Origin of the sequence: Streptosporangium sp. G11, from assembly GCF_051192615.1 — a bacterium.
Lineage (GTDB): Bacteria > Actinomycetota > Actinomycetes > Streptosporangiales > Streptosporangiaceae > Streptosporangium.
Genome location: NZ_JBPJUQ010000049.1, coordinates 1 through 57671, shown reverse-complemented (window position 1 = coordinate 57671; position 57671 = coordinate 1). Strand labels below are relative to the sequence as shown.

Genomic DNA, 57671 nt, shown 5'->3' with positions numbered 1-57671 from the left:
GATGCCGATCTCGTAGTGCATGGTCGCCAGCGCCTGGCCGAGGTTGCGCCCGCTCAGCATGATGCCCTTGGGCAGGCCGGTGGTCCCGGAGGTGTAGAAGATCAGCGCGGTCGAGCCGGGGTCGGCGAGGACACCCGGGTCGTCGGCCGGGTGGCCGTCCAGCCAGTCTTCGTACCGGGTCGTTGCGGGGTCGCCGTCGGCGGTGACCACCCGGGTGAGGGAGGGCACGGCGCCTGTCTCGGGGGCGAGGCCGCCGTCCCCGGAACCGAGGACGAGCACCGACGGCTCGGCGTCGCCCAGGATCTGGGCGACCTCCGCCGGGGCCAGGCGGTTGTTCACGGCCGTGGCGATCGCGCCGATCTTGGCGGCGCCGTACAGCACCTCCAGGAAGGAGGGGGCGTTCGCCCCGATGTAGGCGACCCTGTCGCCCGCGCCCACCCCGTCGGCCAGCAGCGCGCGGGCGGCCCGGCTGGAGCGGGCGTCGAGGTCGGCGAAGGTCGTCACCCCGCCGGGCTCGATCACCGCGGGCAGGCCGGGGGTGGCCGCCGCCCGGCGGCGGAGGATGTCCGCCAGGCGCTCCACCCGGGAGCCGTCGGCGTGCAGCGCGTAGTCGGCGTCGGGTCCGTGCCGGACGGGGCCGGTGACGACGGGAACGGTCACGGTGTGCTCACCTCGGCGAATCGGGGGTCCGGGAACCTCGGGCACCCGGCGGCTCGGGAACGTCGGAACCGTGGTCGTCGGGCCGCTCAGGATTCCGGTCGTCGGGCCGCTCGGCATTCCGGTCGTCGGGCCGCTCGGAACCTCCGGCGTCCGGGGGCCCGGCGGCCCCGGGAACCCCCGGGAGCCCGGTGAAGGAGAACGGGGCGAAGACCGGGGGTTCGAAGATGCCCGGTGGGGCGGCGAGGACCTCGGGGATGGCGCGGATCACCGGGCCCGCGGTGACGAACTGGCCCGCGGTGGTCCGGCTCAGCGGGTCGTCGGGCTCGACCAGGTTCAGGGTCATCGTCAGGCCCGGTCTGCCGGTGACCTTCACCGTCCAGTGGTCCTTGCCCGCGTAGCGCGGCATCGACGGGTCCATGGTCCACACGATGGACAGGGTCAGCACCCGCCTCCCGTCGCTGACCGCGTGCCAGCGCCACTCGGTCGCGGCCACCGTGCCCTTGGGGATCGTCCCGGCCGCGACATGGAGCTCCCGGTCGGTGAGTTCCACGTGGTGGTCGGGTTCGTAGCGGTCGACGGCCAGGCCCATCCGTTCGGCCATGAACGCCAGGGTCTCGGTGTAGAGCATGCCGTACATTTCCGGCAGCTCGCCCGAGGTCAGGTCGGTCTCCGCGGGGTCGGAGCCCATGCCCATGACGTCGAAGACGAAGTTCGGGTCCGGCACGCGGCTCGCGTCGAGGACCTCGTCGATGGAGACGTGCTCCACGTCCAGGCAGACACCGGTCAGGGCCAGCACGAGCCGCTCGCCGACGACGCCGGGGCTGATTCCCACGCCGTACAGGGTCGTGCCGCCCTCCCGGCAGGCGTCCAGGAACATTTCCTCGCGTTCCCGGCCGTGCGCGCGGGGGAAGTGGTGGCCCGCGGTGGTGATCACGTTCTTGCCCGAGCGCAGCAGCGCGAGGATGTCGGCGTCGTGGGTCTCGTAGGGGACCTGCAGCCGGGGCGCGTGGATGACCAGGTCGGCGGGGGTGTCGATGATGTGCTGACGGTCCCTGGTGGCCAGTACGCCGGTGAGGGGCCGTCGGGCGATCTCGCCCGCGTCCCTGCCCGCCTTGCGGTCGCCGTAGACGTACAGCCCGGCGAGTTCCAGGCCGGGGGAGTCGAGGACGGCGCGCAGGCAGGTCTTGCCGATGGCGCCGGTCGCCCACTGGATGACGCGGACGCTCACGACGCGCCCTCCCCGGCCGGTACGAGGCGGATCGTGAGACCGGCGACGGTGATCTCGCGGGGCGCGCCGGGGGTGAGGGCGCGCAGGTCGAGGGCGACCAGGCCACGACGGCCGGTGCCGGTGCCGGAGGTAGCGGCGAACTGGATGAAACGAATGATCCGGCTGCCGATCCGTACGGAGGGCACGCCGTTCCCGGCGCCGGGGGAGTGCGTCACGGGGACGTCCAGCAGGTGCGCCCAGCGTCGCGCGGTCTCCCCGGGGTCCCTGACCGCCACGTCGGCCGCGAGCAGGTCGCCCGCCGACGCGCCGGGCGGTCGCGCGGGAACGCTCCAGTCGTCGTAGTGCCACTCGCGTCCGGAGGGGATCTCGTCGGCCTCCAGCATCACCCCCAGGTCACCGGGGTGGAGCTGGGTGATCGTCGCCCCCTGGAAGTCCTGCTGATGGACGACGCGTACGTTTCCCGCGGCGGCCCGCTCCACCAGCGCCGCGGTGTCGGGGACGCGGATCGCGAGCAGGTAGCCGCCCTCGCCGCCGGCGAGGAAGCGGTGCAGCGCAGACGTCTCCCCGGCGGGGGCCACGATCTCCAGGTAGGTGTCGCCGAGGGTGAGGACCTCGTTGGCCATCGCGAAGGAGGCCAGCTCCGGGTCGGGGAACCCGGGGGCCAGGCCCAGCTCCGAGCGGGCGACGGCGGCGGCGGAGAGGTCGCGGGCGGCCAGCGTCGCCTGGACGAGTTCGAGGGTGCTCATCGGCCGGTCCTCACGGTCGGTGTGCCGCGCGTGCCCGCCGGGCGGCCCCCGGGTTCCGCGCGCGGGGGACGCTCGCCGGTCCGCCCCTGTGGCTTCGTGCGGGACGCGCTCATCGGCCGGTCCTCAGGTTCTGTACGTCGAGCAATCTGGCCAGTTGGCGCTCGTACCGGCCGGGGTCACGGGCCAGGCGGGCGCGGGCGTCGATCGCCATCCAGTCGGTGTCGGCGACGGACTCCCCGCGCGCGACGGCCTTGAGCCCGGCTCGCGCGACGTCGCGCGGGTCCTCCTTGGCGCCGTCCACGTGGGCGGCCATCCGGGTGTCCACCGAGCCGACGATCAGCGAGGTGACCTGCGTGTTCTGTGCGGCGAGCTCGGCCCTGGCGATGGTGCCCAGCCACAGCGCCGCCGCCTTGGAGGTGGAGTAGCCGCCCATGAACGGGGTCGGGGTCATGGCGGCGACCGACAGCACGTTGGCGATGGCGCCCCCGCCGTTGCCGGCGAGCACCGGCGCGAAGGCGCGGGTCATGTTGAGGGTGCCGAAGAAGTTGACCTCCATCTCCTGGCGTGCCGCCCGCGGGTCGCCGGTCAGCACCAGGCGCTCGCCCGCGAAGTATCCCGCGTTGTTGATCAGGAGGTTCACGTCCGCGCAGGTCTCGGCGGCCTCGGCGACCTGGTCGAGGTCGGTGATGTCGAGCCGTACGGGAATCGCCCCGGCCGCCAGCAGCTCGGCGTCGACGTCGCCGGGCTCGCGCGCCCCGGCGTAGACCCTCGCGGCGCCCTGGGAGAGGAGTTCCTCGACGAAGGCCCGGCCGATGCCGCGGTTGCCGCCGGTGACAAGGGCGACGGAGCCGGGGATCACCTGGCCGCCCCGTTCGGCCCGTCGTAGACGAGGTCGTCGGGATGCTTGCCGCCGCGGACCAGGACCGCCGGGTCGGGGACGAGCATGCCGAAGATCCAGGTCTCCGAGACGGGCGCGTCGTGGTTCCACTCCCAGACGAGCGCCCGGTGGGCGATGCCCCACCTGCCGTCGCGGCGCTCCAGGCGGTCGACGATGCGGGCGCCGACGAAGGAGTCCCCGAGCCCTTCGGGGGTCTTCACCCGGCTGAACGTGGTCACGTACGACTCGGCCTGCGCGCTGTCGCCCGCCAGCTCGACGAGCACGTTGGTCATGCAGTGCATGGTCCTGCTCTTGGGATGGGTGAGCACGCGGGAGATGCTGCTCACGTAGTCCTCGGCGGTGCCCTCGAAGACCCCGCCGTGGTCCTCGGTGGCGCCGGGCAGGTAGCACGCGGCCACCCCCTCGACGTCGCCTCGGTCGACGGCGCGCAGATAGCGCGCCAGGACCTCGTAGATCTCCTGTTTGTCGAGCAGTGCCTGCACCGCTTCGTCGCGCCGGTCGGTCACGTCGGGCCTCCTCGCAGGGGTGGGTTCCTCGACGCTACAACTAAGAGAGTGAGTTGGCCAAGACTGATTGCGGACGAGTTTCAACCGGGTTACGTACCGTTGACGCACTCACTCTTTTTGTTGTAGTAAGGCCTGACCAGCAACACACTGCTAACTGAAGTATGAAAGCTCGTATTGGAGCCACTCAGATGCAGACGGTCCACGAAGCCGGTCAACGGCCCTCCCTCACGGTCTCGGACGTGACGCTCCGCTTCGGCGGTGTCGCGGCCCTGGACGGGGTCGGCTTCACCGTCGCCCCCGGAGAGATATGCGGGCTCATCGGTCCCAACGGCGCGGGGAAGACGACCCTGTTCAACTGCGTCACCCGGATCTACCGGCCCGACTCCGGCGCCATCGCCTTCGGTGACGCCGACCTGTCCCGCGTCAGGCCACACGACGTGGTAGGGCTCGGCATCGCCCGTACCTTCCAGAACCTCGCGCTGTTCCCCTCGCTCACGGTGCTGGAGAACACCGTGGCCGGGGCGCATGCCCGCGAGCGGGCCGGGTTCGCCGGGGCGCTCACCGGGTGGCCGGGCACCAGGGCCAGGCAGCGCCGCCTCGAAGGGGAGGCCATGGACATCCTCACCGAGCTCGACCTGCGCGACGTGGCGCACCGGCTCGCGCAGGGCCTTCCCTACGGCACGCTCAAACGGGTCGAGCTGGCCCGCGCGCTCGCCGCCAGACCGAAACTGCTCCTGCTGGACGAGCCGGCGGGCGGGCTCACCCACGCGGAGGTACGCGACCTCGGCGAGCTCATCCTCCGCCTGCGCCGCGACCACGACCTCGGCGCCCTGCTGGTGGAGCACCACATGGGCCTGGTCATGAGCATCTCCGACCACGTGGTCGCGATGGAGTTCGGCCGCAAGATAGCGGACGGCACCCCCGAGGAGGTCCGCGGCGACCGCCGCGTCGTCGAGGCATACCTGGGGAAGGCGTCATGACCCTGCTCACCGTCGAGGGGCTGCGCGCGGGCTACGGCCAGGCGCGGGTCCTGCACGGCATCGACCTGGAGATCGGCGAGGGAGAGGCGGTGGTGGTCCTCGGCGCGAACGGCGCGGGGAAGACCACCACCATGCGGGCCCTGGCCGGACTGCTCCCGTACGAGGGAACGGTCCAGCTGGAGGGCCGTCCCCTCGGCGGGCTCCGGCCCGACGCGGTCGTCTCCCGGGGCGTCAGCCTGGTCCCCCAGGGGCGCGGCACCTTCTCGCACCTCACCGTGCTGGAGAACCTGCGCGTCGGCGCCGCACTCCGCAAGGACAAGGCGGCCGTCCGCGAGGACGTCGACCGCTGGTGCTCGGTGTTCCCGGTGCTGGCCGAGCGCACCGGGCAGGCCGCGGGCACGCTGTCGGGCGGTGAGCAGCAGATGCTCGCGGTGGCCCGTGCCCTGATGAGCAGACCCCGCCTGCTGCTCTGCGACGAGCCCAGCCTCGGGCTCGCCCCGCGCATCGTCGCCGAGCTGTTCGCCATCCTGGCGGACGTCAACCGCGAGCAGGGCGTCTCGATGCTCCTCGTGGAGCAGAACGCCGAGCTCGCCCTCGGCCTCGCCCACCGCGTCTACCTGCTCGAAGTGGGCCGGGTGATCGCCTCGGGAACCGCCGAGGAGTTCCGCGGCGACGAGAGCGTCCGACGCGCCTATCTCGGGTACTGAGGAGCGCCCCCATGGACATCTTCCTCGAACGACTCTTCGACGGCGTCACCAACGGCGCCGTGTACGCGATCATGGCACTCGCCCTGGTGGTGGTCTTCCGCAGCACCGGCACCATCAACTTCGCCCAGGGCGAGATGGCGCTGTTCACCACCTACCTCGCCTGGTGGCTCACCGTCGCCGTCCAGGTGCCCCTGTGGATCGCGGCCCTCGTGGCCGCCGCCGCGGGCTTCGTGCTCGGCGCGGTGGTGGAGCGCACCCTGATCAGGCCCATCAGGCGGCGCAACGACATGGCCTCGCTGATCGTCGCGCTGGGGCTGTTCACCGCGTTCAACGCGCTGGCCGGGCTGCTGTGGAACTCCGAGACCAAGACGATGCCCAGCCTGTTCCCCAGCGCGATGGACGACTTCCTCTCGGTGGGCGGCGCCCGGCTCTACTGGGACGCGCTGGGCGTCTGGCTCTTCGTGATCGTCCTGATCGGCGCGGTCTTCGCGCTCTTCAACCGGACACGCCTGGGGCTGCACATGCGCGCGGTGGCCGACAACCCCGAGTCGGCCGCGCTCAGCGGGGTGCCGACCGGGCGCATCCTGATGCTCGGCTGGGGGCTCGCGGGCGTCATCGGCTCCCTCGCCGGGGTGCTGCTCACCCCGCTCTCCCCGCACCAGCTCAGCCTGCAGACGATGTTCCCGATCCTCATCTACGCCTCCGCGGCCGCCCTGTTCGGCGGGCTGGACAGCCCGGTGGGCGCGGTCGTGGGAGGGCTCGGCATCGGCGTGCTCGAAGCGATGATCACCGGTTACGTCGAGTTCATCGGCGGCACGCTGCCGCAGACCGCGGCACTCGTCGTCATCGTCCTCATCCTCCTGTTCCGGCCCACCGGGCTGTTCGGGACCCGGCAGATGGAGCGCCTGTGATCCCCGAGACCGCCCTGTCCCGCGACGGCGCCCCCGGCCGTGACCGCGACGGCGACGGCGCGGCGTCGCCCGGCGGGACCTCGCGCCGGTTCCCGATCACCGTGCGCGCGGGGTCGCCCGCGCACCGGGGACTGCGGGTCGCCCTCCTCGCCGTCGCGGCCCTGCTGCTGGTCGCGGGCTCGTACGCCGAACCCTTCAGGGTCGGCCAGTTCACCAGCGTGCTGATCTTCGCCATCGCGATCAGCGGGCTCAACCTGGCCACCGGCTACACCGGCCTGCTGTCCATCGGGCACTCGGCCTTCTTCGGGCTCGGCGCCTACACCACCGGGGTGCTGGTGGTCTCGTACGGGGCGGCGCCCATGTCGACCATCCCGGTGGCGGTGGCGCTCTGCTTCCTGCTGGGGCTCGTCGTCGGCCTGCCCGCGCTGCGGATCAGGGGCCTGTACCTGGCGCTGGTCACCCTCGCGGTGGGCGTCGCCTTCCCGGAGATCGTCCGGCGTTTCGAGGACTTCACCGGGGGCGCCGCGGGCCTGGTCATCCGCTCCCGGCAGCTGGGCCCGCCGGAGTGGACCGGGCTCACGGTCGGCCAGCGCGGCCTGTGGCTGTACTGGGTCAGCGTGGCCGCCCTGGTCCTGGTGCTCGTCCTCATCCGCAACCTCACCCGCAGCCGCCTCGGCATCGCGATGATCGCCACCAGGGACAACGAGATCGCCGCCGCCGCCTCGGGCGTGCGCCTGGCGACGATCAAAACCGGGGTCTTCGGCGTCTCCGGGGCCGTCACCGGCCTGGCGGGAAGCCTCTTCGCGATGTACGTCGGCGCGCTGTCGCCCGACGGCTCCTTCACGCTGCTGAAGTCGATCGAGCTCATCACCGGGCTCTTCCTCGGCGGCGCGGCCACCCTGTTCGGACCGGTCGTCGGCGCCCTCGCCGTCGTCTACCTGCCCTACTTCACCTCCGACCTGGCCTCGGGCCACGTGTCCGGCGTGCTCTTCGGCGCGATCCTCATCGCGATCGTCTTCCTGATGCCCCAGGGCATCGCCGGAGTCCTCGGCAGGCTCGCCGGGCGTGTCGTCCACATCGGCCCCGCGACCGGCGACGGCCGCCGGGCCGCCCCACCCCCCGACGAGGCCCCACCGCCGGGTGGCGTTCCGTCCCCCGGCGGCGCCGCGCCCCCCGGCGGCGGCACCGTCTCACCCCCCACCAGCGACACCCTGGGAGAACGCACATGAGAACCCGATACCTCGCCGCGATCGGCCTGACGGCCGCCATGCTCGCCGCCGGATGCGGCGGAGCCGACCCGGCGGACCCCGCGCCCGCGGCCGGAGCGGAGAGCGCCCCGGGCGCCGCCGCGCAGAGCGTGACACCGGTCGACGGCTGCGCCGACCCGGACGCCACCAGGGAGAAGATCACCGGAACGCTCAAGGTGGGCTGGAGCGCCGCCCTGTCCGGACCGCTCGCCCAGGCGGTCGGCGCCGTCATCGACGGCATGAAGGCCCGCTTCGAGGTGGCCAACGCCGCCGGAGGCATCGGGGGCGTCAAGCTGGAGGTCGTCGCCAAGGACGACGCGTTCAACCCGGAGAAGGCCAAGGCCAACGTCAACGAGCTGATCCAGAAGGACGGCGTGCACGTCCTCGACACCTTCGGCTCGGGCCAGCTCAACGCGGTCGCCGACGACCAGAACGAGGCGTGCGTGCCGCTGCTGTTCGGCCAGGCGTCCGTGCCCGCCTACCGGGACGCGAAGAACTTCCCCTGGACCACCGAGTATCTCCCCTCCGCCGAGGTGGAGATGGCCGTGGTCGTCGAGCAGCTCAAGAAGAAGTACCCCGGCGGCGCGACCGTCGCGCTGGCGGTCAACCAGACCGAGTCGGGCCAGGGATACGCGCAGGGGTTCAAGAAGGCGATCGAGGGCACCAACCTCAAGATCGTCAAGGAGGCCCCGCTCACCGACCCGAACGCCGCCGCGACGACCCTCAAGGCCAGCGGCGCCCAGGTGCTCGTGGACGCCGGGGTCACCACCGACTGCCTCACCCTCAGCATGGCCGTCGGCCGCGCCGGGTGGAAGCCCGACACCTTCGTCCAGCCCGCCAACTGCGTCGACGGCAAGTCGCTGTACGAGCCCGCGGGCGAGGCCGCGGACGGACAGCAGATCATGGTCTGGCTGAAGGACCCGGGCAACCCGATCTACGCCGAGGACGAGGGGGTCAAGAAGTATCTCGCCGACATGGAGGCGCAGGGCAACAAGGCCCCGCTCAACAACTACACGGTCAACGGCTGGGCCATCGCCGACCTGATGGTGGACGTCTTCACCACGGCGAGCTCCTCGCCGGACGGGCTCAGTCGCCTCGGCATCATGAACGCGGCCCGCACCCAGGAATACCACCCGCCGATGTTCATCGACGGCATCGACTGGAAGATGTCCCCCACGCAGGCGCTCGGCATCATGGCCTTCCGCCCGTTCGTCTGGTCGGCGGAGAAGAAGACCTTCGAGCCGGCCGGTGACGTCGTCGACATCTCCCACAACTACGCGCAGGGCAACTGAGGACGATGACGGGGATGACAGGACTGCACCCGCCCGCGAGGGTCGAGGAGTACACCGCCAGGGGCTGGTGGACGGACGAGACCATGGACGGGCTCTTCGCGGCGCGGGTGGCCGCCGAGCCCGACCGCCTCGCCGTGGTGGACCCGCCCAACAAGCGGACCCTGGTGGACGCCGCGCCCCGGCGCCTCACCTGGCGCGAGCTCGACGGGGAGGTGACGCGGCTGGCGGCCGTGCTGCTGCGGCACGGCCTGGGCGCCGGTGACGTGCTGGCGGTCCAGCTGCCCAACACGGTCGAGCTGGTCGTCGTCTACCTCGCGTGCTGGCGGCTGCGGATGGTCGTCTCCCCGCTGCCGGTGCAGTACCGCGAGCACGAGGTGACAGAGCTCGGCGACCTCGCCGGTTTCGCCGCCTTCCTCACTGCCGCGCGCATCGGCGACCGGCACCCGGCGAAGGAGGTCCGTACGGCCCTGCCCGGCCTGCGCGTCCTGCTGGTCCACGGCGCCCCGCCTCACGGCGCGTCCGGCGGTGGCGGGCCGGTCGGCGATGACGGGTCGGCCGACGGTGGGCCCCTTCCCGCCGGAGCCGTCGACCTGGACGCCGAGCTGGAGGGCGTCGTACGGGCCGAGGCCGAAGGGGCCGTCCGGGCGTACGCCGGGGCGCACCCCGCCGACCCCAACGAGTGCGTGACGATCTGCTGGACCTCCGGCACCGAGAGCACCCCCAAGGGGGTGCCCCGCACCCACTACGACTGGCTGGCCATGAGCTGGGCCACGGTCGACGCTCCCCGGCTGACCGGTGACGACGTGCTGCTCAATCCCTTCCCCATGGTCAACATGGCCGGGATCAACGGCATGTTCCTGCCGTGGCTGCGCGTCGGCGGGGTTCTCGTCCAGCACCACCCGTTCGACCTGCCGACGTTCCTGCGGCAGATCACCGAGGAGCGCGTCACCTACACCGTCGCGCCGCCCGCCCTGCTGACGCTGCTGCTGGCCCGCGCCGAGCTGCTGGCCACGGCCGACCTGTCCTCGCTGCGCCTCATCGGGTCGGGGTCGGTGCCGCTGGCGCCCTCCATGGTCAGGGGCTGGCAGGACGACCACGGAATCGGGATCATCAACTTCTTCGGCTCCAACGAGGGCATCGCGCTGCTCACCGACCCGCACGACGTACCCGACCCCGAGCAGCGGGCCAGATACTTCCCCCGCTACGGCGTGCCGGGCATCACCTGGAGCTCCCGGATCTCCGAGCAGGTGTCGGTACGGCTGGTCGACCCCGACACCGGCGAGGAGGTCGTCGAGCCCGGCCGGCCCGGAGAGCTGCGGATCAAGGGGCCGATGGTGTTCCCCGGATACCTGCGCGGTGACCGGGTGGCCGATCCCTTCGACGAGCTGGGCTACCTGAGGACCGGAGACGTCTTCGAGATCGCCGGGGAGCGCGGGGAGTTCCTGCGCTACGTCGACCGGGCCAAGGACCTGATCATCCGGGGAGGCATGAACATCGCCCCGGCCGAGCTGGAGGGGCTCATCGCCGCCCACCCCGGCGTCCAGGACGTGGCGGTCGTCGGCTACCCGGACGACGTGCTGGGGGAGAAGGTGTGCGCGGTGGTGGTGCCGCGCGAGGGGAGCACCCTGACCCTCGGCGACCTGGTCGGCCACCTGCGCGCCGGCCGCATCGCCTCGTACAAGCTGCCGGAACGCCTGGAGCTGCGGGACACGCTGCCCCGCAACCCCGTCGGCAAGATCCTCAAGCGCCGTCTCAGGAGCGAGATGGCGCACTCACCGGAAGTGGCCGGGCAAAAGGGAGTGTGAGACATGGACGACGACGCGAAGCTGTCGGTGGTACGGGACATGGTCGAGGCGTGGAACGCCCTCGACTGGGACCGCGTGGTCGGGCTGTTCGCGCCGGACGGCGTGCTGCACAGCGTGATGCAGGAGCCCCTGCGGGGGCGCGAGGCCATCGGTGAGCGCCTCGCCGTCCTCGCCGACGGCCTGGAACGGCTCACCCTGCACGTGCGGGCGCTGGGGGTGATCGACGGACGGGTGTTCCTGGAACGGCTCGACGTCTTCGACGTCAGGGGGCATCACGGGGAGGTCCCGGTCGTCGGCGTGCTGAGCGTGGCGGACGGGATGGTCACCGAATGGCTGGAATACTACGACCGGGCCACCCTGCTGCGCGGGATGGGTCTCGGTACGGACTTCGCGGCATGACGACCCCCGCTCCGCGCGGCCCGGGGACACCCGGCTCCGAGCCGTCCGGGCCGGGCGCGCCCGGCCGTGGTGCGTCCGGGTCCGGCTCGTGGGGGGCCGGACCCGGCGGGTCCGAGGCCGGCGGCCCGCGCGGCCCGTACGCGCGAGACGGCTGGGGCGCGCTCCTGCGGGCCGCCGTGCGGCGGTTCGACGGGCGGACCGCGATGGTCGCGCACGGGGAGCGGCGGACCTACCGCGAGCTCGGCGCCAACGCCGCCAGGCTCGCCAACGCCCTGCACGGGCTCGGGGTCCGTCCCGGTGACCGGGTGGCCCTGATGGCCGAGGACCGGGTCGAGGCACTGGAGGCGTACGCGGCCTGCGCGTTCGGCGGTTTCACCGCCGTGCACGTCAACGACCGGCTCAGGGCGGGCGAGGTCCAGGCGATCGTCGACGACGCCGACGTGCGGGCGTTCCTCCACACGGACGGCCGTACCGAGGTCGCCGAGGCGATCGCCGGGCCCGGCATCCTGATCAGCGCGGGGCGGGAGCCCGCCCGGGGCGCGCTCCGCTACGCGGACCTGCTCGCCGGGGCCTCCGACCGGCTTCCCGAGCCGGGCCCCGGAGGGTTCCCCGCGGTGATCGGCTACACCAGCGGGACGACGGGCGAGCCCAAGGGCGTGGTGGTCGAGGACGCCACGCTGGCCAGGATCATCCGGCACATGCCCTTCCACTACCGGCTCGAACCGGGCGGCATGTGCGCGTTCACCGGCACGTTCTCCTTCGTGGCCGGGCTGTGGGGGGTCATCCTGCCGCACCTCTACCTCGGCGGAACGCTCTCCTTCATGGCGGGGCTGGCGCCGGACGCGTGGGTGGACGCGATGGTCCGCGAGCGGTCCGCCTTCACCTACGTGCCCAGCCCGCTCGCCCCCGCCTTCGTCGCGGAGGTCCGGCGCCGCCCCGAGGTGCTCGGCACCCTGCGCACGGTGCTCCACTCGGCCTCCGCGCTCCCGCCGGACCTCGTCAGGGAGATGGTCGACCTGGTGGGCACCCGCTACGTCGAGACGTGGGGCATGACCGAGACGGGCGCGCCCGTCACCGCCACCACGGCCGCCGACTGGGGGCCCGGCTGCGAGGCCGACGACATCCACGCGTCCGTGGGGAGGCCGATGCCCGTCGCGAGCGTGCGGGTCCTCGACGAGGCGGGCGAACCTCTCCCGCCGGGCGCCGTCGGCGAGCTCGCGGTGGAGTCCGACACCCTCTTCGCCGGGTACCACAACCGGCCGGACGTCACCGCCGAGGCGTTCACCGGCTCGTGGTTCAGGACGGGCGACGCCGGCAGGGTGGACGAGGCCGGATACGTCTACGTCACCGACCGCATCAAGGACATGATCATCACCGGTGGCATGAACGTCTACCCGGCCGAGCTGGAGAAGGTCCTGGCGGGCATGCCCGGCCTCGCCGAGGCGGCCGTGTTCGGCACACCCCACGAGCGCTGGGGCGAGGCCGTCACCGTGGCGGTGACCCCCTCCCCGGGGGCCGCCGTGACCGGCGAGGACGTGATCCGCTTCCTCGCCGGGCGGGTCGCGGGCTACAAGAAGCCCTCCCGGGTGTTCGTCGTCGACGAGCTTCCCCGCAACGCGGCCAGGAAGGTGCGCAAGGAGCTGCTGCGGCAGCGCTTCCAGGTCACGGACGGCTCCACCGGGCCATGACGTCCCATCACGCCTCCCGCCTGCCCGGCGGCGACGGCCGTGACGGCCCGCCCGGCCAGCGGCCTCATTTGAGGCCGCCCCGCACGGCGGCCCGGACCCCGCCCGCCCGAACGCGTTCGTCGAACCTCGTGATCACCTTCTCGGAGCCGGCCGTGCTCAGGGTGAGGCACGGTCGCGTGTCCTCACCCTGAGCCCGAAGGACGTCACCTGCTGTAATTCTCCCCGAGGTCCTTGCCGGGGATCGGCTTGCCGATGAGAGCGACGGGGATGAAGAAGCAGATCTGGCCGATCGCCAGAGTGAGCGTCCACAGCGCCTTGTCGTCGTAGTGGGCGGATGCCCTGGCGTACAACTCGTCGGGGACGCGCTCCCCGAACGGGTTCGGGGTGAGGACGGCCTCCACGAGCTCCAGCGCGGCTCGTTCGGCATCGGTGAAGTAGGGGGCGTCCTGCCATGACGCCACGGCGGTGATGCGCTCCTCCGTCTCCCCGGCCTCGCGGAGGCCGCCGGTCTGCCGGACGGTGTGATACGTGCTGCCGGCGATCTGCCCGGCGCGGAGCTGCACCAGGCTGATGGTGGTCCGCGGAATCGAACCGTTCAGGGTGGCCTTGGCCATGGCTCCGGCGATCCCCGCCATCTCGGGGAAGAACCGGAGGGGATCGGGCAGACGTGACTGGAGGCTCTCTTGCTTGATGGCAGGCGTGGACACGGAGAGGTCTTCCCTTCCAAATCTCAGCGACGTTTCGAGGCTTGCGCCCGGTGGGGTCGGTCTCCATCACGAAGTGGCCGCCCGCCGGGGCGGCGACTCGTTCCGGCGCGGGTTTCCGGCGGCGACCCTCCTCATGCCGGCCGGGGTCGCCGGGCTTTCCCGCGTGGTGGATGGTGTCTCAGTAGTCCGACGACACAACGGCCGGGAATGTGAGGCGGCGCGTCGACCTCACATTCCGGGGGGTGTGTCGTCGGACTGGTGAGGGCAGCTGCGACCAAGGGAGCCGGCGACACCGTGACCACCCCATCCGAGCCAGGAGACGACCGGCTCGATCCGAGCCTGAGCGCGATCATGAGCGAGCGGCGTCAGCTGATCAATCTCTCCTACCGGCTCCTCGGCTCCCTGGCCGACGCCGAGGATGTCGTACAGGAGACGTACGCCCGCTGGTACGCCATGTCCCGGCAGCGGCAGGAGGCCATCGAGTCGCCCGGCGGCTGGCTGACGACCGTCGCCAGTCGCGTCTGCCTCGACCTGCTCGGCTCGGCACGGGTCCGGCGCGAGAGCTACGTGGGCGAATGGATCCCCGAGCCGCTGCCCGACCGTACGGAGTGGATCAGCGGGCGGCCGGGCGGCACCACGGCCGACCCGGCCGACCGGGTCACCCTGGATGAGACGGTCAACATGGCCTTCCTCGTCGTGCTCGACTCGATGACCCCGGCCGAGCGCGTCGCGTTCATCCTGCACGACGTCTTCTGCCACTCCTTCGCCGAAGTGGCCGAGATCGTCGGCCGTACCCCGGCGGCCTGCCGCCAGCTGGCCTCCTCGGCCCGCCGTCGCATCCGCGCCGCGCAGGCTCCCGCGGCTCCGGCGGCCCAGCGCGCCGACATCGTCAGAGCCTTCAAGCAGGCCTGGGAGGCCAAGGACATCGACGCCCTCATCGGCCTCCTCGACCCCGACGCCACGGCGATCACCGACAGCGGCGGCCTGGTCAACGCCGTGCTCCGCCCTGTCGAAGGCCGCGAGTGGATCGCGCGCTACGCCATCGACATCGCCGCCAGGGTGCCCGGCCTGACGATCCTGGAGCGTACGGTCAACGGTCAGCCCGGTCTGGTGGCTCAGCAGGACGGCGTCACCGTGACGGTGATGGCGTTCGACGTCGCAGGCGACCGGATCACACACATCTGGGCAGTGCGCAACCCCGACAAGCTCCGGCCGTGGACGGTGGGGCCACAGCACTAGGACCACCCCGGACGCGAGGTCGTCGAGGCGACCCGGCCGTTACAACATGTGCGCGACGCGCTCGCCCAGGCCCGGATGGGGTGGTCACGCTGTCGCCGCCTTCCCCGTCCCGCACCCGTCAAGGAGTCACCCATGTTGTTGCGTGTCGCGATCACCCTGCAGACCTTGGCCCTCTTCGCCACACCGATCACGGCCGGACTGTTGTTGTCCTCGCCCGACGGACGGGCGTTGCACAGTGTTTCGGCGTACGGGGTGTTCGCCGTGGCGGTGTTGCACCTGGTCGCCGCGATCCTGGTGTGGCGGCCGGGAGGTGGCTCGCCCAGGCCCATCCTTTACGCGGCCGGGTTCTTGGGGCTCACGCTGGCGCAGGTGGCGCTGGGCATCGCGCAGGTGAAGACCCTGCACGTCCCCTTGGGCGTGCTGATGTTCGGCATGAGCGTCCTTCAGTTCAGCCGGGTCTGGCCGGCCGCCGTGGGGCGGAGGGGTGGCGACGTTCACGCGGCACGCGGCCATCTTGATCACCCATGAGCTGGACGCTGCGACGGCACGCCCCCATCGTGATCGTGATCAGGCATGCTCGAACACCCACGCCGGCTCGATCGCATGTGTCCAACCCGTGAAACGGTCGTCGTCGAACCGGGCGGTCCCGGGCTCGTGCGGCGCGACGGGCCACGGTTTCGGGTGATGGGCGTGCTCGCCGGAAGATTCGGTGCGTCACGGGTGGCCCGGCTGCCAGGCGTCACCCGCGTGGTGGTGTACGGGTGATGAGAGGCGTGGCCGGAAGGCGGCGAAGCCGTTCTGGGCCCGCATCGCCGGCACCGTCGTGGCCATCCCGCGGACTCCTGGATCTCACGACCTGAGAATGCCTCGGCCTCGCGCCGGGGCCGGGGCGGGCACGGACTCCCGTCCCGGGGGGCGTTCGGCGCCCGTACAGGAATCAGGCTAAAAGCGGCAAAGACCTCAGATTGTCTTAAATATCATCAAAGTTCCTGAGTAGTGCCTTGGGGTGCCGCGGGCCGTGGTTGGGAAATCGCACACCGTATCCGCGGTGTGGGTCCTCGCGTAATGTGCGAGGTATTGGACACTTCGTGTCACCGCATACTTACCGAGCGCAGAAATCGCCGATCGTGCGAATCCGTGCCGCGCGTACGGTAATCAATGCTCATGGTCTCTTTGTGGTCGGCCGTACCCGCGAACCGCCCTCCCCTTCGGCGGGGGTGGGCCGGTCTCATTTCGGGAAACACCATGTGAGAGCCGGTGGGAACGGGCATGGTGGATCTTCCGGGCGGCGGGTTCCCCGCGTGTCCGGATGGTCGCAGCCCGCTTCCGAAGCGTTCCGCGCCCGCCGGGTCGGGGCAATCCCCGTGACGCGAGGAAGACGTGAAATTCATTCGAATCCGTTTCGTGAAAAATCTTCAGATGAAATCCATGCCGATGGGTTGATTTCTGACCCATAATCGCCGTCAAGAACATGTGAATCGTGAAAAGGGAGCGCTGCGTTGCACGGCAGAACCTCTCCGCTGTTCATCGGCCGGAAGCGGGAGCTCGACTTCCTCGGGGAGGCGTGGGGGGAGGCCAGACGCCGTGACGCGCGGATCGTGGGTGTCCGGGGGGCGCCGGGAATCGGCAAGACCGAGCTGGTCGAGCGCTTCCTGCGCACCGTGCCCGGCGTGCGGACCATCCGGGCTTTCGGCGACGAGGACGCGCTCGCCCATCCCTGGGGAGTGCTGGAACAGATCGCCGAGCAGCTGCCGACCCCGGCGCTCGCCAGGACGCTGGAGGGCCAGGCCGAGGCCGCCTTCATCGGCCAGGCCCTCGCGGCGGAGTTCGCCGCCGCGGACGCGCTGATCGTCGTCGTCGACGACGCGCACTGCGGCGACCGGCAGTCGATGGCCGCGCTCCGCCTGGCGGCCCGGCGCCTGCGCAACGCCCAGGTCATGCTCCTGGTCGTTCACCAGGCTCCCGGATACGCGACGGGAGCGGTGCCGGACGCGCCCCGGCTGGAGCTCCACGAGGGCTGGGCGCGCATCTTCGACTCGGCGCAGGGCCGCCTGCTCCAGGTCGAGGGGCTCCCCACCGACGATCTCATGAGGCTCGCCGTGGCGACCGGCCACGACGGGCTCACCCCCTCCGGTGCCAGGAGGCTGCACGAGCACACCGACGGCAACGCGCTGCACTCGATCCTCCTGCTGGACCAGGTGGAGATGCACTCGATCAACTTCGGCAACGGCCCGCTGCCCGCCCCCCGCGGCATGACGCAGGCCGTCGTGGCGCGGCTGGCGTCGTGCGACCGCCGTACCCGCGAGGTCGTCGGCGCGGCGGCGGTGCTCGGACGCCGCTTCGGCCTGGCCGACCTGCGCGCGCTCTCCGGCGTCGCCGACGCCACGACGCCTCTCACGGAGGCCGTCGGCGCCGGGCTGGTCAAGGAGATCCCCGGGACGGCGGGGCAGGAGTTCGCGTTCACCACGCTGCTCGTCTGGGACCGCATTTACTACGACTCCAGCGTCGAGCGCCGCCGCGCCCTGCACCGCAGCGCCGCCCTGCTCGGCGGTCCCGGCGCGCTGTGGCACGGGATCGCGGCGTCCGGCGGCGGCACGGACGGCGAGCTCGCCGCGCTGGCCCAGGAGGAGGCCCGGTCCCTGCTGTCGCGGGGCAGGCTTCCCCTGGCGGCGGTGTACGCCCGCCACGCCGCGGAGCTGACCCCGCCGGGACCGGACCGGGTGGCCCGCCTGCTGACGGCCGTGGAGACCCTGCTGGTCTCCGGTGACGCCACCGTCGCCCGGCGCTACGAGAGCGAGATCCTCGCCGCGCCACGAGGCCCCTGGCGCGACTACGTCGCCGGTTACCAGGCCCTGATCTCCGGGCGCGTGGCCGAGGCCAAGCTGCTGCTGGTCCAGGCGCTGGGCGCCGCCGGGCGCGGCAGGGCGGAGAGCTCGCACGCGCCCACGGACCTGCGGGCGCGCGTCGCGGCCCAGCTGGCGATCATCGGGGTGGTCGAGATCTCCTACCCCGAGATGGTCGAGTACGGTACGGCGGCCGTCGCGGCGGGCAGCCACGAGCCGTGGGTGCGCGCGTTCGCCTGGTTCGCCCAGTCCCTGGGCTGGACCCTGGCCGGGCGGGCGGAGGAGGCGCTGGCGTCCCTGGCGGACGCCGACCTGCCCGGTTCGGTGGCCGGGCTGGACGGGCTGGTGGCCCGGGGGATGATCCGGCTGTGGACCGACGACCTTGAGGGCGCGTCCGCCGACCTGCGCGACAGCGTCGCGCGGGCCACGCGCGGCGAGGCGCTGCGGGTCGGCCAGGCGCTCGGCTTCCTGGGCGAGGTCGAGTTCCGGCGGGGCAGGCTCGACGACGCCGTCCGGTTCACCCGGCTCGCCGTCGGCGACGCCGAGGAGAACGAGCGGGTCTGGGACTACGCGCTCCTGCACTCCCTGGCGTGCTTCCCCCGCGCGGCCCGGGGCGAGTGGGACCGGGCGCGCGAGCACGCCCGCCAGGCCGCGGAGTGGGCGCCGATCGTCGAGAGCAGGGTGAGCCTCGCCTACGCGGCGGGCGCCCGCGCGGCGATCGCCCAGGCCCAGGGCGACGTCCAGCGGCTGCTCAGCGCGGCCGAGGCCATCGAGCTGCACTACGACTCCCTGGAGCCCGGCACCCACCTGTTCGGCCCGATCGGCGCCGACGCGCTCTCCCAGCTCGGCCGGATCGAGGAGGCGGAGGCCTCGCTGGGCCTGTTCAGCGACAGGGCCGCGTCGAGCGGGCGCCGCTCGACCCTGATGTCCATCGCCAGGGTGCGGGGCCAGATCGCCGCCGCCCGAGGAGACCACGCGGGCGCCGTACGCGAGTGCGAGGAGGCCCTCGCCCTGGCCCGCGAGGTGGGCCTGCCGATCGAGGCCGGAAGAATCGACCTGGTGATGACACGCTCCCAGCACGCCCGGGGGCGCCACGCAGAGGCGGAACGGCTGCTGCGGCGGGCGCTGGTCGCCTTCAACCGCACCGGCGCCGCGGCCTTCGCCGCCCTCGCGCTGAAGACGGCCGGGGAGCTCAGGCTTTCCGTGGACGGCCCCAACGCCGCCTTCGGCAGCCTCACCGGGGCCGAGCGCGAGGTCGTGGCGATGGTCGGCGAGGGCATGACCACCCGCCAGATCGCGCAGAAGCGCTCGGTGGCGATCAGCACCGTGGAGACGCAGCTGAACCGCATCTACGCGAAGCTGAACGTCACCAACCGGATCGAGCTCCGCGCCGTCCTGGCCGACCCGGACGAATAGGACGAGTCGCCGGCATCCCGCGGTTCGCGGAGAACGGCGCCCCGGCCGGGCCCGCGTGCGGGAGGCGGGCGTGTCGAAGTCCGTCGTGCCATTCGTAGGGGTGGTACCTGGACGCCTTCCCGCTTCCCGGCGACTACCGTGAGCGCCTGCCAGAGCGCCGGGAGAGCGGCGCCGCCGACAGGAGGCCGGAATGCGGTTGACCATCGACGTCCAAAGGACCGCCACCGGTCACATCGCCGGGACGGTCGAATCCGACGACTCCGCGCCGCCCGTCCCCTTCCACGGCGTCATCGAGCTGGTCACCCTCCTGGAAACCCACCTGGACGGATGACCGCGCGAGGGGGCGCCGTGTGCCCGCCCGTCCATGACGGGCCGGGGAAACGTCCCGGGACGCCGCCAGGTGCCTCCCGGGTCCGCTCCCATTCCGGCGGTGCACGTTTCCTCACGAACCGGCGGGGCCGGGGTGGACCCGCCGGCACCACGACCGTTCCGGGGGACGGCCTCGCCGCGCGCCCTCCGGTGCCGGAGACGGTCGTCCACGGAGTGTCACGCCAGGGGGGAGAGCATCGGATGGGCACCACGTCACACCTCGGGAGGGAACGCCGGCGGCACCGCCGGCCGCCGGTCGGGGCGGTCGGGGCGGTCGCGTGAACGCCACCATGACAGCCTTCGTACCGCCGACCGAGAGCGGCCACGACCTGCTGGACAACTGGTTACGGCCGATCTGCGCGAGGCTGGGGATCCGCCTGGCGGTCGCCCTTCCCGGCGCGGACCGGGCCACCGCGCTCGCGGCGCAGCGGGCCTCGCCCTTCGTCGTGTGGGACTGCTCGGTCGAGGGGCCCGAGGACGTCTACGCGGCCTTCAACATGCGCGCCAAACTCGACCCCGGCAGCATCGTCCTCAGCCGCACCCCGCTGCCGCGCAATGTGCTGACCCGCGCCTGCCACGCCCCCGTCCACGGCGAGACCCTGGGCAACCCGGATCTGGGCGTGTGGCTGGAGCGGCGCCTGCGCCGCGTGCTGGGCACGGTCAGGACGCCCGCGCCGCGCCTGCCCGAGCCGCGGGAGCACTACTGGATGTTCGACGGCCCCGCCGACTACTTCCTCGGCTTCCACCACGAGCACCGGCAGGAGGCGGCGGAGTGGCGCGCGGCCTTCGAGAAGGCCCACTCGGTCACCGTCCGGACGGTGCCGCCCCGCGAGTACTCCTACCCCGCCGAGGTGGTCACGCGGCAGCAGATGTGGGAGGGCGTGGCGCGGCTGATGTACGAGGTCATCGCGACGGGCAGGGCCATCGTCCATCCCTCACCGGACTACTTCGCGTCGTTCTGGACCGTGAGCGAGCTGCTGGCCACGCTGTGGCTGCTGCCGCGCGGCTCCACACCGCCCATGATCACCTCCGCGTACGTCGCGCGGCGCTCGGGGGGCATCCGGCGGCTGGAGCACCTCACCGCCCGTGCCGTCCTGGGCGTCCCCCTGCTGGGCGACGCCCACGCCGACCGCTTCGCCAGGCTCATCAACCACTCCGACCCGATCACCGCCGCCCCGCGGGCCCGGACACCTCCGCGAGACCGGGGAGGAGAGGTCACCAAAACAGGGAGGCGCGTCGGCCACCACGATCCCGAACTCGCGACCTCGCGGTTCTGGGACGAGGTGCGGGTGCCCTGCCCGGTCTGCGCTCCCCGGGGCAGGTCCGCCGCGAAGGTCGACTGGGACCTGCACATGGACCTGTCGTGGGACGAGCGGGGCGTGGACCGGTACGGCTACTTCACCGCCCGGCGCGAGGACCTCGGCACGGGAGGGATCCGCTGCCCCGGGTGCCGCACCCACCTGAGGCTCGTCAACGAGCACGGCGTCCGCACGCTCTGGACGCCGATCCCCGAGGGGGAACCCGAACGGGACCGGCCGGTCATCCAGCGCGATCCCGTCTGGCAGGTGCTGCCGGACGGCCCTCGGGGCGCGGAAGCGCTTCACGAGAAGAGGGGCGTCGAGGCCGCCCGCAACTCCCGGGCCAGGAGGTTCTCCGCCGGGGCGAGATGGCTCTCGGCGCGCAGCTCCGTCTAGGAGAGCGAGAAGCCCCCCGGGCGCGCCACCCCGCGTTTGGGAGCGTTCCGGGACAACAGAAGACCTGATCATCGCGGCTGAAGGGCTTCGGTCCGGCGGAGAGGAGGCGAGACGGATCCCGTTGACATCGCTCAAGGAGAGTTCCCAATGCTCAAGGAGAACGGATGAACGCCACCCCTTTCCGGTCCACGGGCCGGAGCACCCGGGCGAGGCCCCGGTGAGGGCGGAGGACGGCGGGGGAGCCGCTCGCCTCCCCCGGGAACCGCGCGGGAAGCGGGCCGGATCCCCTCCCGGAGAACGGGCCGGATCCACGCCGGGGAAGCCGCCCGTGGAACCGGATTCCGGCGATGTCGCCGGTGTCGTCGGTGCCGCGGGTGTCGCCGGTGTCGCCGGCGTCCCGGGCACTCCCGGTGACTCCGGCGGGGCCGCGGAGCGCGAGCACCGCCTGGCCCTGTCGCTGAGCCGCCGCTCCAGCGGGCTCGGAGCCGCCGGACGCCACCGGGAGGCGCTCGCCGCGAGCGAGGAGGCCCTGGAGATCACCCGGCGGCTGGCCGAGGCCGACCGTGACGCCTACCTTCCCGACCTGGCCCTGTGCCTGGCCGGCGCGGCGATGCGGTACGTCCGGCTGGGCCGCAGGCACGACGCGGTCGACGCGGGGCACGAGGCGGTGGCCGTCAGGCGCGAGCTGGTGGAGGCGAGCCCCGGCGAGTACCTGCCCCACCTCGCGGGTTCGCTGAACGGCCTCGCCTGCGACCTGGGCCGGATCGGCATGCCCGAGGCCGCCCTGGACGCCGCCCGCGAGGCGGTCGGCATCTACGAGGGGCTCGCGGCCCGGAGCCCGGCGGCACACGAGCCGAGTCTCGCCATGGCGCTGCACACCCTGGCTCAGCGGACGGCGTCGCTGGGGCGGCTGGAGGAGGCCGTGCTCCACAGCACGAGAGCCGTCTCGATCCGGCGCAGGCTCGCCACGGAGAACCCGCCCGCCTACTCGGTGGCCTTCGCCACCGCGCTGCACGGCCTCGGCTGGCAGCTGGCCGCGCTGGGACGCCGCGAGGAGGCCATCGCCGCCTACGCCGAGTCGGTGACGATCCGCCACCGGCTGGCCCGCTCGGAGGACGCCCAGGCCGCCGACCACGACTACCTGGCCGCCGTGGCGGGGGAGTGGGCGGACCTTCTCATGGACGCGGGCCGCCTCCCTGCGGCCATGGAACCACTGGAGATCGCCAGGACCGCCTCCCTGCACGCCGGTGACACCGAACGGGCGGACCGCCTGGCCGCCCTGATGGAACGTGCCGGAAGCGGCCGCGCCTGAGCCTTCGGCTTCCGTACGGGCGAGCCGCCCCCGGCTCCCGTACGAACGAGGCTCGGCGGTGAGGACGGCATCCGCGTCCCGCGCGGGAGGAGGGGACTCGCGCGGGCCGGGCCCGCGTGCGGGAGGGGAGATCCGCACGCGGGCCGAGGGCTTGAGGGGGAGCCGTGAGTACGGTGCGCGGGCGGATCCGATTCACGTGCGGAGGGGAGACCCGCACGCGGGCCGGGGCGTGAGGGTTCGTGACCCCGGCCCAGATGACCCCTCCATCACCCAGGCCGGGGTCCTACCCGGCGGTGGGCCGGGTGCCCTGGCGGTCGCGGGCCGGGATCGGGCCTGTCACGCGAAGCATCCCGCCACGCCCTGGCGCGCACCCCGGTTGAAGGCGCCCAGGCGTTGCGCGGCGGTGCCGTGGTCGCTCACGTCGGTCCAGGGGGTTTCGTCGGCGTGCTTTCGCAGGGCCGCCGCGATCTCCTGGGTGTCACCGGTCTCGAAGAACAGGATGCCGTCCTCGGCGGCTCCGAAGAGCGACGCTCCGGCGAGGCAGTCGGCCTGGAGTTCGAGCTGCCGGGACAGCAGCCTCTGCGGAAGGCGGGCCTGGACGGCGTGACCCCATTCGTGCGCGATGATCAGGTAGACCCAGGCGTCTCCCTGCTGGTATCCCATTCGCATGAGGTCGACGTCCCACGCGACGAAGTCGTAGGGCGGCCAGCAGTACAGGGCGTTGTCATCGGGAAGGGGATATCCCTGGCACGCCGGAGCGTTGCCCCACGCGCCGTCGTACGCGCCGAGAACGCGCGGGGGTGAATACCTGCCGGGGAAGAACTCCGACCAGTGTGTCCACCAGAACCGGTTGATGACGTATTGGGCGCTGCGAATGTCCTCGTTGATGTCGTCGAGGCTTCTCGCGGCAGAGGTGCCCACCGGGGCGTTCTCGCTCGCCGTGGCGGTCGCGGTGCTCGTGGGGCCCGCGATCAGGGCGCCGGTGAGCAGTGCGACGAGTGCGAGACGAGTGGTTCTCCATCGTGAAGCGGCCATGGGCTTCTCCCCTGTCGCTGGCGGCCACATACCGGATGCAATGGTTTATCGCAGGGTTCTTTAACAGGGCAGGGTCACCATATGGGGAAAGGTAATACGAGAGAAGCGCTATCGCGAGATCATATGAAATATCGTGTTAATTCGCCTCTGGATTCAGGGGATTAGAGGCACGTCGTAATCGACGCGAAGCGGGAGCGGTCTCCGGAGCGCCTCTCCCGTGACCGTGACCTCCGGGCGGAGACGGCCGGTCCCCTCAGCGGGGACGACGGCCGGCAGACGGGTCCGGCGGGCCTCGCGACCGGCGCCGTGACCCCGGGGAGTCTCATCCCGTCCCGACGCGCCGGGGCGGTGTCCGAATACGTTCGCCGGCCCGGCGGGTCACCCGGAAAGCGGCCTCGATGATCGAGACATGTGCTCGGCGCCGGCCTTGATGGCTTCGCGGATACGGAAGTAGGTCCCGCAGCGGCAGATGTTGCGCAGTTCGTCGAGGTCGGCATCGGTGATCTCGCGGCCTTCGGCGGCGACGCGGCGGACCAGCGCCACGGCGGCCATGATCTGGCCGGGCTGGCAGTAGCCGCACTGGGCGACGTCGTGGTCGAGCCAGGCCCGCTGCATGGGGTGCAGGCCCTGGCCAGCCGTCGCCGCGAGCCCTTCGATGGTGGTGACCTCGTCGGCCGGCCGGAGGTCCTCGACGGGGATCGCGCAGGGGTTGACGGCCTTGCCGTTGATGTGGCTGGTGCAGGCTTTGCAAACGTTGATACCGCAGCCGTACTTGGGTCCGGTGATGCCGAGGATGTCGCGCAGAACCCACAGCAGGCGTACGTCGCCGGGGACGTCGACGGTGACCTGCTCCCCGTTGACGCGGAAGGTGTACTCGGGCACTCAGATCTCCTCGGAAAGGCCGTCGGTCGGAGATGGGGGTATGGGCGGGATGGTTGGTTTGGGGGTGAAAGAGAGCGTGCCATGGTTGATCGGGAAGCTGGTGGGCATCGTGCCGGTCGCCCTGCCGTACGCGCAGGCGACCGCGGCCATCGAGGCGGCGACGCCCAGCTCGCCGGCGCCTCCGGGCTGGTCGGAGGCGCTGGGCATGATGATGATCTCCAGTTCCAAAGGGGTGTTCCACTGCCGGGTGTAGAAGTAGTTGTCCCAGCTCGCCTCGAGGAAGTGGCCGTCGCGCAGGTGCAGGCTGGAGGTCAGCGCCAGTGCGATGCCGTCCGTGATGCCGCCCATCATCTGCGCCTCCAGGCCGCGCGGGTTGACGGCCAGGCCGACGTCCACGGCGAACACCACCTTGGTGACGCGAGGACCGGTGACGCCGTCGCGGATGGGGCGGCCGACGGTTTCGGGGCGGCAGTCGATCTCCACCAGGGCGGCGCTGACGGACTTGTACTCGGCGTGGAAGGCGATGCCCTGCGCGCAACCCGCGGGCATCGAGCGGCCCCAGGCGCCCGCCTCGGCCACCTTGGCCAGCACGGCCCGTGAGCGGTCGTCGCGCAGGACCCTGTGGCGGAACCGGTACGGGTCCTGGCCCATGCGAGAGGCGAGCCGGTCGGTGATGAGCTCCCTGGCGCAGGTGACGTCGGGCGAGTAGACGTTGCGCATGCTGCCGGTGTTGAAACTCCTGTCGGTCTCGCCGAGCAGCTGGCCGCCGACGCCGAAGTCGTACGGCATGGCCGTGCTGAGGTGGAAGAACGTCTGGGAGAAGCCGATGTCGCCCACGGGCAGCCGGGCGGCCATGGCGGTGATGATCTCGCCGAGCCCGTGGCTGAGATCCGTGGCGACGCTGGTGTGCCGCTGCTGGTAGCTCAGCACGGTGCCGCCGAGGTAGGAGGCGCGCACCCGCGACGTGGCCATCGGGTGGGCGCGGCCCTGGCGGGAGTCGTCGGCGCGGTGCCACATGAGCTTGACGGGCTTGCCGATCTTCTGGGAGACCTCGGCGGCTTCCAGCGCGGCGTCGAAGAACAGCTTGCGTCCGAAGGATCCGCCGCCTTCGGTGACGTGCACGGTGACTTTGCCCGGAGGCAGGCCGAGTTTGGCGGCGATGGACTGCTGGGCGACGATCGGTGATTTCAGCGACGACCAGATCTCGGCGCGGTCGGACCGTACGTCGGCGATCGCGCAGTTGGGTTCGAGCGCGCTGTTGCCGCGGAAGTGGAAGGTGAACGTGGCTTCCACGACCGGGGTCGGCGGCCTGAGCCCGATCGGCAGCTCGGCGGCCCGCAGCGCCCGGAGCACGCTCTCGTCGGACTTGCCTTCCGCGGTGCCGGGTCGCCAGGAGACTCGCAGGGCACGGACGGCGTCGACGCACTGGCCGAACGTCTCGGCGCGCACCGCCACCCCGGTGGAGATCACCATGACGTCGGTGACGCCCGGCATGGCACCGACCTCGGCGAGGTTGGCCACCGAGCCGACCTTGCCGTTGATGGTGGGCGGGCGGCACACCATCGTCGGCTTGGCGTTCGGGACGTCGAGGTCCATCGTGAACTTCTTGCGCCCGGTCACCGCGTCCAGCGCGTCGATCCGATTGTGCGGTCTGCCGATGACGGTGAAGCTCTGGCGTGGCGCGAGCTCCACGGCCACCTGCCGGGTCCGCGCCGAGGCGGCCTTCGCGGCGAGATCGCCGATGTCGATACCCGAGATCAGGCCGTCCTTCAGCGTCAGGTCCTTGGCCGCGACGCCGAGTTCGGCCGCGGCGGCCGCCAGCAGGCGGAGCCGGGCGACGGCGGCGGCGACCCGGATCGGGGTGTAGGTCGCGAACGTCGTGTTCGATCCGCCGGTGAGCTGGTTGAACACCAGCTCGGGCCGGGCGTCGGCCAGCGTGACGCGGACCCGGTCCAGGGGTACGGCCAGCTCCTCGGCGATCAGCATGGCCGTCGAGGTGGTGATGCCCTGCCCCACCTCGGCCCGCGGCAGGGCGAACGAGACGGTGCCGTCCGGGTTGACCTCGACCGTGATCAGGCCGGAGGTCGGCAGCGCCGCCGCGGTCATCAGGTCGTTGAGGTCGAGCAGTTGCCCGGCCTCCGCGACCGGCTGTCCGGCCTCCGCGACCGGTGCCAGGCCGAGTTCGGCGGCGGCCACCAGGGTCGGGGCCGCCACCACGTACCCGAGGAATCGCCGTCGTCCGATGGCCGCCATCAGCCGGGACGGTTGGTCGTGGGGATCTCGATCTTGGTCTCCTCGCCCTTGGTGAGATAGAACATGATGTACCCGCGCACGGCTTCGTCAATGAGCCAGGCGGTCTCGGGCACCAGCGGAAGCGGGACGAGACCCTCGCGGAATCTCACCAGGATCGGCCACGCGGTGGAGACCAGCGGGCCCCACACCGGCTCACGCCTGATGTCGTCCCAGTCCGACACCTGGTCGCCGACCAGGTAGCGGGCGAACGCGTTGACCAGGGGCCGGCTGATGCCGGCGGGGCTGGTCTGCTCGGCCAGCTGGCCCAGCAGGATGTCGGTCAGGATCACACCCTCGGGGGTCGGCCCCATGTTGCGTGGCAGGATCTGGTCCGACTGTGCGTTGGCCGCGTCCCAGGTGGAGGGGATGTACTCGTCCTTGATACCGAGCATGTGCGCGGTCACCTGCCACACGTGCAGGTAGGCCTCGGCGTCGGCGGCCGGGATCCGGACCCTCCATTCGCGCATCTTGCGCATGGCGTACGTCGGCAGGGTGTGCCAGGTGACCAGCATGTCCTCCTGGCTGATCGGGATGTCGCCGGTCCAGTGCGGAGACTGCCGGAGCAGGTGCCGTACGGCGGCGTGCACCAGCCGGGTCTTCACGGCCTCGACGACGCACGCGCCGTCGGGCCGGTAGGCGTTCAGGGCTCCGACGGCGAATCCCAGGATGCTGGTCTTGGCGACGCGATCTTCCATGTCCGCGCCGCCCTTGGAGTAGTAGACGGCGCGAGCCTCCTTGGGGATGGCGGTGCTCAGCATGCCGCCGCCCAGGCCGTTGAGCAGGTTGAGGTAGATGCCCCTGGACTTGTTGAACTCGGCCGCCGCCTCCAGCTTCGCGCGGTCGGCCCACGACGGCAGCTGACGCGCCGTCTCCATGAACGCTCGCAGGTCCTCGGGCAACCCGGCCGGCAAGGGCTGATCGTTTCTCGTCCAGTTCCACAGGAGCCGGTTGACCTCGGGTACGGCGCCGCGGTCGATCAGTGAGGCGACCAGCGGGTCGGCCTCCTCGTCCCACACCCACCTCGGATCGGCGCCGGCGCCGTGACCGGCGACCGAGCCCCTCGGCGCCCAGGTCCAGGGCGTGGCGTGCGCCGGTGAGGACATACCCAGCGCTCCGAGCGCCCCCAGAGCCCCGCCCGAGATCAACATCTTGCGTCTGCTCAACTCCGCCATGCGCGGAACCCCTCTCAGGACGGGCGGTTGGTGTCGGGGATCTCGATGCTGATCGGCCGCGCCTCGGACACGAAGAGCAGGGCCGCCTTGCGCAGGAACTCGTCGAACAGCCAGTACGCCTTCGGCGCCAGCGGGAAGGGCAGCAGTCCTTCGCGGACGGCGACGAAGGGTCCCCAGGACACTCGCAGCAGCGGGTCCCAGACCGGCTCCCGGGGAATCCTCAGCCAGCCGGCGATCTGATCGCCGAGCATGAAGCGCGTGAACGAGCCGAGGATGGGCTTGCTGAGGATGCCGGCGTCGACGGGGGTGCCCAGGCTGAGGAGGATGTCGGCCAGATCGATGCCCTCCGGGGTCGGCGCCAGCACCGGATCCAGCACCTGCTCGGCCTGGGCGTTGGCCTCGGCCCAGGAGGAGGGGATGTACTCGTCCTTGATGCCGAGCATGTGCGCGCCCAGCTGCCACGAGTGCAGGAACGCCTCCGACTCGGCCGCGGGGATCGGCACCTTCCATTTGACCAGCGTCTGCATGACGGTCGTGGGCAGGCTGTGCCAGGTGACCATCATGTCCCGCTGACTGATCGGGATCTCCTCCTCGGCCACCCGCGGCCAGTGCGGCGACTGCGGCAGCAGGTGCCGCACGGCCGCGTGGACGAGCCGGGTCTTGACGCAGGTCACGATCATTTCGCCGTCGGGCGCGTAGGCGTTGCGGGTGCCGATGTCGTAGCCCAGCTTGGCGGTCTTGGAGATGCGGTCCTTCATGTCCGCGCCGCCCTGGGAGTAGTAGACGGCGCGTGCCTCCTTGGGGATGACGGTGCTCATCATGCCGCTGGCCAGGCCGTACAGTACGCCGAGGTAGAGGCCTCGCTTCTCGTTGAACCTGAACGCGGTGGCGAGCTTGCCGTGGTCGGCCCAGGCGGGCAGCCGGCGGGCCTGTTCCATGAAGTCGCGCAGGTCCGCGGGGAGCCCGGCGGGTAACGGCTGGCCGTTCTTGGTCCAGGTGCGTAACAGCTCGTTGACCCTGGGCACGTCGCCCCGGTCGAGCAGCGAGGCGACCAGCGGGTCGGCCTCCTCGTCCCAGACCCATCGCGGGTCGGTGCCGAGCCCCGTGCCCGCCACCGAGCCCTTGGCCGACCACGTCCAGGCGTGGGCGGGGGCGGCGACGCTCAGCGCGCCGAGGGCGCCCAGCGCTCCTCCCGCCATGAGCACCCTGCGCCTGCTGGGGTTGTCCATGCCGTCCTCCTTCTGCTGATACAATGAAACACGTGACGCATCCCCGTATCACCACGATGAAAGCACAGTGTGAGGGGCGTCACAAGACTGGGGCACAATCAATCGCAGGAGGTGATCGTGGAATCCGCGCTGTCCGTACTCATGACCCCGTCGGACTCGAAGTCGTTGCTGGAGCGTGCCTACAGTGACGCCGTCGAACGGGTCGACGACCGGGACGAGACCCGTGCGCGCATCCTGGATGCGGCCTACGAGCAGTTCTGCCGGATGGGCATCCGCCGCTCCACCATGGAGGACGTGGCCCGGCGGGCCCAGGTCTCGCGGATCACCGTCTACCGGCGCTTCGCCACCAAGGACGTGCTGGTCGAACACGTGGTGCGGCGCGAGTTCCGCCGGTATTTCGACCAGTTTCTCGTCGACATCGAGCAGGCCGGCACGGCCGCCGATCGCGTGGTCCTGGGCTTCGTGAGCTCGCTGCGCGCCATCCGCGACAACCCGCTGATCGGCGGCCTGATCGCCGTGGAACCCGACCTGCTCGTGCCCGCCATGATCACCGATGAGGGCCGGACCCTCGCCACCGTACGCCGGTTCGTCGCCGGCCAGCTTCGCCGCGAGCAAAACGCGGGGCACGTCTCCGGCGACCTGAACACCGACATCGTGGCCGAACTGATGGTCCGGATCTCCACCTCCTTCCTGACGATCCCCAGCCACGTCATCGACCTCGACGACGACGAGCAGCTGGCCGCGGTGGCCCGGCAGTTCCTCGTCCCCATGCTGGAACCGGTCCGCTCCCCGGACTGACCGCCGGGACCGCCGGGACGGCCGCGGGCGGTTTCACCCTCGTCTCCCCGCCTGATGAAGGGGCGGCCGTACGGTGTGACCCCGCGCTCCCGGCGGTCGTTCCGAGTTCGTCCGCGAATCAGGCTCCCGGGCGGAGCGCTCGGGAACCGGTGTGTCAGGTGGCCGGGGGAGCGGAGCTCTCGCGGACGACGAGGTCGGTGGAGAGCTCGACCCGGCTGGGCTCGGGGGACTCGCCGCGGGAGATGCCCAGGGCCATGCGGGTGGCGAGGAAGGCCATCTCCTCCAGGGGCTGGCGGACCGTGGTGAGCGGCGGCCAGGCGGACCTGGACAGGGGCAGGTCGTCGAAGCCGACGACGCTCAGGTCGTCGGGGACGCGCAGCCCGCGCTGCCTGGCGGCCTCGAAGACGCCGAAGGCCTGCAGGTCGCTGCCGGCGAAGATGGCGGTGGGCCGGTCGGGCAGCGAGAGCAGGGTGTGGCCGTGGTCGTGGCCGGAGCCGACGAGGAAGTCGCCGTGCAGGATCAGCGCGGGGTCGACCTCGACCCCCGCGGTCTCCAGCGCGGCCCGGTAGCCGTCTATGCGGGCGCGACTGCACAGCACGTCGGGCGGACCGCCGATCATGCCGATCCGGCGGTGCCCGAGCTCCAGGAGATGCCGGGTGGCGGTCAGGCCGCCCTGCCAGTTGGTCGCGCCCACCGAGGCCACGCCGGGGGCCGGCTCGCCCTCGGGGTCGACGACCACGAAGGGGATCGAGCGGGCGTTGAGCCGGTCGTACCGCTGCGCGGAGAGCCGGGAGCCGACGATGATCACACCGTCGGTGCGGCGGGCGGCCAGCCGGTCGAGCCAGTCGCGGCCGGGGCCCGCGCGGGTGTGCAGGACGGAGATCACGATGCTGGCCTCGGCCTCCGCGGCCGCGTTCTCCGCTCCGCGGATGAGCTCCATCGCCCACGGGCTCTCCAGCTCGGCGAAGATCAGGTCGATCAGGCCCGCCGGACCGTCGGCGCCGGTCGCGCGCCGGGTGTAACCGTGCTCGTGGAGAAGCCGCTCGACCCGCTTGCGGGTCTCCGGCGACACCTCGGACCTGCCGTTGATCACCTTGGAGACCGTGGGGGCGGAGACGCCCGCCTCCTCGGCGATGCGGGCGATGGTCACCCGGGGCTTACCTGGCATGCCCGGCAGCATATCCGAAACCTTTCGGGGAGTGGCCCGGTGATCCGGGAACACCCTTTCTCCCATTCCAGGGTGGTTCGCCGGGCACTCCGCCCATGCTCGCGCGTTCCCTCCGCACCCTGGCTGAAAAATTTTTGTGATCGGCAGAAATGTTCACCGCATCGCGCCGCAGGGGACGACGGGCCCTCCGGTCCGGGCGACGGCCCCCGCTACCGGGGCGGTTCCGCGGAGAGGGAACGCCCGGAAGCGGCGCCCGCCTCCCGCAGGGCGGTGAGGAGGGCGAGCGGTGTCGCGGCGGCCCAGGCCTGGGGGGAGGACGAGTGCGGGTAGGGCACCGGGTCGGGATGCTCGTCGCGCCCGTACCCGGCCATGACCTCGGGCAGCCGCCAGCCGTGCCCGGCGGCCGCCAGGACCAGGCCGTGGGCGACGGCCCGCGCCTGCTCGGTGAGCCCGCACCGCGCCAGGCCGAGCACGATGACGGCGTTGTCGTGCGGCCAGATGCTGCCCCGGTGGTAGGAGAGCGGGTGATAGGGGACCTGGCCCGAGGCGAGCGTGCGGATGCCGAAGCCGGAGAAGAAGTCCGGCCGCAGCAGCCGCAGGCCCACCGCCCGCTCCTCCTCCGGTGCCAGGATGCCGGACCACAGCAGGTGCCCGGCGTCCGAGGCGAGCGTGTCGACCTGCCGGCCCTCGCCGTCCAGGGCGAGCGCGGGGAAGGAGTGGCCGGGCATCCAGAAGTCGCGGCGGAAGCGGTCTCGCAGGTCCGAGGCGGCCTCCTCCAGGTCGGCGGCCCAGCGAGGGTCTCCCCACACCGTGCGGGCGAGCCGCGCCGTGCGGACCAGGGCGTCGTAGGCGTATCCCTGGACCTCGCAGACCGCCAGGGCGCCCTCGGCCCGCGCGCCGCCGGAGAAGCGGATGGCGTCGGCGGAGTCCTTCCAGTTCTGGTTGACCAGGCCGCCGCCCGCGCCGTCGGAGGTGTAGCGGAGGTATCCGTGCCCGCCGAGGCCGCCGTCACGGAACATCCACTCCACCGCCGCGCGCGCCTGCGGTTCGAGGCGCCCGGCCAGGCCGGTGTCGCCGGTGGCCGTGGCGTGGGCCTCCAGCAGCACCAGGAACAGCGGGGTGGCGTCGACGCTCCCGTAGTAGCGGCCGTAGGGAACCTGCCGGAAGTGCGCGAGCTCGCCGTGCCGCACCTCGTGCACGATCCTCCCCGGCTGCTCCAGGCGCGCCGGGTCGTCGCGCGTCCCCTGCACGGCGGCCAGGGCGAGCAGGGTGTCGGCGGCCAGGCCGGGCCGGTAGGGAAGGGCGAAGAGCGAGGTCAGCAGGGAGTCGCGGCCGAACAGGCTGAGAAACCACGGGATGCCGGCCGCGGGCACCCGCAGCGCCTCGCCGCCGGGGCCCGAGGTGGGGACGCGCAGCCGCGCCAGGTCGGCCAGCCCCTGCTCGCAGGCCCGGCCCAGATCCTCCCAGGTGGTGAGGTCGCGGGGACGGGGCCGTGCGCCGACGAACTCGCCGGTGTCGGCCTCCAGCCGTTTCCGCACGGTGCCGGGGGAACCGGGTGGGGACGGTTCCCCCGTACCGTGCGGGACGGCCAGGGCGGTGAGCCTCAGGTCGGCCGTGCCGTGGGCGGGCAGCGCGAACCGCCAGGTCAGAACGCGGGCAGTACCGTCGCCCTCACCGCTGCCGCCGTCACCGCCGCCACCGTCGCCGTCGGCCGGGCGGGTCCGGTGCGGCGGCGGCGCGGCGGCGACGGTGGTCCGCGAGGACCAGGTCTCACCGCGCCGGTAGTGGAAGGCGACCCCGTCCGGCGTGTCGCGCGCCGTGCGCAGCGCGCCGGGTTTCTCGTACGCGCGCTGGTCGGCGCGCAGCTCGAACTGGTCCGCGAAGTCGGCGTCCACGTGGAGTTCGAGCTCCACGACGGTGGGCTCGCCGCTGTTGCTCACCAGCCGGACGTGTTCGGTGAGGGCGCCCTCGGCCACCGCCTGCCGCCGGAAGACGGTGTAGGCGGGAGGGTGGTCGCGGGTGCCGGCCGGGGTGAGCACGCAGCCGTCGTCGGAGGAGGTCAGCAGCGTCAGCGGGACCGGTGCCGCGCCACCCGCGGTCAGCAGCCACCGGCTCAGGTGCCGGGCGTCCCTGACGAACAGCCCGTCCGTCGCGGGGCCCCGGGTGCCGTGCACGTCCCCGTGGGCGGTCACGGCGGCGAAGGTGCCGCTGTTGACCAGCAGGCGGCCGGTGCTCATCGGGCGGAGCCCTCCTCGCCGGACAGGTCTTCGGGCGCGCCGCCGGACCCGTCGTCCCCGGACGCGTGGAGCAGATCCAGGGCCAGGGCTGCGGTCCAGCTGAAGCGCCGGATGCCGCGCCCCTTTCCGGTGTACGGCTCCAGATACTCGGCGAACCCGGTGCGGTCGGCGGCGTCCAGGGTCTGCGCGCGCAGCCGGCGGGCCGCACCGGCCTCGCCGTGCCGCGCGAGGCCGCGGTGGATCAGCCAGGTCGTGTTGAACCAGCTGGGACCGCGCCAGTAGCGGTTGCCGTCGAACTCCTTCGCCGTGAGGTCGTAGCTGGGCACGAGATGGACCTGCCCCAGGCGGAAGCGCGGTCCGCGGGCGGTCCGCACCAGGGCCGCCGCGACGTCCTCCGGCAGACCGGGGACGATCAGCGGGATGAGCCCGGACACGCCGTACCCGGCGATGGGCTCGCCCGTCACCAGGTCGCGGGGGAGGAAGACGCCGGCGGCCGGGTCCCAGAGCCGGTCGAGCAGGGCGCCGGTCGCCGCCCCGGCCCGCCGCCGGTGCGCCCCGTCGTCCGCGCCGACCACCCGGGCGATCGCGGCGAGCGCGTGCTCGGAGGCGATGAGCAGGGCGTTGAAGCAGGGGTCCTCGACGGCGAAGGCGTGCGGGGTGCGCGCGTCGTCGTAGGCGTGGTCGCGGTAGGTCGCGGCCAGGCGCACGTACCGCGCGTAGTCCAGGTCGGTGGGCCGGTCGGCGGGGGAGCCGTGGTCGAGGTCGGCCCGGCGGAAGGATTCCCGCGGCGCGGGTTCGACCCTGGCCAGTGCCGCGTCCCAGCTCGGGCTGTTGTCCAGCCCCGGCTCCCACGGGTGCGTCACCGCGGCCAGCCCGCCGCCGCCCAGGTCCCTGGAGGTGGCCAGGTAGCGGTGCCAGGCGGCGAGCCGGGGGTAGACGCGCGGCAGGAAACCGCGGCGCCGCGATTCCGCGGGGTCGGCGAGGTGCACCAGCCAGGCGGCCAGGGCGTGAACGGGCGGCTGGACGATGCCGGACGTCTCGACGGTGGAGGGCGCGCCCGCGACCCGGTCCGTGCCGGAGGAGCGCCAGAAGTCGGGGCTGGGGAAGTAGGCCCCGAGCGGTACGGATGGGTTGAAGACGATGTGCGGGATCCGGCCGTCGCCCCACTGCGCGCCCAGCAGCGTCTCCAGCTCGCGCTGGGCCCGGCGTGGGGCGACGTGGCGCAGCCCGATGGCGACGAAGGCCGAGTCCCAGCTCCACTGGTGCGGGTACAGGGCGCGCGAGGGAACGGTCGCCGCCCCGGTCCAGTTGCCGAGCAGGACGTGGGTGGCGGCCCGGCGCAGGTGGTCCCGGCGGCCGGTGCCGGGGGCGGCGGCCGCTTCGAGGAGCGCCGTCATCCGGCGGGCCGATGCGGGAGGGAGGCGCGCCGCAGGAAGGGCGGGATCGAGCGCACGGCCTGGACCGGGTCCCCGGTCGTCCGGCACTCGACGGCCAGGTAGCCGTCGTAGCCGGCGGCGTCCAGGGCGCCCAGCCAGGCGGGCCAGTCGAGGTGGCCCGCTCCGGGCTGCATGCGGTTGGAGTCGCTGACCTGGGCGTGCCCGATCAGGGACGCGACGGCGAGGATGGCGGCCGAGGGGTCGGCCTCCTCGATGTTCATGTGGTAGCTGTCGATGCCGATGCGGACCGAGTCCAGGCCGACGGCGCGGATCAGGTCGGCGGCCTGCTCCAGCCGGTTGACCATGTGGTCCTCGTAGCGGTTGAGCGGCTCCAGGAAGAGCGTGACGCCCTCGGAGCGGGCGTGCTCGCCCAGCTCGGCGAGCCCTTCCAGCAGCACCTCGCGGTCCCGCTCCTCGCCGCGCGGCGGGTCGAACGGAGGCAGCCGCCGCGAGAACATGCCGTACGAGGCGGGGGTCTGGGCGCCGAGCCCGCCGAGCTCGCCGATGACGGACAGCTGTGACTTCATCTGCTCGATGGCGTCACGGCGCAGGTCGTCGTCGAAGGCGCCGAAGAAGTGGAGCATGTCCACGCACACGGTCGGCATGACGACACCGTCGGCCCGGGCCTTGCGCAGCTCGGGCAGCCGGTCGCGGAAGTGGAGGCCACCCTTGCCACGCAGCTCGACGGCGTCGTAGCCGGCGTCCTGCGCGAACTCCCACTTCTCCTGGAGTGTCTCACCGGGGAGCAGCTGCTCCTGGCAGGCGATCTTGAACATGTTCGTCAGCCCTCTCAGAACTCCAGGACGACCTGGAGCGCGTCGGCGGGACGCTCATCCAGGAGGACGTATGCCTCGGCCGCGTCGGCGACCGGTACGACGTGGCTCACCAGTGACTTCACGTCGACCTGTCCCTCGGCGACGAGCCGCAGGAAGGTCCGCTGGAGCCGGTCCACGCTCCAGCGCCCGGCGAGCTGCGGCGGGACCCCGCCGATCTGGGAGGAGACGAGCTGCACGCGGTTGTGGTGGAACTCGTCACCGAGCCGCAGCCCCACGCCGTCGCCCTGGTAGAAGCCCGAGGCGACGACGCGCCCGCCCACGGCGACCGAGCGGACGGCCTCGTGCAGGGCCGGGTACGTGCCGCTGATCTCGATGGCGACGTCGGCGCCGAGCCCGCCGGTGGCCTCGCGGATCAGCTCCGCGACGGTGTCGGTGCGCGCGTTCAGGGTGCGGACGGCACCGTACTCCGCCGCTTTGGCGAGCCGGGAGCCGAGCGTGTCGACGGCGGTGACGCGGGCGCCGCTCAGCTCCGCCAGCCGGGTGGTGAGCAGGCCGATCACACCCTGGCCGAAGACGGCGACGTCCTCGCCGAGGTGGATGTCACCGGCGAGGACGGCGTTGTACGCGATGGCCCCGACCCGGGCGAAGGCGCCCGCGAGCGGGGCGAGCCCCGAGGGGAGGGCGTGGCCGACCATCCGCTCGACGGGGACGACGCCCTCGCCGCGGTGTCCCCAGATGCCCCACACCACCTCGCCGGTTTCCGGCAGTCCGGGCGTGCCCGCGAGTTCGGGGGAGACCTCGACGACCTCGCCGACCTCGGAGTAGCCCCAGCCCGCCACCGGGTAGGAGATGCCGGGCCCCGCGTCGCGGAAGATCCTGGCCTCGGGGTCCCAGGTGCGGGTCAGGTAGGGGTTGGTCCCCCGGTAGGCGGTGAGCTCGGTGCCCGCGGAGATGCCGGAGTACAGGGTCCGGACGCGCAGGTGGCCGGGAGGCAGCGGGGGTGATTCGGCGGTGGCGACCTCCACCTGGCGGGGGCCGGTGAACTGGACGACGCGTTCCACGGAAGCTCCGGAAGATCGTTTTTGTGTATCTGTTGGTCAGATATGGCTGGCTTCTGTCGAAGATAGTCCAAACTTAGGTCTTGTCAATAAGCAAAAGTGGTGCTCTGATGCATCACGTACGTAACACGGCGGCAGTGAGGAAGATCTATGCGCAGGCGGTCTCGAAGGTCGAGGACACTGGCGGCCGCTGTGGCCGCCGCGCTGGGGATCGGGCTGATGTCCGGTTGCGCGCGGGGTGAGAGCGCTCCGGACAACAGGATCACGGTCTGGAGCCTGGAGAACCTCACCCCACGCGTCGAGGCGACCAAGAAGATCGTCGCGGCGTTCGAGAAGGAGAGCGGCGTCCAGGTCGAGCTGGTCGGCATCGACGAGGGCCAGCTGCCGCAACTGATCATGTCCGCGGCGGCCGCGGGAACTCTTCCCGACGTCATCGGCGGCGTCCCGCTCGCCCCGGTCTGGCAGATGTACACCAACGGCCTGCTCGACACCGCCGCCGCGGGCAGGATCGTCGAGAGGCTCGGCGCCGGGACCTTCAACCGCAACGCGCTGACGCTGACCGACGACCGGTCCACCCGGCTCAGCGTTCCCAGCGACGCCTGGATGCAGATCCTCGTCTACCGCAAGGACCTGTTCGCCAAGGCGGGGCTCGCCGTCCCCGACTCCTACGACAGCATGGTCCAGGCAGCCAAAACCCTGAACGGCGCCGGCAACAGCGGCATGTCGCTCGCCACCGACCCGAGCGACGTCTTCACCCAGCAGAGCTTCGAGGACATCGCGCTCGCCAACGACTGCCGCCTCGTCGGTGCCGACGGCCGGGTCGGCCTCGACAGCCCCCAGTGCGTCCAGGCCTTCACCACCTACCACCAGCTCGCGGCCGACTACGGCGCGGCCGGCACCCAGAGCGTGGACTCGACCCGCGCCACCTACTTCGCCGGCCGCTCCTCGATGATCGTCTGGTCCACCTTCCTGCTGGACGAACTGGCCGGCCTGCGCGCCGACGCCCTGCCCAGCTGCGAGCAGTGCGCCGCCGACCCGCAGTACCTCTCGGAGAACAGCGGGGTCGTCACCGCCCTGAAGGGCTCGGACGGCGCGCGGCCCGCGCAGTTCGGGGAGATCGCCTCCTGGGTGGTCACCCGGACCGCCGAGACCGCGGCCGCGGAGAAGTTCGTCGAGTACATGATGAGCGGCGGGTACGAGGACTGGTTCGGCATGGCGGCCGAGGGCAAGATCCCGGTCCGCGATGGCACCGCCGAGGAGCCCGACAGATACCGCAAGGCCTGGCGGGCCAGCGACATCGGCGTCGACACCAGGAAGCCCATGCAGTCCGTCTTCTCCGCCGAACTCCTCGACGCGCTCGCCGCGGGCGTCAGCGACATGAAGCGCTGGGGCATCACCGAAGGCCAGGGCGCGCTGGTCGGCGCGACGATCGGCGAGCTGCCCATCCCCAAGGCGGTCGGCGCCATGACCTCCGGCCAGATCTCCCCCGGCGAGGCCGCCAAGGAGGCCGCCGAGGAAGTCAGGGCCCTGCAGAAGTCCCTTCAGTGAGCCGTCCCCGGTTCCGTCCCCCTAGGAAGCCGTGATGAGCACCGTGCAAGACGCCGAGCAGCGCCCGTCCCCCGCGCCGGACCCCGGGCGGCGGTCCGGGCCGCGCCGAACCCTCACCCTGGCCCAGCGTGAGAACCGCGCCGGGATGACCTTCGTCTCACCCACCGTCCTGGTGGTCGCGGTCGTGGTCGTCCTGCCCATCGCCTGGACCGTGCTGCTCGCCTTCCAGCACGCGCGGCTGGTCGACATCCAGAGCATGGACTTCCTGTCCAACTGGACCCTGGACAACTTCGGCGAGGTCTTCACCTCGCCCGGCTTCTGGACCTCGCTCTGGACCACCCTGGTCTACACGGCGGGCAGCACCGTCGGCTCGATCCTGCTCGGGCTGGTCGCCGCACTCGCCCTGCGCCGGCCGTTCCGCGGCCGGGCGCTGTTCCGCGGCTCGATGCTGCTGCCCTACGTCGCGCCCGTGGTGGCCGTCACGTTCGTCTGGGAGATCGCCCTCAGCCCGCAGTTCGGCATCGTCAACGAGTGGGGCGGCAAGCTGTTCGGCTGGGACGAGCCGCTGGCCTTCCTGTCGACCCGCTCGCACGAGGTCTCCATCCTCGGCTGGCAGGTGGAGCTCCCGCTCGCCCTGCTCACCGTCATCGCCTTCGAGATCTGGCGCTACTTCCCGTTCGCCTTCCTCTTCCTGCTGGCCCGACTCCAGGCCGTCCCCGCGGGGATAGAGGAGGCCGCCACCGTGGACGGCGCCACGCACACCCAACGCTTCCGCCACATCCTGCTGCCCCAGCTGATGCCGGTGATCGCGCTGCTGTCGGTGCTGCGGTTCATCATGACGTTCAACAAGTTCGACGACGTCTATCTCCTCACCGGAGGCGGCTCCGGCACCGACGTCGTCGCCGTGCGGGTCTACGACTTCCTCACCGCCCGCTACGACGTGGGGGCGGCGGCCGCGCAGGCCCTGGTCCTGGCGGTCATCCTCGCCGTGCTGCTCGGGATCTACTTCAAGTTCTTCGCCAAGAGGGTCCAGGAGGAGGCGTCATGAGCCGCGCACAGACCGAACAGAGGATCTTCGGGGTCCTGCGCTGGATCGTGATCGTTTTCCTCGCGATCATCACCCTGTTCCCCTTCTACTACATGCTCGTCCTCTCGGTGAAGCCGATCGACCAGCTGCTGCTCGACCCGGGCCGGATCTGGGTGGACCTGTCCGAGCTCACGTTCAGCACGTACCAGAACGTCCTGCAGTCGGTCGACGACGGTGGCCAGGGGTTCGTGAGGATGCTCGGCAACTCCGCGCTCGTCGCCCTGGCCACCGTGGCGCTGACCCTGCTCGCGTCGGTGCCCGGCGCCTACGCCGTCAGCCGGCTCAGGTTCTTCGGCGGGCGCCAGGTCAGCGCGGTGTTCCTGGCCGTCTACCTCTTCCCCGCCACCCTGCTGGCGGTCCCGCTGTTCGTGATGTTCGCCAGGATGGGCCTGCAGGGCAGCCTGTTCGGGCTGGTCATCGTCTACATCGCGCAGACCGTGCCGGTCTCCATCTACATGCTGAAGAACTACTTCGTCACCATCCCCAAGAGCGTCGAGGAGGCCGCCGCGCTGGACGGCTGCTCGCGGCTGCAGACCGTGCGCCGGATCGTGCTGCCCCTGGCCGCGCCCTCGCTCATGGCGACCGGCCTGTACGTTTTCATGATCGCCTGGAACGAGTTCCTCTTCGCCCTGCTCTTCCTCGCCGCGGTCCCCGACAGCTGGACGGTCTCGCTGGGCCTGCAGCAGCTCGCCAACGGCATCGAGGTTCCCAAGACCGTTCTCATGGCGGGGTCGGTGGTCCTCACGATTCCCGTGGTACTTCTTTTCTACGCCGCTGAGAGACTCCTTACCGAAGGCCTCACCAGCGGTGCGGACAAGGGCTAGGCAAGGAGAGACACACCGGATGGCAACCCCCTGGAGCACCGCGGGCCACCTCCTGGAGCTGGTTCGCACCGGACAGGCGCGCACCCGGGGCGAGCTCCAGCGCGTCACCGGCCTGTCCCGCTCCACCGTCGGCCAGCGACTCGACCAGCTCTTCGACGCGGGGTGGCTGCGCGCCGTCCCCGGCGGGCAGTCGACCGGGGGGCGCCCCTCCAACCTGCTGGAGTTCGACACCCGGCACGCCGTGGTCCTCGCCGCCGACCTGGACGCGACCCACGCCCGCGCCGCCGTCATGGACCTGGCGGGCGAAGTCCTGGCCGAGCGCGCCGAGGCCCTGCCGATCGAGGACGGCCCCGAGATCGTCCTCGACCGGCTCGGCCTGTGGTTCGCCGATCTGCTGACCGCGACCGGGACCGCTCCAGAGGCGGTCTGCGGGGTGGGCCTGTCACTGCCCGGACCCGTCGACACCTCGTCGGGAAGGGTCGTACGACCGCCGATCATGCCGGGCTGGGACGGCTACCCGGTTCCCGAGCGGATGCAGCGCGCGCTCGCCGGGCACGCCGGGGTGGACGCCGCCGTCCCCGTCCTGGTCGACAACGACGCCAACCTGATGGGACTGGGCGAGCAGCGCCACTCGTTCGCCGACTGCTCCGCGTTCGTCCTGGTCAAGGTCTCCACCGGCATCGGCGCCGGTGTCGTCGTCGACGGCAACGTCTTCCGCGGCATCGACGGCGGCGCCGGAGACCTCGGCCACATCCGCCTGCACGACCAGTCGGAGGCCCGCTGCATGTGCGGCTCGTACGGCTGCCTGGCCGCCGTCGCCAGCGGCCGCGCCCTGGCCGGGCAGCTGGCCGCCCTCGGCGTGCCCGCCCAGTCGGGCGCGGACGTCCGTGCCCTCCTCGACGCGGGTTCCCCCGACGCCGGGCGCCTGGCCCGCGAGGCCGGACGGCGCTGCGGGGAGGTGCTCGTCACCGTCGTCACCCTGCTCAACCCCGGCGTCCTGATGATCGCCGGAGATCTGGCGGAGACCCACTTCGTCACCGGGGTACGCGAGCTGCTCTACCAGCGCGCCCTGCCCCGGGCCACGCGCAACCTGCAGGTCGTCACCTCCCGGCTCGGCGACCGCGCCGCGCTCGCCGGCGCCACCGCGATGGTGGTCGAGCACCTGTACGCACCCGACCAGGCCGACGCCCGCCTGGCGACCCGCCCGCACCACCGCTCACCCGTCGGAGACCACTCATGAACAGCATCGCGCCCGTCGAGGTCGGCCTGATCGGCGCCGGCCCGTGGGCCCGCACCATGCACGCCCGGATGCTGGCCGCGGGCCCGGAGACCCGCCTCTCCGCCGTCTGGGCGCGCCGCGACTCCGCCGCCAGGGAGATCGCCGAGCCGTACGGGGCGGTCGTCGCCGGCACGCCGGAGGAGCTGTTCGACCGGTGCGAGGCCGTCGCGTTCGCGGTGCCCCCCGCCGTCCAGGCGGACCTCGCCGTGCGCGCGGCCAAAGCGGGCAAGGCGGTGCTGCTGGAGAAGCCGCTGGGGCCCGATCTCGCGTCGGCGCGCGCGGTGGCGGAGGCCGTCGCGGTGGCGGGCGTCGTCTCGCAGATGGTGCTGACCAAGCGCTACCACCCCTCCACCCGCGACTTCCTGCGCCGCGCGGCGCTGCTGGAGACGACCGGTGCCCGCTCGTGCTACCTGCACGGCGCCTTCCTCGGCGGGGAGTTCGCCACCGGCTGGCGGCTGGAGCAGGGAGCCCTGCTCGACCTCGGCCCGCACCTGCTGGACCTTCTGGAGGCGGCGATCGGTCCCATCACCGGCATCCGGGGGACGGGCGACCCGCGCCGCTGGGTGGAGCTGACCTGCGAGCACGAGAACGGCGCCGTCAGCCAGGCGTCCCTGTCGGGCAGCGTCCCGCTGTCTCGGGCACGCACCCGGATCGAGCTGTTCGGACCGGAGGGGGAGCTCGCCTTCGACACCTCCGGCATCGACCACGAGGAGTGCTGGCCCATCCTGCGCGCCGAGTTCGCCGCCGCCGTGCGGTCGGGCCGCTCGGGCGAGCTGGACGCGGCCAGGGGCCTGCGCCTGCAGGAGCTGATCGACGCCGCGACACCGCGCTGACCGCGGTCACCTCCGCCGTGCCGTCCGGGAGGTCGCCGGGGTTTTCTGCCGTGCCGTCCGGGAGGTCGCCGCGGCCGTCCGCCGCGCCGCCCGGAAGATCGTCGGGTCGCCCGCCGCACCGGCCACGCCCACCGTGCCCGGCCGGGTGAAGAAAAGGTCGTGCCGGTTCGTATAGCTCTGGCAATATGGATCCACGACCGGAGCTTTACATGGATGCATGGGAGCCGCGGTGAGCGATGACCTCGACGCGCGGGGGGCGGGCCTGCCGGCCGAGGCGCACGCGTTCCCGGATTCCGCCACCATCCGCCGCGTCACGGCGAGAGACCTCGCCACCCTTCCCGCCGCGCGCCGGGCCCTCCCGTACGGGCCCCCGCCCAAGTCCGGGGGGCGGGCGCCGGTCCGTGCCATCGGAGACGCGTGGCCGGACCCGGCCGGAATCGGGACGGCCGCGAGCGTCCTGAAGGCGCCCAGAAAGAACGTTGATCGGCGGCGTTTCCTCTCCCCTTCCCTTCCTGAACAGTTATTTACTTACCACAAGAACAAGGGGATTCTATTTATATAGTTCCATACAGGCTCGGAAGGGAGATTCGGCATGGCTGGGGATGAGGTCACGCGGTTGCGTGCCCTGCGGGCGGAGATGACCGGCACCGACGGCGAAGCCGGGTGGCGCCAGGCTCTCACCCAGGCGATCCTGGGCCGGTGCGCCGACGAGGGCGCCCCGGGCACCGCGAACCCGGTGGATCTCGACGAGGCGGCCGAGCACGCGGCCTGGCTCCTCGCCCACGACTGCGACCAGTGGTCCTTCGCCCTGGTGGGACGGGTGCACGAGGTTCGCTGGGAGGCCTTGGGCGACCCCGCCGATCGTGACGTCGCCATCACCATGCTCTCCGAGGCGGACGACCTCCGCGAGGAGAACGCCTGGTTCAGCACCGCCGACCACGAGGCCCTGGCCGAGTTGCTGCTGAGCCGCCACGCCGACCGGGGCGTGCCCTACGACCTGGACCTGGCGGTCGACCGGCTCAAGGTGGCCCTGCGCGAGTGCGACGACCGGTGGTCGGCCCTCTACCTGCGCTACCGGCTGGGCACGACGCTGGCCCTGCGCGTCACCCGTCCGGGCGCGGGCCACGCGGATCTCGGCGAGGCCGTCGCCCTGCTCGAAGACGTGCTCCCCGACCTGCCGGAGGGTGACCCGGCCACGCACCAGGCGACGTTCGCCCTGGGCGGGCTCCTGCGGAGCAGGGGACTCGCCGACGGCAACGCCGCCGACCTGGAGCGGGCGGCGGGGCACTTCGGCCGGTTTCTGGAGGCCACTCCCGACGACGACCCGCTCTGGCCGAAGGCGGCGCACGACCTGGCCAGCACGCTCACCCACCTCGGCGAGACGTCGGGAGATCCCGCGCCGCTGGGCCGCGGCCTGAGTCTCCTGGCCAGGATCCACGCCACCGCCGACAGGAAGGCCGCCGTCGGAGCCGCCTGGGATCTCGCCCTCGCGCTGGCGACGCGCTCGGAGAGCCCCGGCGGGTCGCCCGCCGACCTCGACGCGGCCGTCGAGTGGACCCGCCGCGTGCTCGGCGAGCCGGGTCTCGCCGAGCGCAGGGAGAGCCCCACCGTGGCCGGCTGCCACTCCTACCTGGGCGTCCTGCTCATCGTGCGGAGCCGGACCGGCCTGACGGCCGACCTCGGCGACGACGGCGCCCTGCTCGCCCTCCGCCTCCGCCGGCGGCTCTCCCCGAGAGGGCAGGACGACCTGGACGCCGCGCTCCGGCACCTGGAGGCGGCCGTCGTGCTCGATCCCGGCGACGCCGGATCCGCCGTCCTGCTCGGCCTGGTGCGGCTGGCGGGCGCCGCCGGGCCGGCCGACCGCGCGGCCGCTCTCCTGGAACGCGCCGCCGCGCGGCTGGCATCCGGCGATCCCGTGCGGTCCCGCCTCGGAGGGCTGGCCGTCCTGCTCCGCTCCGAGCCCGTCCCCGAGGCCCGGCCCGGACACGACAGCCTCGTCGAGCACCTCGCCAGGGCCGTGGCCGGCCTCGACATCGGTCACCCGTTCCGCCCCGCCGTGCTCGCCGCGCTGGAAAGCGAGTCCGCCCGCTCCGTCACCTCGATCTGACAACGGGCACCGGTCACGGACCCGCGGATGACCTCGGCGGCGACCCCGGCCCCCGCGCCCTGGGCGTCTCTCTCGCGCGGGACGCCCCGATGCACCCCCGCCCAAAGGGGCTCTTCCACCTGCTCGCCCCGGCGCACGAGACGCCCCGGGCGCTTCGCGAGACGAGGCTTCCGGGGCGGTCGCGGGACGGGGCCCTTCAGGGCATGGGGTGAGCGGCCCGGCGTGGCGGGCCGCTCAGTCCTCCTCCCAGAGGCGGTCCTCCGGGGTGCTCGACGGGGGCTCGCCCACCCGCGTGGCCACGGACCGCGCCTCGGCCAGCAGCGGGTGCCCGTCACCCAGGGGCGGGCGGCCGTGGGCCAGCGGGCGGCGGTCGAGCAGCGGCATCAGGAGGGGCGCCACCTCCTCCACCCTGCCCGAGGCCATCCGGCACAGCGCGAGGTCCAGCCGCCCGGCGAGGACCAGCGGGTGCGAGGCGTCCAGCACGTCCTCGCCCATGGCGACGAGCGCCGCGCTCGCGGCGTCCGCCCCGTCCTCGTTCCCGAGGGCGTACGCGGCGCGGGCGCTCAGCAGCAGCCGCTCCGCCTGCCCGGGGAAGTCGTCGTCCATGCCGCGCTCGTCCTTGGCGAGGGACGCGAGCACCCGCGCCGCGCCGGTCGCGTCGCCGAGGGCCAGCTGCGCGGCGGCCTGGGCGCGCCGCACCGGCCGCTCGGGAGGGAGCGTCCGCAGGGCTGCGAGCGCCCGGGCGGGCTCGCCCGACGCGGTGAGCGCCATGGCGCGGACCAGCGCGGCCTCGGCGCCCAGCCGGGGCGACACCTGCCGCGCGAACCACTCCGTGGTGACGATGACCCCGGTGAGCAGCCGCACCGCCTGCGCGGGGAATCCCGCGGTCAGCTCGATCTCCGCCAGGCGCACCGTGTCGTACTGGGGCCAGTAGCCCTCGGGCGGCAGGTGCTGCGTCCGCAGCCGGAGCGCCTCGGTCAGGTGGTGACGAGCCTGCGCGGGCTGGCCCGCCGCGAGCAGCGCCTCGGCGAGGGTCACCCTGGCCGAGGCGGTGTTGACGCTGTCGGAACCGAGGCGCTGCTCGCGGTCGGCCAGCGTCGCCTCGGCCACGGTCACGCCGGTGACGATCCGGCCCGCCCGGGAGGCGGCCCTGGCCATCGCCTGCCGGGTGAGCGTGAACCGCCGCCACGCCGGGGTGACCCCGACGGCGGGGACGCCCTTGGCCCGCTGCTCGCTCACCTCCCGCAGCTCGCACAGGCCCTCGCCGGGACGACCGGCCTCCACCAGCACCTCGGCGAGGTTGTGCCGCGCCCGCAGGCTGAGCGACGTCACGTCCGCGGGGACGGGAAGCTCGCCCGCCACCCGCAGCGATCGCTCGAAGCAGGACCTCGCGCCCGGCAGGTCGCCCAGGCGCAGCAGGGCCACGCCCTGCCTGCTGGTCACGTCGCACAGGGTCCGCGGGTCGGAGTGGTCGGCCGACAGCAGGCCCGCCAGCTCCTCGCCGACCTCCGCCGCCCGCGCCAGCAGGGGACTGCTGTCGAGCAGGACCTGCAGGACCACCTCCAGGGCGCGAACCCTGGCACGGCCGCCGGAGCCCATCCGCTCGGTGAGCTCGACGGCCCGTTCGGCGGTGTGCAGCCGTTCGGCCCACTCCCCGGCAGGCGGGAGCAGGTCGCGGGCGAGCCAGTGCGCGCAGAGCGCGGCCGCCTGCCGGTCCGCCGGTCCCTCGGGATCGTCGGCCATCGACCGGAAGGCCAGCTCCGACAGGCGCTCGGCGCTCGCCGCGGCCCATCCCTCGGACGGGACGCCGATGGTCAGCGCGGCGAGTTCCAGCCGTGGCGCCAGATACCGCGCGTACGCGGTGACGCGGCCCTCCCACCCCGCGGCGGCCGTGGCGCCGTAGACCTCCGTCATCTCCCACACCGGCTGGCTCTGCCCGGCCGACGGGCGCTTCTCCGAGGTGGAGATGTCGCCGATGCCCAGGCGCACCTGGGCCAGCATGAAGCGCTCGACCTGGTGGAAGCGCGCCACCTTGCGCAGCGCCGCCGTGACCAGGCGTTGCGCGTCGAGCAGGGAGTGCGGCGGCTCCGGCGCGCCGTCGCCGGAGGCGAACTCGTCGAAGGCGTGCTTGACCGCCAGGGCCACCAGCACGCGCCGGCTCCTGACCTCGTTGTACAGCCAGACGGCGCTGCGGCCCCTCTCGCCCTCGGTGCCCCGTGGCAGCCGCACCCGCTCCGCGACGTCCTCGGCCCTCACCTGGTGGTAGTCGCCGCTCCGGAAGGCGTCGGCCGATGCCGCCGCGATGGCCGCGAGCCTGCGTTCCTGTGCCGACACCTTTCCACCCCCTTCAGATCACTGCGCATGAATGTATCTCACTATGGTTCGGCGAATCTTAGGTTGGTGAGTTGACTATCGCAATGGATGTCGCGGTCTCATTGATCGGATCGCGGCCGGGACGCCGGACGGCCGCGCCGGCTCACCGGTGCCGGGAGCCCGGCGGTCAACAGAGGTGATCACGCGTGAGATCGACATCGTACGCGTCGGCGCCGGGCGATCCGGCGGGGACCGAGCGGGGATTGAGCGGGGACCGAGCGGGCCGAGCCCGCTCGGCCCCGGGCCGGTACGGGCACGGCGACCGCGTCGTCCACGGGCGGAGCGACCGCGTCGCCTACGAGCACGGCGACCGCGTCGTCTACGGGCGAGGCTCGTTTCCGGAGCCCTGGCGGCGCCTGCGCACGGTCTCCACGAGCGTCCTGGCGACCGCGATGGTCGCCGCGCCCGCGGCTCCCACCAGGGGTTCCCACTCCTCGGCGGCCGTGGGGCCGGGGTCGGGGTGGACGGGGCCCGCCCGCCCGGCACGGACGGCCTCCAGCTGCGCGGCGAACGCCAGCCCCAGGAAGAGGGCGATCGAGCTGAGGAACGACCACAGCAGCAGCGCCATGACGGCCGTGAGCGGTCCGTACGTGGCGCCGAAGGTGCCGCTGCTCTCGGTGTAGAAGGCCAGAAGGAGAGTGAACACCGTCCACAGGACGAGCGAGACCAGGGCGCCGAACGCCAGCCAGGTGTGACCCGGCTGCCTCCTGCGCGGCGCGGCGCGGAACAGCACCGAGGTCGACAGCAGCGCGAGGAGGAAACCGAGCGGCCAGCGCACCAGGTTGAACGCCTCCGTGGCCCCGTCGTTCCAGTCGTATACCTGCGCCAGGGCCCTGCTGATGGCGCCGCCACCGACCATCACCACGAAACCGGCGGTCATGAAGGCTCCGGCCGTCAGGGCCATCAGCAGGGCCCTGGCGTACTTGCGATGGAACGGCCGGTCCCGCTCGACGCCGTATATACGGTTCGCCCCCCGCTCCACCTGGGCCATGGCGCTGGTCAGCGAGAACAGGGCGGTGGCGAGGCCGAGCCAGAGCGCGAGGGCGCCTCCGGTACGGCCCGCCTGCCGGTGGCTGTCGGAGAGCACGGACTTGACCGCGTCCACCCCCGCTCCCGGCGCGAGGCGGCTCAGGACCAGCTCCAGCACCTCGCCGAGATGCTCCTGGTTGACCACCGAGCTCAGCCCGACCAGCGCGATGGCGCCGGGGATGATCGACAGGCAGATCTGGAAGGCCAGGGCCCTGGAGTTGGTCAGGCCCTCGCCGTACCTGAACCTGGCCACGGAGTCGCGGACCAGGTGCCAGCGGCCGTATTTGCGCAGGGCCGCCCACGCGTGGTCGGCGGAGAGCTCTTCACCGTTCATGGTCCGCGTCTGCGGGACCTTCGTCGCTGTTCCCATGTCGGACGGCCCGCTACCCCGGAAGTGACGTCACGAACAAAACATCCCCGACTGTGGTCGACGCCACTGGATAAACGGCCGATTCTGGGTAGGGCGGGTGCATGGCTGAATTCCTTACGGACATCAAGGAGCTCCGGGCACGGGCGCGCCAGGAGATCGACAAGGGTCCCATCACGTCCGCCTACGGAGCGGATCTGCCCCGGGTCATCCAGGTGTGCAACGAGGCCCTGGCGACCGAGCTGGTCTGCGTGCTCCGCTACAAGCGGCACTACTACACCGCCTCGGGCATCCACGCCGGGGTGGTGGCCGCGGAGTTTCTGGAGCACGCCGCCGAGGAGCAGGAGCACGCCGACCGCCTCGCCCAGCGCATCGTCCAGCTCGGCGGCGAGCCGGACTTCAACCCCGAGACGCTGGCCGCGCGCTCGCACGCCGAGTACGACGACAGCCTCGACCTGATCGAGATGGTCAAGGAGGACCTGGTCGCCGAGCGGATCGCGATCGCCTCCTATACCGAGATCGTCAACTGGCTCGGCAACGACGACATGACCACCAGACGCGTCTTCGAGGACCTGCTGGCACAGGAAGAGGAACACGCCGACGACCTGAAGAGCCTGCTGGAGAGACTTCCCGGCGCTCTGAACGGCCAGGACTCGAGGGCCCAGGGCTGAACGTCCGGCACCGGGGACCGGGACCCGCTCCAGGGGCCGGGACCGAGCCGCCGGGGCCGGTCGGGTGGAAAGGCCGGGACCGAGCGGCCGGGACCGAGCGGCCGGCGGCCGCCATACGGGACTCGGCTCGAACGGGACCGGACCGCCAGGACGCGAACGGCGGGCAGGTCCTGGCCGCGCGGCGGTCCGGCCGGTCAGCCCGTCGTGCAGGACACCCCGGGGTCAGGGGATTCCGTCCCCGAGGCGATGAAGCCGAAGGTCGCGGTCGTGCCGGGAGCCAGCGAGCCGTTCCAGGCGGCGTTCCGCGCCGAGACGGCGGCTCCCGACTGGGTCACCGTCGCGTTCCACGCCTGGCTGATCTGCCGCCCGGTGAACGTCCAGTTCGCCGTCCAGCCGGTGACGGCGGCCGGGCCGGTGTTCTTGACGGTCACCTCGCCCTGGAAACCGCCCGGCCACTGGCTGGCCGTCCGATAGGCGGCCGTGCAACCGCCGCCCGCCGTGGGCGTGACGGTCGGCGTCGGGGTGGGGGTGATCGTCGGGGTCGGCGTGCCGGTCGGCCCGGAGCCGAGCAGGGCCGTCAGCGCGGGGAACCACCGGTCGGCCATCTTCTGGTCGCCCGACGCGTTGGGGTGCACCCCGTCATAGGTGTCGTACGCGGTGCTGAAGCCCGTCCACTGGTCGACCACGACCACCGGTGACCGCGCGGTGGTCTTGCCCGCGGCCCAGCCGGGAATCGCCGCGTTGAGCGCGGAGACCCGCTGCGCGCACTCGCCGCACGTGCTCGGGTTCATGGGGATGATCTGGGCGACGAGGACCTTCGTGTCGGGGTTGCTCTGCCGCATCTGGTCCACCAGCTTGCCGTACGCGGACAGGATGGTGGCGGTCGGGCGGTTGCTCCAGGCGTCGTTGGTACCGAAGTGCATCAGCACGATGTCGGGTTTGGCCGTCGCGAGCCAGCCGGGGAGCTGGTTCTGGTCGGCGACGTTGGTGACCAGTGCTCCGCCGTGCCCCTCGTTGTCCCCGTCGTGCGCGACACCGCAGCCCTGCGGCGGCAGGGTGCCGACGAAGTCGATGCCGGTGTGGCCGGCGTTCACGAGGCGGTTCCATAGGAGGGCCCGCCAGCATCCGGGGGAGCCGGTGATGGAGTCCCCGAGCGGCATGATCCTGGTGGCCGCCGCCCGAGCGGGGACCGCGGTGCCCGCGAGGAGGAGTCCCAGGGCCACGACCGCGGTCATCGCGGCCGCCAGAACCGTCAGAACCGTGCCGCTTCCGCGTGCCGTGCTTCGCATCTTCGCTCCCGCCTCGGTGGGGGCCGATGCTAGGCGCCCCGGGTGGGGGCGGGAAGCCACCCGCCCACCACGGAGGGCCTGACCTGCGCGACCGGCACCGGCCGGGGTGTAACTTTCACCCGGCCTCGACCGTGCGGTTCCCCTCGCCTTCCGCGCGGTTTCCCTCGCCTTTTATGCGGTCCTCTCGCCTTCCGCGCGGTCCTCTTCGTCTTCCTCGCGGTCCTTCTCGCCTTCCATGCGGGCTCGCGTGCTTTCCATGCGGGCTCGCGTGCTTTCCATGCGGGCTCGCGTGCTTTCCACGCGGACTCGCGTGCCTTCCACGTGGGCCCGCGCCGAGACCTCGGCCACCCGGCGAGGGCCGGACAGCGACCGGGGGTGGGACGGTGGCCGGGTGGCCCGTGGTTGGACGGCGGCACAACGGATCAGGTCCGGTTCGTCGCCGAGACCGAAGAAGCGCGGGGAAGCGGCCCCTAACGTTCGGATACGCCTCGCCTTTCCCCAGTGACCTCCTCAATGGCCGCCCGTCCCATCGGGTGGACCACAACGAAAGGATCATCCAGTGGCTGGAGCAGTGGATCCCGGTCGATGGCACGCCCGGCTCGGCGAGCTGATCGCCGAGTACGACGTCCCCGGCGCGAGCCTGGCCTTCCTGGACGGGGAGGAGGTCCACGAGTTCGCCGCGGGCGTGCTCAACGTGGACACCGGGGTGGAGGTGACCACCGACTCGCTCTTCCAGATCGGCTCGGTCACCAAGGTGTGGACCGCCACCCAGATCATGCTTCTCGTCGAGCGGGGCGAGCTGACGCTCGACACCCCCGTCTCCCGGGTCCTGCCGGAGTTCCGCGTCGCCGACCCGGAGGTGACCAAGAGCGTCACGATCAGGCACCTGCTCTCGCACACCTCCGGCATCGACGGGGATTTCTTCCTCGACACCGGCCGCGGTGACGACTGCATGGAGAAATACGTCGCGGCCTGCGCGGACCTGGGGCAGAACCACCCGCTCGGCGTCACCCAGTCCTACTGCAACTCCGGCTTCGTCATCGCCGGGCGCGTCGTCGAGCACCTCACCGGCAAGGTGTGGGACGCCGCGCTGCGCGAGCAGATCATCGAGCCGCTCGGCCTGACCCACACCTGGACCCTTCCCGAGGACGTCCTGCGCTTCCGCGGCGCCATGGGCCACCTGGACGGAGCGCCCGCCCCCGTGTGGGGCCTGATGCGCTCCTGCGGACCGGCCGGGCTGATCTGCGCCCGTCCCGCCGACGTCGTCGCCTTCGCCCGAGCCCACCTCGGCACCGGGGGCACCGGGCTGCTCGCCGACCCGCGGGCGATGTGGGAACCGCAGGTGGACGTCCCCAACCCGCACACCCTCGGAAAGCAGTGGGGACTCGGCTGGATCCTGAACGACTGGCAGGGCCACCGGGTCGTCTTCCACGGCGGGAACACCATCGGCCAGGCGGCCATGCTCTGGATGGTCCCCGACACGGGCACGGTGGTGTGCCTGCTGGCCAACGGCGGCCAGACCGCCGCCCTCCAGCACGCCCTGGCCACCGAGCTCTTCGACGAGTTGCTCGGCCTGGCCGTGCCGCCCGTCCTCGGACCGCCGGCCGAGCCGTTCGAGACCGACGCCGAGCGGTACGCCGGAGTCTACGAGCGGGCGGGCAACCGGATGACGCTGACGGCCGGGGACGGCGGGCTCTCGCTGTACGGCGAGGCCACCGGCGCTCTCGCCGGGTTGCAGCCGCCCATGGAGGTCGACCTCGTCCCGGTGGACGACACCACCTTCGTCGGCTATCTGGAGGAGCAGGCCCAGTGGCTGTCGGCCGTCTTCTAGAGCTCGCCGACGGCACCCCGTACGTCCACCTCGGCGTGCGCGCCACTCCCAAGGTCGCCTGAGGGGCCGCGCCGCAGAGGAACCCGCGCGAGCCCTCCCCGGAGGCGGCACTCGCCGCGGGGAGGGGCGATCCCGTCAACTATGGTGAAGGGATGATCGTCCGGCCACGTGCCAGCCTGCGGCGGATCCTGGAGGATCTGGGCAGCACGGTGCTGGACGTGGCCGCCTCCCCCGGCGAGCTCGACACCGAGGTGACCGGGGTGCACATCTACGACCCCCTCGACGAGCTGCTGCTTCCCGAAGGGGGCATCCTGCTCGCTGTGGGGGTGGACTCCGCCGAGCGGATCCGCGCCCTGCTCGCCGCGGCGGGCCCCGCGGCGGGCGTCGTCGTCAAGCAGCCGGTGGACGTCGACGACCTCGTCCGCGCCGAGGCGCGCAGGACCGGGGTGGCGGTGCTCGGTCTCACCCGCGCCGCCTCGTGGGCGCAGGTCGCCGCGCTGCTGCGCTCCCTGCTGGCCGAGGGCGACCTCACCGAACCGGACGAGACCTCGCCGGACAACCTGTTCTCCCTGGCCAACGCCCTGTGCGCGCTGCTGGACGCGCCGGTCACGATCGAGGACAGATCCTCGCGGGTGCTCGCCTACTCCGGGCGGCAGGACGAGGCCGACCCGGGCAGGGTCGAGACGGTGCTCGGCCGCCAGGTGCCCGAGCGGTACCAGCTGATGCTGCAGCGGCGCGGGTTCTTCCGGCAGCTCTACCAGAGCCGCGAACCGATCTACATCGAGCTGGACGACGGCAGCATCAACCGGACGGCGATGGCCGTACGGTCCGGAGACGAGATCCTCGGATCCATCTGGGTCGCGGTGCGCGAGCCGCTGAGCGGCCAGCGGCAGCGCGCCCTCGCCGACACCGCCAAGATCGTCGCGTTGCAGCTGCTCCGCCGCAGGGCCGGGGCGGACACCAGCCGGCGGCTGCGCGCGGACCTGCTCTCCACCGTGCTGGCGGGCGGCAGGGACGCGGCCGAGGCGGCCGGGCGGCTCGGCGTCGCCAGCGAGCGGCTGTGCGTGCTCGCGGCGCAGCTCAGCGGCGGGTCACACACCGACGCCGCGCACCGGGAGAGCGACAGGCAGCGGTTCTGCGACGCGCTCGCCCTGCACGTCGGGGCCATCCACCCCATGGCCGCCGCCGCGCTGGTCGGCTCGGTGGCCTACGCCGTGCTGCCGCTGCACGCCGCCGGAGACGAGGAGGCGCGGGCCGTGCGGGTCGCGGAGAGCTTCCTCGCCCGCGTCGGCCCCCGGCACGTGGCCAACATCGGGGTGGGGCGCCTGGCCCGCGACCTGGCGGAGGTCGCCAGGTCCCGCGCCGACGCCGACCGGGCGCTGCGGGTGCTGCGCGCCCGCGGGTCGTCGGGCGCGGTCGCCGACTACACCGGCGTGCACTTCGAGGCGCTGCTGCTGCAGCTGTCGGACCTGGTCAAGGCCGAGGAGCAGGTCCCCACCGGCCCCTACCGGCGGCTCCTGGAGCACGACGCCGAGCACGGCAGCGAGCTGGTGCCCACCCTGCGGGCCTACCTGGACGCGTTCGGCGACGTCAACGCCGCCTCGGCCAGGGTGCACGTGCACGCCAACACCTTCCGCTACCGGCTGAAGCGGCTCACCGAGATCAGCGGGCTCGACCTGGCCGATCCCGACGCGCGGCTGGCCGTGACGCTCCAGATGCGGATCTTCGGCCGCCAGGGCCTGTTCTGAGTTCGGATCTTCAGGCGGGTCGGATACGCCGACCCGGGTGGAGGACCGTCAGGATCGGTGAAGCACCGCGACGTCCCGGCCGAAGCCGACCACCAGCTCGCCGCCCGGGCCCCAGGCCAAAGCATGGGGGGAGAAAGGAAACACGATCCCGGCGTACGGCCGACGCGCGGGATCGTCCCACAGCAGCACCGCGCCGCTTCCCACGGCCACCGCGAGGGTATCGCTCGCCGGGTCCGCGGCAATCGCCGTGACGTTGCCGATTCTTCTTTCCCCGTCCCATCCGAACGCCTCCGCGGTCGCCTGGTCGGCGACCGGCCCCAGGAGAGTGGGTCCGGGTTCGCCCGTACGCAGATCCCAGACTCTGACCGTACCGTTGCCATCGTCATCGTTCATGATCACTACGGGGTCGCCGTTCAGAGAGGCGACGGCGAAGGCGTCGATGTAGGTCACACAGGAGTCACCCCCTGAAAAACCGTCGACGCTGAGCGAACGCAGGTCCCATACCTGTATCTGCGGACCGTCTTCATGGTCAGGCACGGCCAGGGTCACGGCGAGAGGGCGGCCGTCCACCGTCACGGACGCGAGATCAACCCCCCATGACTCCGACAGGGGCCTCTCTTTCAGGAGTTCGCCGGTGTTCAGATCCGCCACGCGGATGGACCTGGCGTGGAGGGTGAGGACGACGTGGCGGCCGTCCACGACGGTCGTGGCCGCCGCGCGCGCGTCTCCGCCGCCCGCGGCCAGCGAAGCGACCCGCCGCCCGGTGCGCAGGCTCCACATCCCGGTGGCCCCGTCTTCCACCCCCGCCACGACGACCGGCTCCTCTCCGATCGTCCCGGTGGCCACGGCATTGCCGACGCCGGCCAGTCGCGGGGGTCGAGGCCGGCCGGTCCGCAGGTCGCATACCCACGTCTCGCCCTCCCAACGCAGGTCGTGTGTCCGCGTCTCGGGTCTCCAACCGGAGGCGAGGTGTTCCCCACCGGAGACGACGACCACCGGCTCCCCGTCCACCACCGCGGTGGCCAACCTTCGCACCATTCTGCTGGATTCGGTCGCGGCGGGGGTGAAACGGTCACCGCGGACGTCCCAGACCCGCAGGTCATCCTCGGACAGGGAGATCGCGACGGGCCCTTCGGCGATGTAGGCGATGGCGACCTGCTTGATTCTTCCGCAGTGGACCTGGAACGGAGCGGGCATCTCCTCACCCGCCGCCAAGTCCCACAGACGGACCGTGCTGTCATCACCTCCGGTGACCGCCACCGGCCGCCCGTCCACGACCGCGACGGCGACGGAGTTCACCACCCCGGAATGGCCTCGCAGCGGCGGCCCGGCCTCCTGCCCGGTGCGCAGGTTCCACCGCCGCACGCCCCCCTCCGCGTCGCCCGTCACCGCGACCGGCCACCCGTCCACGACGGTGATCGCCGCCGCCCGCACATCGGCGACGGGCAGCGGCGGAAGGGGGCCGGCCTGTGGTGAGGGCGTGAAGCCGTCCCCCGTCCGCAGGTCCCACACGCGACTTGGCTTGGCGCCACCGGTGACGGCCACCGGCCGCCCGTCGACCACTGCGGCCGTCAGCGTCTCGATCCAGTGCAGGAAAGCGGCTCCGACGCGGTCGTCATTGTCCAGGGCCGTTTCGAGTCTTTGCGCGGTCTCCAGGTCCCACAGCTCGATGCTGCTCCACCAGCCGCCGGCCAAGGCCACGAACCGGTCGTCGAGCACGACCGCCGCCAGCACCTCGACGACGTGGTCCCGCGGTGAGCACGGCGAAGGCGGCGACATTCCCCGTTGCTCCGCCGTGATGGGCGGCCCCAGCCTCCGGCCGGTGCGCATGTCCCAGCTGTGCACCGAGCCGTCGGCACAGCCGGTGACCGCAACGAGATCGTCGCCGCGCGACACCGCCGCCAGCGCGGTCACCTCATGATCCCCGTGGTCCAGGACGATCGGCAGCCGCTCGCGGGTGCCCAGGTCCCACGCCTGGACGTCGGAAATGGAGGCGGCCATCAGCACAGCGCGTCCGTCGAGCACACCGGTGGCGATGTGGCGCGCACCCCGCGGGCGGGGGTTCAGTGCACCCCGCTGCCGGACGTCCTGCCACCGTCTGGTGACCCATGAGAGCTTCAGGGGCCGCCCGGGCATCGGGCCGCCCAACAATGCCTCCAGATGATCCATCCACATGGGTGGAGAGTGTCCCACCTTTACCTTTCAGGTCGTATCCAGTGCCTGTACGAGGTTGAGATCGGCGGGATTCGCCTGCGCGGTGGTTCGTCGTCCTGATAGGCCATCGTCATGGCGCGTGGAGACCTCACCGATGGCGAATGGTCCTTGATCGATCCTCGTACGACACGCCGATCCACGTCGACCCGGACTGCCGGATCGTCCCTGGACTCACGTCCCCGTCCCCGTCCCCTTTCCCCGGGCGGGGGCCGGGGCCGGGAGCGGCGGCCCCGGGGCGGGGCCGCTCAGAGGGGGATCCATTCGGTGGAGGTGGTGACCTCGTCGAGGATGGCGGGGATGGGGTCGATGCCGATGCCGGGTCCGGTGGGGACGGTGAGGTGGCCGTCGTGGAGTTCGAAGGGCGGGGTGAGGTCGGTGGTGTAGTAGCGGCGGGAGGCGGAGGTGTCGCCGGGCAGGGTGAAGCCGGGCAGGGCGGCCAGGGCGAGGTTGGCGGCGCGGCCGATGCCGGTTTCGAGCATGCCGCCGCACCAGACGGCGAGGCCGTGGGCGCGGGCGAGGTCGTGGATGCGCCTGGCCTCGAGGTAGCCGCCGACGCGGCCGGGTTTGATGTTGATGATGGAGCAGGAGCCCAGGGTGATGGCGGCGGCGGCGTGGGCGGCCGATTCGATGGACTCGTCCAGGCAGATCGGGGTGGCGATCTTCTTGGCGAGTTGGGCGTGCTGGACGAGGTCGTCGTGGGCGAGGGGTTGTTCGATGAGGAGCAGGTCCAGGTCGTCGAGTTTGGCGAGGTGGGGGGCGTCGGCGAGGGTGTAGGCGGCGTTGGCGTCGACCTGCAGGAGCAGGTCGGGGCCGAAGTGCTCTCGGATGGCGCGGGTGGGGGCCAGGTCCCAGCCGGGTTGGATCTTGAGCTTGATGCGCCGGTAGCCCTCGTGGAGGTACTCGGTGACGGCCTCGAGGAGGTGGGGGATGGAGGGCATGATGCCGACCGAGACTCCGGCGGGGACGCGGTCGGCGGTGGCGCCGAGGAAGGCGGCCAGGGGTTGGCCGGAGGTGCGCAGCTGGGCGTCGAGGACGGCGGTCTCAAGGGCGGCCTTGGCCATGTGATGGCCCTTGAAAGGGTGCAGGGCGTGGTGGGTGGTGTGGGCGTCGGGGCGGGCGGGCAGGGCGGGGATGAGGAAGCGGCGCAGGACGTCGGCGGCGGCGTCGACGTATTCGGGGGAGTAGAGGGGGTCGGACATGGCCACGCACTCGCTCCAGCCCTCGGCCTCGGGGGTGACGACGCGCAGCAGCAGGACATCGCGTTCGGTCTGGGTGGTGAATGAGGTCTGGAAGGGGGCGACCAGTGGCATCGCCACCCGCCGCAACTCGATACCGGTGATCTTCATGATGGTCCGCGGCCCGCGCCGCGTCTCCCTTCGAGGTGGTCTTGATGTCGTCGCCGTACGGGCGACCGTGGCTCGGGCCGCGCGGTCTCGCGGGCCGGGCGTGCGCTCACGGTGGTCCCGCGTTCGCGGCCCGGCTCCGAGGGCACGTCACGGAGGCCGTTCCACGACGTAGCAGGACCGGTCGTGGAAGCCGGTGACACGGGCGCCGTCCCGCAGGAGGCCGCCCAGCACCTCGCGCACGGCCACCCGCCACGCCCCGGCCGCCCGGGGGTCGGCGCGGCGCAGCGCCTCGACGTCCCGGGGCACGGCGACCAGCACCGTTGCCGCCCCCGCCGGTTCCCGCACCGGGCCGCCGTCGTCTCCCTCGACCAGCGCGCGCACCGCGTCCGGCGGGA

The 57671-nt window shown here is 72.2% G+C and carries 45 protein-coding genes and 1 pseudogene (1 of these 46 running past the window's edge); 24 read left to right on the top strand and 22 right to left on the bottom strand.

Annotated elements, in window-relative coordinates; genetic code table 11:
* From ACSDR0_RS33960 to ACSDR0_RS33940, 5 genes are all read right to left on the bottom strand, one after another.
* Positions 1 to 660, bottom strand: partial view of a long-chain-fatty-acid--CoA ligase gene (locus ACSDR0_RS33960; RefSeq protein WP_435293018.1) — the beginning only. Its footprint begins 969 nt before the window's first position; 660 of the gene's 1629 nt are visible here — the first part of the coding sequence; the start codon lies at positions 658 to 660; its stop codon lies off the left edge, out of view.
* A gap of 7 nt (positions 661 to 667) precedes the next feature.
* Positions 668 to 1888 (bottom strand): NAD(P)H-dependent amine dehydrogenase family protein, encoded by a 1221-nt coding sequence (locus ACSDR0_RS33955; RefSeq protein WP_435293017.1) that lies wholly within the window; start codon positions 1886 to 1888, stop codon positions 668 to 670.
* Complete coding sequence (locus ACSDR0_RS33950; protein ID WP_435293016.1) at positions 1885 to 2634, bottom strand: VOC family protein; 750 nt, start codon at positions 2632 to 2634, stop codon at positions 1885 to 1887. The genes ACSDR0_RS33955 and ACSDR0_RS33950 overlap by 4 nt, the downstream gene beginning before the upstream one ends.
* A 109-nt stretch (positions 2635 to 2743) precedes the next feature.
* Positions 2744 to 3493 (bottom strand): SDR family oxidoreductase, encoded by a 750-nt coding sequence (locus ACSDR0_RS33945; protein WP_435293015.1) that lies wholly within the window; start codon positions 3491 to 3493, stop codon positions 2744 to 2746.
* Positions 3490 to 4038 (bottom strand): nuclear transport factor 2 family protein, encoded by a 549-nt coding sequence (locus ACSDR0_RS33940; RefSeq protein ID WP_435293014.1) that lies wholly within the window; start codon positions 4036 to 4038, stop codon positions 3490 to 3492. The genes ACSDR0_RS33945 and ACSDR0_RS33940 overlap by 4 nt, the downstream gene beginning before the upstream one ends.
* 239 nt (positions 4039 to 4277) lie before the next feature.
* Here ACSDR0_RS33940 and ACSDR0_RS33935 point away from each other — a divergent pair, with 239 nt between their 5' ends.
* The 8 genes from ACSDR0_RS33935 to ACSDR0_RS33900 are packed head-to-tail and all read left to right on the top strand — an operon-like array spanning position 4278 to position 13067.
* Entirely contained in the window at positions 4278 to 5018 is a 741-nt protein-coding gene (locus ACSDR0_RS33935) for an ABC transporter ATP-binding protein (RefSeq protein WP_435293013.1), read from the top strand.
* Positions 5015 to 5725, top strand: coding sequence for an ABC transporter ATP-binding protein (locus ACSDR0_RS33930; protein ID WP_435293012.1), 711 nt, complete (start codon positions 5015 to 5017; stop codon positions 5723 to 5725). The genes ACSDR0_RS33935 and ACSDR0_RS33930 overlap by 4 nt, the downstream gene beginning before the upstream one ends.
* 11 nt (positions 5726 to 5736) lie before the next feature.
* Positions 5737 to 6636 (top strand): branched-chain amino acid ABC transporter permease, encoded by a 900-nt coding sequence (locus ACSDR0_RS33925; RefSeq protein ID WP_435293011.1) that lies wholly within the window; start codon positions 5737 to 5739, stop codon positions 6634 to 6636.
* Positions 6633 to 7865, top strand: coding sequence for a branched-chain amino acid ABC transporter permease (locus ACSDR0_RS33920; protein ID WP_435293010.1), 1233 nt, complete (start codon positions 6633 to 6635; stop codon positions 7863 to 7865). The genes ACSDR0_RS33925 and ACSDR0_RS33920 overlap by 4 nt, the downstream gene beginning before the upstream one ends.
* Positions 7862 to 9175 (top strand): ABC transporter substrate-binding protein, encoded by a 1314-nt coding sequence (locus ACSDR0_RS33915; RefSeq protein ID WP_435293009.1) that lies wholly within the window; start codon positions 7862 to 7864, stop codon positions 9173 to 9175. Before ACSDR0_RS33920 ends, ACSDR0_RS33915 begins: the two co-directional genes overlap by 4 nt.
* 14 nt (positions 9176 to 9189) lie before the next feature.
* The gene (locus ACSDR0_RS33910; RefSeq protein ID WP_435293008.1) at positions 9190 to 10980 is read left to right on the top strand and encodes a class I adenylate-forming enzyme family protein; all 1791 of its coding nucleotides are present in this window, start codon (positions 9190 to 9192) and stop codon (positions 10978 to 10980) included.
* A gap of 3 nt (positions 10981 to 10983) precedes the next feature.
* The gene (locus ACSDR0_RS33905) at positions 10984 to 11379 is read left to right on the top strand and encodes a nuclear transport factor 2 family protein (RefSeq protein ID WP_435293007.1); all 396 of its coding nucleotides are present in this window, start codon (positions 10984 to 10986) and stop codon (positions 11377 to 11379) included.
* Entirely contained in the window at positions 11376 to 13067 is a 1692-nt protein-coding gene (locus ACSDR0_RS33900) for a class I adenylate-forming enzyme family protein (RefSeq protein ID WP_435293006.1), read from the top strand. Before ACSDR0_RS33905 ends, ACSDR0_RS33900 begins: the two co-directional genes overlap by 4 nt.
* Before the next feature lie 203 nt (positions 13068 to 13270).
* On the opposite strand, the gene ACSDR0_RS33895 is transcribed toward ACSDR0_RS33900, so the two are convergent.
* Entirely contained in the window at positions 13271 to 13774 is a 504-nt protein-coding gene (locus ACSDR0_RS33895; RefSeq protein ID WP_435293005.1) for a carboxymuconolactone decarboxylase family protein, read from the bottom strand.
* A gap of 294 nt (positions 13775 to 14068) precedes the next feature.
* Here ACSDR0_RS33895 and sigJ point away from each other — a divergent pair, with 294 nt between their 5' ends.
* The 6 genes from sigJ to ACSDR0_RS33865 all read left to right on the top strand — a co-directional run bounded on the left by sigJ (position 14069) and on the right by ACSDR0_RS33865 (position 22647).
* Positions 14069 to 15013 (top strand): RNA polymerase sigma factor SigJ, encoded by a 945-nt coding sequence (sigJ, locus tag ACSDR0_RS33890; protein ID WP_435293004.1) that lies wholly within the window; start codon positions 14069 to 14071, stop codon positions 15011 to 15013.
* 132 nt (positions 15014 to 15145) lie between these two features.
* Entirely contained in the window at positions 15146 to 15541 is a 396-nt protein-coding gene (locus ACSDR0_RS33885; RefSeq protein WP_435293003.1) for a hypothetical protein, read from the top strand.
* 971 nt (positions 15542 to 16512) lie between these two features.
* A complete protein-coding gene (locus ACSDR0_RS33880) occupies positions 16513 to 19272 on the top strand; it encodes an AAA family ATPase (protein WP_435293002.1) in 2760 nt (919 codons plus the stop codon).
* 190 nt (positions 19273 to 19462) lie between these two features.
* Positions 19463 to 19603 carry a hypothetical protein gene (locus ACSDR0_RS33875; protein WP_329082214.1) on the top strand — a complete coding sequence of 47 codons (141 nt, stop codon included), beginning with the start codon at positions 19463 to 19465 and terminating at the stop codon, positions 19601 to 19603.
* 328 nt (positions 19604 to 19931) lie between these two features.
* A complete protein-coding gene (locus ACSDR0_RS33870; protein WP_435293001.1) occupies positions 19932 to 21335 on the top strand; it encodes a hypothetical protein in 1404 nt (467 codons plus the stop codon).
* Between the two features lie 328 nt (positions 21336 to 21663).
* Positions 21664 to 22647 (top strand): tetratricopeptide repeat protein, encoded by a 984-nt coding sequence (locus ACSDR0_RS33865; protein WP_435293000.1) that lies wholly within the window; start codon positions 21664 to 21666, stop codon positions 22645 to 22647.
* Positions 22648 to 22983: 336 nt separating this feature from the next.
* Here ACSDR0_RS33865 and ACSDR0_RS33860 read toward each other — a convergent pair whose 3' ends face one another.
* The 5 genes from ACSDR0_RS33860 to ACSDR0_RS33840 form a co-directional block, all read right to left on the bottom strand.
* Positions 22984 to 23682, bottom strand: coding sequence for a neutral zinc metallopeptidase (locus ACSDR0_RS33860; RefSeq protein WP_435292999.1), 699 nt, complete (start codon positions 23680 to 23682; stop codon positions 22984 to 22986).
* A gap of 378 nt (positions 23683 to 24060) precedes the next feature.
* Positions 24061 to 24564, bottom strand: a complete 504-nt coding sequence (locus ACSDR0_RS33855; protein ID WP_435292998.1) for a (2Fe-2S)-binding protein — start codon at positions 24562 to 24564, stop codon at positions 24061 to 24063.
* Positions 24565 to 26817, bottom strand: a complete 2253-nt coding sequence (locus tag ACSDR0_RS33850; RefSeq protein ID WP_435292997.1) for a molybdopterin cofactor-binding domain-containing protein — start codon at positions 26815 to 26817, stop codon at positions 24565 to 24567.
* A complete protein-coding gene (locus ACSDR0_RS33845; RefSeq protein ID WP_435292996.1) occupies positions 26817 to 28028 on the bottom strand; it encodes an oxygenase MpaB family protein in 1212 nt (403 codons plus the stop codon). The genes ACSDR0_RS33850 and ACSDR0_RS33845 overlap by 1 nt, the downstream gene beginning before the upstream one ends.
* Before the next feature lie 14 nt (positions 28029 to 28042).
* Positions 28043 to 29257 (bottom strand): oxygenase MpaB family protein, encoded by a 1215-nt coding sequence (locus ACSDR0_RS33840; RefSeq protein WP_435292995.1) that lies wholly within the window; start codon positions 29255 to 29257, stop codon positions 28043 to 28045.
* 141 nt (positions 29258 to 29398) lie between these two features.
* Here ACSDR0_RS33840 and ACSDR0_RS33835 point away from each other — a divergent pair, with 141 nt between their 5' ends.
* The gene (locus tag ACSDR0_RS33835) at positions 29399 to 30055 is read left to right on the top strand and encodes a TetR/AcrR family transcriptional regulator (RefSeq protein WP_435293040.1); all 657 of its coding nucleotides are present in this window, start codon (positions 29399 to 29401) and stop codon (positions 30053 to 30055) included.
* Between the two features lie 154 nt (positions 30056 to 30209).
* Here ACSDR0_RS33835 and ACSDR0_RS33830 read toward each other — a convergent pair whose 3' ends face one another.
* The 5 genes from ACSDR0_RS33830 to ACSDR0_RS33810 all read right to left on the bottom strand — a co-directional run bounded on the left by ACSDR0_RS33830 (position 30210) and on the right by ACSDR0_RS33810 (position 36733).
* Positions 30210 to 31223, bottom strand: coding sequence for a LacI family DNA-binding transcriptional regulator (locus tag ACSDR0_RS33830; RefSeq protein WP_435292994.1), 1014 nt, complete (start codon positions 31221 to 31223; stop codon positions 30210 to 30212).
* Between the two features lie 209 nt (positions 31224 to 31432).
* Entirely contained in the window at positions 31433 to 33460 is a 2028-nt protein-coding gene (locus tag ACSDR0_RS33825; RefSeq protein WP_435292993.1) for an amylo-alpha-1,6-glucosidase, read from the bottom strand.
* Complete coding sequence (locus ACSDR0_RS33820; protein ID WP_435292992.1) at positions 33457 to 34857, bottom strand: MGH1-like glycoside hydrolase domain-containing protein; 1401 nt, start codon at positions 34855 to 34857, stop codon at positions 33457 to 33459. The genes ACSDR0_RS33825 and ACSDR0_RS33820 overlap by 4 nt, the downstream gene beginning before the upstream one ends.
* A complete protein-coding gene (locus ACSDR0_RS33815) occupies positions 34854 to 35672 on the bottom strand; it encodes a TIM barrel protein (RefSeq protein ID WP_435292991.1) in 819 nt (272 codons plus the stop codon). Before ACSDR0_RS33815 ends, ACSDR0_RS33820 begins: the two co-directional genes overlap by 4 nt.
* 14 nt (positions 35673 to 35686) lie before the next feature.
* Entirely contained in the window at positions 35687 to 36733 is a 1047-nt protein-coding gene (locus ACSDR0_RS33810; RefSeq protein ID WP_435292990.1) for a zinc-dependent alcohol dehydrogenase, read from the bottom strand.
* A 147-nt stretch (positions 36734 to 36880) separates the two neighbouring features.
* Between ACSDR0_RS33810 and ACSDR0_RS33805 the strand changes: the two genes are divergently transcribed.
* From ACSDR0_RS33805 to ACSDR0_RS33780, 6 genes are all read left to right on the top strand, one after another.
* Positions 36881 to 38278 carry an ABC transporter substrate-binding protein gene (locus tag ACSDR0_RS33805; protein WP_435292989.1) on the top strand — a complete coding sequence of 466 codons (1398 nt, stop codon included), beginning with the start codon at positions 36881 to 36883 and terminating at the stop codon, positions 38276 to 38278.
* A gap of 34 nt (positions 38279 to 38312) precedes the next feature.
* On the top strand, positions 38313 to 39326 hold the full coding sequence (locus tag ACSDR0_RS33800; RefSeq protein ID WP_435292988.1) for a carbohydrate ABC transporter permease: 1014 nt from the start codon (positions 38313 to 38315) through the stop codon (positions 39324 to 39326).
* Positions 39323 to 40189, top strand: coding sequence for a carbohydrate ABC transporter permease (locus ACSDR0_RS33795; RefSeq protein ID WP_435292987.1), 867 nt, complete (start codon positions 39323 to 39325; stop codon positions 40187 to 40189). The genes ACSDR0_RS33800 and ACSDR0_RS33795 overlap by 4 nt, the downstream gene beginning before the upstream one ends.
* Before the next feature lie 19 nt (positions 40190 to 40208).
* On the top strand, positions 40209 to 41429 hold the full coding sequence (locus ACSDR0_RS33790; protein WP_435292986.1) for an ROK family protein: 1221 nt from the start codon (positions 40209 to 40211) through the stop codon (positions 41427 to 41429).
* The gene (locus ACSDR0_RS33785; protein WP_435292985.1) at positions 41426 to 42301 is read left to right on the top strand and encodes a Gfo/Idh/MocA family protein; all 876 of its coding nucleotides are present in this window, start codon (positions 41426 to 41428) and stop codon (positions 42299 to 42301) included. The genes ACSDR0_RS33790 and ACSDR0_RS33785 overlap by 4 nt, the downstream gene beginning before the upstream one ends.
* Before the next feature lie 592 nt (positions 42302 to 42893).
* Entirely contained in the window at positions 42894 to 44408 is a 1515-nt protein-coding gene (locus ACSDR0_RS33780; protein ID WP_435292984.1) for a hypothetical protein, read from the top strand.
* 234 nt (positions 44409 to 44642) lie between these two features.
* On the opposite strand, the gene ACSDR0_RS33775 is transcribed toward ACSDR0_RS33780, so the two are convergent.
* Together ACSDR0_RS33775 and ACSDR0_RS33770 are read right to left on the bottom strand one after the other, a co-directional pair.
* Entirely contained in the window at positions 44643 to 46742 is a 2100-nt protein-coding gene (locus ACSDR0_RS33775) for a tetratricopeptide repeat protein (protein ID WP_435292983.1), read from the bottom strand.
* Between the two features lie 358 nt (positions 46743 to 47100).
* On the bottom strand, positions 47101 to 48144 hold the full coding sequence (locus tag ACSDR0_RS33770; protein WP_435292982.1) for a YihY/virulence factor BrkB family protein: 1044 nt from the start codon (positions 48142 to 48144) through the stop codon (positions 47101 to 47103).
* Between the two features lie 137 nt (positions 48145 to 48281).
* Between ACSDR0_RS33770 and ACSDR0_RS33765 the strand changes: the two genes are divergently transcribed.
* Complete coding sequence (locus ACSDR0_RS33765; RefSeq protein ID WP_435292981.1) at positions 48282 to 48848, top strand: ferritin-like domain-containing protein; 567 nt, start codon at positions 48282 to 48284, stop codon at positions 48846 to 48848.
* Positions 48849 to 49042: 194 nt separating this feature from the next.
* Here ACSDR0_RS33765 and ACSDR0_RS33760 read toward each other — a convergent pair whose 3' ends face one another.
* Positions 49043 to 50137 (bottom strand): cellulose binding domain-containing protein, encoded by a 1095-nt coding sequence (locus tag ACSDR0_RS33760; protein WP_435292980.1) that lies wholly within the window; start codon positions 50135 to 50137, stop codon positions 49043 to 49045.
* 559 nt (positions 50138 to 50696) lie between these two features.
* Between ACSDR0_RS33760 and ACSDR0_RS33755 the strand changes: the two genes are divergently transcribed.
* Positions 50697 to 51968: a serine hydrolase domain-containing protein gene (locus ACSDR0_RS33755; protein WP_435292979.1), complete on the top strand. Its 1272-nt coding sequence runs from the start codon at positions 50697 to 50699 to the stop codon at positions 51966 to 51968.
* Between the two features lie 152 nt (positions 51969 to 52120).
* On the top strand, positions 52121 to 53716 hold the full coding sequence (locus ACSDR0_RS33750) for a PucR family transcriptional regulator (protein ID WP_435292978.1): 1596 nt from the start codon (positions 52121 to 52123) through the stop codon (positions 53714 to 53716).
* A 48-nt stretch (positions 53717 to 53764) separates the two neighbouring features.
* On the opposite strand, the gene ACSDR0_RS33745 is transcribed toward ACSDR0_RS33750, so the two are convergent.
* The 3 genes and pseudogenes from ACSDR0_RS33745 to ACSDR0_RS33735 all read right to left on the bottom strand — a co-directional run.
* Positions 53765 to 55717 (bottom strand): WD40 repeat domain-containing protein, encoded by a 1953-nt coding sequence (locus ACSDR0_RS33745; RefSeq protein ID WP_435292977.1) that lies wholly within the window; start codon positions 55715 to 55717, stop codon positions 53765 to 53767.
* A gap of 458 nt (positions 55718 to 56175) precedes the next feature.
* Positions 56176 to 57276, bottom strand: coding sequence for an o-succinylbenzoate synthase (gene menC, locus ACSDR0_RS33740; RefSeq protein WP_435292976.1), 1101 nt, complete (start codon positions 57274 to 57276; stop codon positions 56176 to 56178).
* Between the two features lie 147 nt (positions 57277 to 57423).
* A pseudogene (locus tag ACSDR0_RS33735) lies at positions 57424 to 57671 on the bottom strand (GNAT family N-acetyltransferase); the annotation flags it as partial.

Coding starts and splice junctions, on each gene's coding strand:
- menC (WP_435292976.1), bottom strand. CDS start 57,276: ATGAAGATCACCGGTATCGAGTTGCGGCGGGTGGCGATGCCACTGGTC.
- ACSDR0_RS33885 (WP_435293003.1), top strand. CDS start 15,146: ATGTTGTTGCGTGTCGCGATCACCCTGCAGACCTTGGCCCTCTTCGCC.
- ACSDR0_RS33905 (WP_435293007.1), top strand. CDS start 10,984: ATGGACGACGACGCGAAGCTGTCGGTGGTACGGGACATGGTCGAGGCG.
- ACSDR0_RS33835 (WP_435293040.1), top strand. CDS start 29,399: ATGACCCCGTCGGACTCGAAGTCGTTGCTGGAGCGTGCCTACAGTGAC.
- ACSDR0_RS33875 (WP_329082214.1), top strand. CDS start 19,463: ATGCGGTTGACCATCGACGTCCAAAGGACCGCCACCGGTCACATCGCC.
- ACSDR0_RS33750 (WP_435292978.1), top strand. CDS start 52,121: ATGATCGTCCGGCCACGTGCCAGCCTGCGGCGGATCCTGGAGGATCTG.
- ACSDR0_RS33760 (WP_435292980.1), bottom strand. CDS start 50,137: ATGCGAAGCACGGCACGCGGAAGCGGCACGGTTCTGACGGTTCTGGCG.
- ACSDR0_RS33745 (WP_435292977.1), bottom strand. CDS start 55,717: ATGGCCGCCTCCATTTCCGACGTCCAGGCGTGGGACCTGGGCACCCGC.
- ACSDR0_RS33765 (WP_435292981.1), top strand. CDS start 48,282: ATGGCTGAATTCCTTACGGACATCAAGGAGCTCCGGGCACGGGCGCGC.
- ACSDR0_RS33800 (WP_435292988.1), top strand. CDS start 38,313: ATGAGCACCGTGCAAGACGCCGAGCAGCGCCCGTCCCCCGCGCCGGAC.
- ACSDR0_RS33830 (WP_435292994.1), bottom strand. CDS start 31,223: ATGCCAGGTAAGCCCCGGGTGACCATCGCCCGCATCGCCGAGGAGGCG.
- ACSDR0_RS33845 (WP_435292996.1), bottom strand. CDS start 28,028: ATGGCGGAGTTGAGCAGACGCAAGATGTTGATCTCGGGCGGGGCTCTG.
- ACSDR0_RS33820 (WP_435292992.1), bottom strand. CDS start 34,857: ATGACGGCGCTCCTCGAAGCGGCCGCCGCCCCCGGCACCGGCCGCCGG.
- ACSDR0_RS33915 (WP_435293009.1), top strand. CDS start 7,862: ATGAGAACCCGATACCTCGCCGCGATCGGCCTGACGGCCGCCATGCTC.
- ACSDR0_RS33805 (WP_435292989.1), top strand. CDS start 36,881: ATGCGCAGGCGGTCTCGAAGGTCGAGGACACTGGCGGCCGCTGTGGCC.
- ACSDR0_RS33930 (WP_435293012.1), top strand. CDS start 5,015: ATGACCCTGCTCACCGTCGAGGGGCTGCGCGCGGGCTACGGCCAGGCG.
- ACSDR0_RS33790 (WP_435292986.1), top strand. CDS start 40,209: ATGGCAACCCCCTGGAGCACCGCGGGCCACCTCCTGGAGCTGGTTCGC.
- ACSDR0_RS33840 (WP_435292995.1), bottom strand. CDS start 29,257: ATGGACAACCCCAGCAGGCGCAGGGTGCTCATGGCGGGAGGAGCGCTG.
- ACSDR0_RS33910 (WP_435293008.1), top strand. CDS start 9,190: ATGACAGGACTGCACCCGCCCGCGAGGGTCGAGGAGTACACCGCCAGG.
- ACSDR0_RS33825 (WP_435292993.1), bottom strand. CDS start 33,460: ATGAGCACCGGCCGCCTGCTGGTCAACAGCGGCACCTTCGCCGCCGTG.
- ACSDR0_RS33925 (WP_435293011.1), top strand. CDS start 5,737: ATGGACATCTTCCTCGAACGACTCTTCGACGGCGTCACCAACGGCGCC.
- ACSDR0_RS33900 (WP_435293006.1), top strand. CDS start 11,376: ATGACGACCCCCGCTCCGCGCGGCCCGGGGACACCCGGCTCCGAGCCG.
- ACSDR0_RS33860 (WP_435292999.1), bottom strand. CDS start 23,682: ATGGCCGCTTCACGATGGAGAACCACTCGTCTCGCACTCGTCGCACTG.
- ACSDR0_RS33815 (WP_435292991.1), bottom strand. CDS start 35,672: ATGTTCAAGATCGCCTGCCAGGAGCAGCTGCTCCCCGGTGAGACACTC.
- ACSDR0_RS33770 (WP_435292982.1), bottom strand. CDS start 48,144: ATGAACGGTGAAGAGCTCTCCGCCGACCACGCGTGGGCGGCCCTGCGC.
- ACSDR0_RS33870 (WP_435293001.1), top strand. CDS start 19,932: ATGACAGCCTTCGTACCGCCGACCGAGAGCGGCCACGACCTGCTGGAC.
- ACSDR0_RS33795 (WP_435292987.1), top strand. CDS start 39,323: ATGAGCCGCGCACAGACCGAACAGAGGATCTTCGGGGTCCTGCGCTGG.
- ACSDR0_RS33850 (WP_435292997.1), bottom strand. CDS start 26,817: ATGGCGGCCATCGGACGACGGCGATTCCTCGGGTACGTGGTGGCGGCC.
- ACSDR0_RS33780 (WP_435292984.1), top strand. CDS start 42,894: ATGGCTGGGGATGAGGTCACGCGGTTGCGTGCCCTGCGGGCGGAGATG.
- ACSDR0_RS33785 (WP_435292985.1), top strand. CDS start 41,426: ATGAACAGCATCGCGCCCGTCGAGGTCGGCCTGATCGGCGCCGGCCCG.
- ACSDR0_RS33950 (WP_435293016.1), bottom strand. CDS start 2,634: ATGAGCACCCTCGAACTCGTCCAGGCGACGCTGGCCGCCCGCGACCTC.